The organism is Lysobacter antibioticus (genome assembly GCF_001442535.1).
Lineage (GTDB): Bacteria > Pseudomonadota > Gammaproteobacteria > Xanthomonadales > Xanthomonadaceae > Lysobacter > Lysobacter antibioticus.
The window spans coordinates 1,055,602-1,113,272 of the sequence record NZ_CP013141.1 but is presented as its reverse complement, the minus strand read 5'-3'; the positions used below and the strand labels follow the sequence as shown (position 1 = coordinate 1,113,272).

Here is a 57,671-nt window from a genome sequence, read left to right as displayed (position 1 = left end):
CAGCAGGTCCGCGACGCCTTGGCGACCACCGCGGTCGACCTGGATGCCGCCGGCCGCGACAACAACACCGGCTGGGGCCTGGTCCAGACCCAGGCCGCGATCACGGAACTGCAGTCCCAGTAAGCGGGGATCGCACGGACGGGGTTCGAGCATGAACCCCGTCCGTTCCGGACGCCGGGGGACGCGGCATACTGCCGCCTCCTCGACCTTGCGGCTGCCGCAATGCCCGAAGCCAACGCGACCGCACTGATCTGGTTCCGCAACGATTTGCGCCTGGCCGATCATCCCGCGTTGCGTGCCGCGCTGGAGGCCGGCTACACCCCGATCCCGATCTACATCCATGCCCCCGACGAGCACGCCAGCTGGCGTCCCGGTGCGGCGTCGGATGCCTGGCGGCAGCGCTCGCTCGCCGCGCTCGATCGCGACCTGCGCCGACGCGGCTCGCACCTGCGCCATTTCTTCGGTCCCAGCCTGGCCACGCTGCAGTCGCTGATCCTCGCCACCGACGCCCAGGCGGTGTTCTGGAACCGCCGCTACGAGCCGCACATCGAACGCCGCGACACCAAGATCAAACAGACCCTGCGCGGCATGGGCCTGGAGGTCGAGAGCTTCAACAGCGCGTTGATGTTCGAGCCGTGGAGCTTGCGGACCAAGCAAGGCGGGCCGTTCAAAGTGTTCACGCCGTACTGGCGCTCGGCCCTGGCGAACTGGAAAGAGGAACCCTCGTGGGAGCCGCCGACCTCGCTGCCGAGCACCCGCGAAGGGCCGGACGGCGTGCCGCTGGCCTCGCTCAAGCTGGCGCCGGAACGCGACTGGGCCGAACCGTTCTGGAGCCATTGGACGCCGGGCGAGGCCGGTGCCGAGGCGGCGCTGCAGACCTTCGTCGACGGCGCCTTGCGCGGCTACACCGAGCAACGCGACCGCCCCGACCGGGTCGGCACCTCGCGGCTGTCGCCGCATCTGCATTTCGGCGAGATCGCGCCGTGGCGAGTGGCGAGCGCGCTGCGCGAGCATCGCAACGCCGGCAATGCCCGCGATGTCGACTCGGCGGTGCGCGAGCTGGGCTGGCGCGAGTTCGCTCATCACCTGTTGCATCACTTCCCCGAGACGCCGGAGCAGAACTTCAATCCGCGCTTCGCCGATTTCGACTGGGCGCGCTTGTCGCAGCCGCGGCTGGAGGCCTGGCAGCAGGGGCGCACCGGCATCCCGATCGTCGACGCGGGCATGCGCGAGCTGTGGGCCACCGGCTGGATGCACAACCGGGTGCGCATGATCGTGGCCAGCTATCTGACCAAGCACCTGCGCTATCACTGGCGCCACGGCGCTCGCTGGTTCTGGGACACCCTGGTCGATGCCGACTTGGCCAACAACAGCCTGGGCTGGCAATGGGTCGCCGGCACCGGCGCCGATGCCGCGCCGTATTTCCGCGTGTTCAATCCGGTGACGCAGTCGGAGAAGTTCGATCCCGACGGCGACTACATCGCGCGCTGGGTGCCCGAGCTCGCCGGCCTGCCGGTGCCGCTGCGCTTCGCGCCCTGGCACGATGCGGCGCAGCTGCGCAAACACGCGCCCGACTATCCGCCGCATCCGCTGGTCGACCTGGCGGCGGGCCGCGACGACGCGCTCGAGGCCTACCGCAAGTTGCGCGACTAGGGCGACGGCGTTGCGACGTGCCTGGCGTCGCAAGCCGCGCTCGCCGGGCGCGTGCAGCGCCCGCTTCGACGCGGCTCGCGTTGACGCCGCTCGCGGCAGCGTGATTCACTCGACGCTGACGCTTGGGAGGGCGCATGGCCAAAGCAGAAGCGGGGGCAACATCGCGCAAGCGCGCGCGTCGCGAGCCGATGTCGCGGGTCGACACGGCCTGGTTGCGAATGGAACGCTCGACCAATCCGATGATGATTACCGGCGTGCTGATGTTCGCCGAGCCGATGTCGTTGGATGCCCTCAAGCGCGTGGTCAAGCAGCGTTTCCTGGCCTATACGCGTTTCAGCCAGAAGGCCGTGGACACCGCCGCGGGCGCTTATTGGCAGACCGACGAAGATTTCGACCTGGACTGGCACGTCCAGCACACGGCCTTGCCTGGGCGCGGCGGCAAGCGCGGCCTGGAACGTTTCGTCAGCCAACTGGCGTCCAGTCCGCTCGACGGCAGTCGGCCGCTTTGGCAATTCCATCTGGTCGAGCGCTACAACGGCGGCTCGGCGCTGATCGCGCGCATCCACCACAGCTACGCCGACGGCATCGCCCTGGTCCAGGTGCTGTTGTCGTTGACCGACACCACCGCCGAGCCGGCCAAGGGCAGCGACCTCGCTCACGCCTGGCTCAAGCAGGACGGCGTCGAAGTCGCGCGCCGCGTCGGTGCGGTCGACCGCTACATGAAGCTCGGCAGCAAGGTGGTCGAGAAGAGCATGGAGATGTATCGCGACCCGACCCTCGCCGCGATGTTGGCGAAGGAGGGCGGCGAGATCGCCCGCGAATTGCTGCATGCCTTGTCGCTGCCGGACGACCCGCCGTCGCTGCTGCGCGGCAAGCTCGGCGTCAGCAAGCGCGTGGCCTGGGCCGAGCCGCTGGACCTGGAAGAGGTCAAGGCGGTCGGTCGCGCCTGCGACTGCACCGTCAACGACGTGTTGATGGCGACCGCGGCCGGTGCGCTGCGCAGCTACATGATCGAGCGCGGCGACAACGTCGACGGCCTGACCCTGCGCGCGACCGTGCCGGTGAACCTGCGCCCGCTCGAACACGCGCGCAAGCTCGGCAATCACTTCGGTCTGGTCTTCCTCGACCTGCCGGTCGGCGAGGACAACCCGATCCGCCGCGTGGAGCGTGTCGCCGAGTGCATGAATAATCTCAAGAATTCTCGCCAAGCCATTGTTGCATTTGGTCTTTTGGCTGCGCTCGGGATGGCGCCGGCGCAAGTGCAGGGGCTGGCGTTGGAGCTTTTCAGCCGCAAGGCCACGGCGGTGGCGACCAACGTGCCGGGCCCGCAGCAACCCTTGTACCTGGCCGGTTGCCGCCTCGACGAGATGATGTTCTGGGTGCCGCAGACCGGCTCGATCGGCATCGGCATCTCGATCCTGAGCTACAACGGGCGCGTGCATTTCGGCCTGATCGCCGACGGCAAGCTGATCCCCGATCCGGATGCGGTGATCCAGCGTTTCGGCAGCGAGTTCGACAAGCTGCTGTACCTGGCGCTGATGGGCAATTGGGACGTCACCCTCAATGCCGATGCCGCCGACGCCTTGATGCCGGCGCTTTGACGGTCGGCTGATCGACGGCAGCGGTCCGCGGCGCGCGGGCCGCTCCCGACCGCGACCTGAATGTGGATTTCCCTCGTCACTCGTCCACGACGGCGGCGTGATTAGCTTGTCTGCGCCCCGCAACACAGACGAGGAATTCCCATGAACACCCAGATCAAGCTCGCCCTGGCCGCTGCCAGCATGACCGTGTTGCTCGCCGGTTGCGCCACCGGCGGTGGCGGCTACTACGGTGGTCAGCAGCAACCGTACCCGGGCCAGAACCCGCCGCCGGAACAGCAGGGCGGCATGAACCGCACCCAGAAGGGCGCCCTGATCGGCGCGCTCGCCGGTGTCGCGGCCGGCCTGCTCAGCGGCGACGACGCCACCGAACGCCGCCAGCGCGCCCTGATCGGCGCCGGTGTCGGCGGCCTCGCCGGCGGCGCCATCGGCAACTACCAGGACCGCCAGGAACGCGCGCTGCGCGACCGCATGGCCGGCACCGGCGTCGACGTGGTCCGCCAGGGCGACAACATCACCCTGAACATGCCGAGCAACATCACCTTCGCCTTCAACAGCGCCAGCCTCGACCCGCAGTTCTATTCGGTGCTCGATAACGTCGCCAGCACCCTGACCGAGTACAACCAGACCATCGTCGAGGTCGCCGGCCACACCGACAGCATCGGCACCGACGCGGTCAACCAGCGCCTGTCCGAGCAGCGCGCCGCGAGCGTCGGCAATTACCTGATGTCGAAGGGCCTGGTGCGCGATCGCTTCATCCTGACCGGCGCCGGCAAGACCCGGCCGATCGCCAGCAACGACACCGAGGCCGGCCGCGCCCAGAACCGCCGCGTCGAGATCACCCTGGTGCCGGTGCGCTCCTGAGCGTCGTCGGATCGCGAAGCGGCGGCCATCGTTGAGGCGGTCGCTGCCTCGCCTTATCTAACGTCTTACGAGAACGGGCCGCATCGCGGCCCGTTCGTTTCTTTACGCGACCCGACGAGTTCGCTTCAGCCTGCGCGCTCGAACGAGAACAGCCGCGCCAGCGGATGCGACCGGCGTTCGATCGCCGCCCGCAACAGGCCGGCGCCGATCATGCTGTAGGTGATGCCGTTGCCGCCGTAGGCCATGGCGAACTGCACGCGCCGGCCGTACTGCGGATGCGCGCCGAACCAAGGCAGGCCGTCGGCGGTTTCGGCGAAGGTGCCGGCCCAGGCGAAGGCCGGTTGCAGTCGCAGGCCGGGGAAGCGCTCGCCGATCTTGCGTACCAGCTTGCGTGCGCGCGACTCGACCCGGCGGTCGCGCCGCGCGGGCACGTCGACGGCATCGTCGCAGCCGCCGACGATCAGCCGGCCGTCGCCGGTGGCGCGCAGATACAGATACGGCCGCGCCGATTCCCAGACCAAGGTCTTGCCGAGCCGTCCCAATTGCCCGGCTTCGAGCGGATCGGTAACGAAGGCATAGCTGCTGCGATTGCGCGCCAGGCGTTGATCGATCCATTGCTGTCCGGCGTAACCGGCGGCGATCACCGCATGCTCGGCGCGGATCCGGATACCTTCGCCGGTGCGCAGTTCGACCGAACGCGAAGTTGCACGCAGTTGTTCGATATGAGTGCGATCGAACACGCCGACGCCGCGCCGCTGCAACCGCGCCAACAGCCGCAAGGTCAATCGATACGGGTCGACCGTCGCGGCGCAGGCACTGAGGATCGCGCCCGGTGCTGTCAGTCCGTAGTCCTGCGCCAGTTCCTGCCCGTCGAGCCAACGCAGCTTCAGGCCGTGGCGCCGGCGCAGTGCGGCCTCGTTGCGCAGCACCGGCAGGTGCGTCGGCTTGCTCGCGAAATACAGGCTGGAGCAGCGCTGGAAATCCGTGCCGCGCAGTTCGCGCGCGACCGCCTGCAAGGCCGGAATCGCGTCTGCGCAGGTGCGGTAGGCGAGGGCGGCCTGGTCTTCGCCGTATTGCCGGCACAGATCGGCCAGGTGGGTGTCGATTTCGTACTGCAGCAAGGCCGTGCTCGCGGCCGTGCTGCCCCAGCCGATGTCGCGTTGTTCGACGACGGCGACGTCGTGGCCGTGCGCGGCGAGTTCGTCGGCGATCAGCGCGCCGCTGATGCCGCCGCCGATCACTGCCACCTCGCAGCGCAGGTCTTCGCTCAAACGCGGAAACGCATGCATGAGGCCGCTGCGGATCGGCCAGAACGGGTAGCCGCTTTTCAGGTCCATGCACGGGCGAGCCATGACGAGATGCGCCCAGCAGAACCGTTGCGACGTCGTCGCAGGGTGATCGCGTGGAGCCCCAGGCCCCGCGGCGAGTCGTCAGTGACGGACTTCGCTGGCTTCGTGCAAACCACCGAGGCCGGGCTGCGGTTCGACCGCGAGTTCTTTTTCCAATTCGACCCGGAACTCCTCGAAGCTCAGGCCGCGTTCGGCGACTTCGGTCTGCGCCGCGGTGCGCAGCGCGGCCGAACAGCCCAGGCTGACCTCGCGGCCTTCGCCGCGGTGCAACGATGCGGCGCGTTCGAGCAGGGCGAGGACCCGCGCCGCGCTTTCCGAGCCGCCGACGATGCGGCCGCCGAGACCGAGCGTCCATTCGCCTTCGCGGCGCACGATGCCGCCGAGCAAACGCCCCTGGGCGTCGCGCAACTCGGCATGCGGCTCGATGCTCGGGCCGGGCAGGGGCGCGTTGCGGGCCTTGGCGATCTTGCGTTTCTTGGCGTCGCGGCGGGCCTTGGAATTGATCGACATATGTTCCTCGGCTCAGCCGGTTCGTCCTGGAAAGATCATAGCCTGTCGGGGTGATGGGGCCATAGCGTCGGGCCGGGCAGAGGCCCGGCCCGCTTCAGTTCGCAGCCAGATTGCGGGCTGTAGCCCGCCCTGCGCAGCCGGCTGCGATAGCGCCCGGCGGACATGGCCGGGCGCGTTCGAAGTTTCAAAGGCGGTGCATCCTCAAGATCGGTGCGGATTCAGAACCACAGCCGCAGGCCGGCGACCAGACGGGTGTCCTCGACGCTTTCGCCCGCGTCGCGGCGGTAGTCCGCGGTGCCGCCGAATGCCCGCTCCCAGGTCACGCCGACATAGGGCGCGAACCGGCGGGTGATCTCGTAGCGCAGACGCAGCCCGGCCTCGACGCTGCTGAGGCCCGAACCGATGCCGCGCTGCGGATCGTCGCGACCGGACAGGTCGATCTCGACCAGCGGTTGCAGGATCAGGCGATTGGTCAGCAGCAGTTCGTACTCGGCCTCCAGGTTCAGCGCCGTGCGTCCCGACTCGCCGATATACGCCGTCGCGGCGACCTCGAACTTGTACGGCGACAGGCCTTGCACGCCGATCGCCGCCCAGGTCTGCGAACCCGCCGGTGCGAAGTCGTGTTTGACGCCGGCGACGAGGTCCCACCACGGCGATATCGCGCGGCCGTACAGGACTTCCAGGTCGGCCGATTCGGTCCGCCCGTGTTCGCGTTCGCCTTCGCTGCGCAGCCACAGTCGATCGGTATCGGTGCCGATCCAGCCCTGGCCTTCCCAGGCCTGGGCGCTGCCGTGTTCGACCTCGACCGCTTCCAGGCGGTTGATCAGCAGATAGCTGTTGACCGCCGGGGCATGACGCATGTGATGCGACAGCGGTGGGAACGCCGCCGCGCGATCGGCCTCGGTCGGGGGCGGGATCGGCTCGCGCGGCTCGCTTGCGGGCGGCGGGCTGGTGGTGGCGCGCTGCCTGCCCGAAGGATCCATGCCCGAGTGGCCCATCTTCGAATGGTCCATCTGCGAGTGGTTCATCTTCGAATGATCCATCTGCGGATGATCATTCTGCGAATGATCCATCTTCGAATGATCATTCTGCGAATGATCCTGGGGCTGCGACGCGGCCGGCGCCTGCATGCGCAGCGGATCCTGCATCGTCGCGTGATCCATCTGCGAGTGATCCATCGCCGAATGCTCCGATGCCTTCGCATCGGCCGCAGCCGGTGGGGCGGCGGGCTTGCCGGCGGTCGGTTGCGCGGCGTGCGCGGCGTGATCGGTTGTCTGCGCGGCGACGCCGCCGGCCCACAGCAAGGCGAGCGTCAGTGCGGAGCGATGCAAAGTCGGTGAGGTCTTCATTCTTCGACCCTCACTTCGCGCATCATCCCGGCTTCCATGTGGTACAGCAGATGGCAGTGATAGGCCCAACGCCCGAGCGCGTCGGCGCGCACGCGGTAGCTGCGTCGGGTGCCCGGCGGCATGTCGATGGTGTGTTTGCGCACCTGGAACTCGCCTTGCTCGTTCTCCAGGTCGCTCCACAGGCCGTGCAGATGGATCGGGTGGGTCATCATGGTGTCGTTGACCAGGACGATGCGCAGGCGTTCGCCGTAGGTCATCCGGATCGGTTCGGCGCCCTCGAATTTCTGGCCGTCGAAGGACCAGGCGAATTTCTCCATGTGGCCGGTGAGGTGCAGCTCGATCTCGCGGCTCGGCTCGCGTCCGTCGGGGTCGTCGAACAGGCTGCGCAGGTCGGCATAGGCCAGCACCTTGCGGCCGTTGTCGCGCAGGCCGACGCCGGGGTCGTCGAGCTTGGCCGAGGTCGACATCGTGCGCATGTCGATCAGGCGTTCGTCGCCCGCCGTCGGCTTGGATGCCGCCGCGCTGGCCTGCATAGCCGAATGATCCATGCCGGCCATGTTCTGCATGCCCATGTTCGCGCCGCAGCCGCCTTCCATGCCTTTCATCTGCGACATGTCGTGGCCGCCGCCATGCGACATACCGCCGTGGCCCATGTCGTCCATCGTCAGCAGCGGGCGCGGGTCGTGGCGCGGCACTTCGGCCTGCAGGCCTTCGCGCACGGCGAGGGTGCCGCGGGCATGGCCGGTGCGGGCATTGTCCTGCGCAAAGATCGTGTAGGCGTCCTGGCCCGAAGGCTCGACCAGCACGTCGAAGGTCTCGGCGACGGCGATGCGGAACTCGTCGACGCTGACCGGATGAATGTACTGGCCGTCGGCGGCGACCACGGTCATCTTCAGGCCGGGGATGCGCACATCGAAATAAGTCATCGCCGAGCCGTTGACGAAGCGCAGCAGCACTTTCTCGCCAGGACGGAACAGGCCGGTCCAGTTGCCCGCGGGCGCGACGCCGTTGAGCAGATAGGTATAGGTGTGGCCGTTGACGTCGGACAGGTCGGTCGGGGTCATGCGCATGCGTCCCCAGTCGCCGCGGTCGCGCAGGGTCGCGGCGAGGCCGCGCTCGCGCGCATCGCGCATGAAGTCGCCGACCGTGCGCTTGTAGTAGTTGTCGTAGCTCGACATCTTCTTCAAACGCCGGAACAGCGCGCCCGGGTCGAGGTCGGTCCAATCCGACAGCAGCACGACGTGCTCGCGGTCGAAATGGAAGGGCGCGGTCTCGCGTGGATCGATCACGATGGCGCCGTACAGGCCGGCCTGTTCCTGGAACAGCGAGTGGCTGTGATACCAGTAGGTGCCCGACTGGCCGACGCGGAAGCGATAGGTGTAGGTCTCGCCCGGATGGATGCCCTCGAAGCTGAAACCCGGCACGCCGTCCATGTTGGACGGCAGGATCAGGCCGTGCCAATGGATCGAGGACATGCCCTCGGCCAGGCGGTTGGCGACGCGCAAGGTCACGGTGTCGCCCTCGCGCCAGCGCAGGATCGGCGCCGGCAAGGTGCCGTTGACGGTGATCGCCGGGCGCGTGCGGCCGGTGAAGTTGACCTGCGCGGCGCCGATCGAGAGGTCGAACTCGGTGCCGCGCAGGGTCTGCGCCGTGCCGGCCAGGCCGGTCGAGGCGAATGCGGAATGCCACAGGCCGGTGCCTGCGGCGAGGCCGCCCACGGCCAGGCCGGTGACGAAGCGGCGGCGGCCGGCATCGATCGGCGCGGCGCCGTCGAAGCGGTTGAATCGGTTCATGAGGTTCTTCCTGTTGGCGGAAGAGTCGCAACGGTGTGCGAAGCGCGCAGTCCGCAACGGCCGGTCGAGCCGGCGTACGAAGCTTGCGCGGTCGGGCGGCGCAGGGCTCGGTATGAGCGCCTTAGCCGCGGGCCGGGCGCGAAGCCCCGGCCTGACGGATCTCAGGCGATGGGAGGCCGGATCGGCAGGCTCGATACGCCGCTGGGTGCGGCGGCCTCGACGGGCAAAGCGAGCAAAGTGTTCGACAACTGCGGCGGCAACGGCAGGGCGATGCGGACGATCGCGACCGCCTGCAGGCAGTCGCATTGGCAGCGGAACTTGCCGCAGCAATCGTCGGCGGCCTCCTCCTGGTCCGGTTCGGCAGGCGATTGCGGCTGCGCGGCGAGGGCAGGGGCCTCGTCCATCGCATGACAATCTGCGCTCATTGCCGCATCAGGCTTGTCTTCCATCGCCATCTCGGCCGACCGAAGCGCGGCCTTCGTCGTCATGGCGGCGTGCATGGCATGGGCGCCGCCCACCGACATCGTCGCCGCGGCGTAGCCATTGAGGCTGATCGCCACGATCAACAGCACGCGCAGCAGGAGCGGGAAATAGGCCATGGAGCGTCGGATCGGAGACGGCACAGGATGCGGCAGGAGACGGGACAGTTTCAACGGTTTCCGGATTCGCCGCGTTAACCGTTCGTGAGAGGCGCTGTCGACACGATGGGAAGGTTGCCCCGCTTGGCGGCGAACTCAGCGGGCGAGGTCGCCATATTCGGTATACAGCGCGCGCTCGACCACGGCGCCGCCGATACGGTCGCCGGGCTTGAGCTCGCCGCTGCCCGTTGCCGCTGTGGTTTCGGCGAAGACGCGCTCGCCTTCGCCATGCGCCGCCGACATCTGCACGACCTGGTCCATGTCGGGCGGGCCTTCGAGGCGATGGGCGAGGAAATGCTCGCGGCCGCGGCCGAAGGCGATCCATTGCCGCGGCTCGGGCTTGCGAGCGGCTTCGAAGCGGCGGAAGTGCACGATCCGCCCGACCTTCACCTCGATGCCGGTGGCGATGGGCGTGCCGCCACGCTCGAAGTGACCGCGGTACAGATCGGCCTTGAAGCGGCCGTCGGGCCGGATCGTTTCCGGCAACACCCACTGCTCGCTCGGCGCCAGCGTGTAGTACTCGCGCGGATGCGATTTCGCGTCGGCGCGGTACTGCGCCAAGGCGTCGGCGGACAGGGCGGCTTCGAAGATCAGCTGGTAATCGTGCGGACGATGGAACATCGGCTGATGCGAGAGGTAGACCGCGTCGGTGCCGGCAACCAGCATGCCGTGCGTGTTCGGCTTGTCGGCGAACTCGCCGGGCTGGGCGATGCGCGCCAGTACGAACTCGTCGCGTGATTCCTCGTGGAGGAAATCGCCGAGCTCGGCGCAGGTCTTCTGCCATAGCGCCAGACTCGACGCGTCGAGGGCGAGGGCGTGCTCGTTGGGTTGGTAAGCGCTGCCCAGCGGATAGAGTTGGCCGGCGCGCGCACTCATCTCGATGTGCGCGCCGAGCACGCGCTCGACCGGGTGGCGCTCGGCGAACGAGGCCAGGCGCGCCGCGCTGGCGCGATAGGCCGGCCAGTCGCGCACTGTCAGCAGGCCGGGGTACAGGCTGTCGCCGCTGAACAGGCTTGCCGTCTGCGCATCGTAGATCGCGATATGTGCGGGCTCATGCCCCGGTAACGGCAACACGGTAAGCGCGCGACCGCCGAGATCGAACCGCGCCTCGCCCTCGGGCCAGCGGTCGAGGCCGAAGAACGCGGCGACTTGTTGCGGCTGGGTGCCGACGATCCGGGTGTCGGGGCGATCGCGGAACTGGGTATCGCCATGGACGTGGTCGCGATGGCCGTGGCTGTGCGCGACCACCAGCGGCAAGGCGTCGAGCTTGTGCTGGCGCTGCCACTCGCCGAGCAGACGATCGACCGTCGCACGCAGCGGCAGGTCGCTGCCGGCGGAAGGTTCGGCGCCCGAGTCGAGCAACAGGGCGCGCCGCTCGCCCGCCAACAGGTAAAGGAACGGCGCCTCGAAATTGCTGGCCTTGGACTGGCGCAGGATCCACAACCCGGGCGCGGCCTCATGCACCTGCAGGCTCGCTTCACCGGGCGCGCCATGGACCCAACGCTCCGGCAGGGTAACGGCGCGCAGAGAGGCGGCGCCGGCCGGGCTGGCGGTGGCGAGGACGAAGAGCAGCAGCAGACGGTGCAATGCGGTCATACGCAGACGGCGGAACGACGAACGGGCAGGGATTATCCGGCATTGCCGCGCTTCGTGTCGTCAGCTCGGGCCGTCATCCCCGCCTTCGCGGGGACGACGAAACAAGAACGGGAGATGGTGGCGGTGCGCGCAGGCACGCAGCCGCGATCCCGCCTGCTGTCTTGCAGCATGCCGCCATCGCGCATCCGCGCTTACTACCAACCAGCCCACATGCATTGTGTGAACCCGTCCCGGCAAAAGGAAAGGCGGAAAAAACAGTCGTTGACAGCGCTGTCATCAAGTTCGAGCTTGGCCCCGGACCTGCCACCGGCAGGCGCTACGCTCATCACCGGAGCCGATCATGAACCTCGCACGCGCGTTCGCTTTCTCCACCGCGGCCCTGATCGCCGCGGGCCTCGCCATGACGCCGCAGGCGGCGCAGGCGCAGACCCTGGTCTGGGAAGACAACTTCAACGGCCCATCCATCGACGGCAACAAATGGATCTACGACGTCGGCGACGGCTGCCAGATCGGCCTGTGCGGCTGGGGCAACAGCGAGTTGCAGTACTACACCAGCCGCCCCGAGAACGCCCGCATCGAGAACGGACGTCTGGTGATCGAAGCGCGACGCGAGAATTTCGGCAGCCGCGGCTTTACCTCGGCGCGTCTGAAGACCGAAGGCCGCATGCACTTCAAGTACGGCACCCTGGAAGCGCGGATCAAGGTGCCGGACCTGCGCAACGGCCTGTGGCCGGCGTACTGGATGCTCGGTACGGTCGGCAACTGGCCGGCGCGCGGCGAGATCGACCTGATGGAAATGGGCTCGGCCGCGGCCATCGCGGCAGGGCGAACCAATCGCCGCGCCGGCGCCGCGGTGCATTGGGACTATCAGGGCTCGCAGGCCGACTACGGCCGCGACTACGACAGCGCCAGCGACCTCAACGGCGGCTTCCACGTCTACCGCATGACCTGGGACCCGCAGTTCATCCGCGTCGCCATCGACGGCCAGCAGTTCTTCGAGTTCGCCATCTCCAACATCGAAGGCGCCTCGCTGCACGAGTTCCATCATCAGTACTTTCTGTTGCTGAATCTCGCGGTCGGCGGCAGCTACACCGGCATCCTGTCGGGCAACGGCATCACCGCGCCGTTGCCGGCGAAGATGGAGATCGATTACATCCGCCTGTACCAGAACCCCGGCAGCGAGCTCTATACCGGTGCCTCGGCGCCGAGCGGCAAATTCGGCGTGTTCACCGAACGCAGCGACATGAACGACCGCCTGCGCTACGACGGCGATGCCAATCTGTACCTGTGGAACAACCTCGCGCCGATCTCCGCGTCGGCGTACGAGGGCGGTCAGTTGATGGCGTTTCGGGCCAATGCCGGCGCCTGGTACGGCCTCGGCGTGGCCACCGGCTATCGCAACATGAGCCGCTTCGCTAACGGGCGGCTGAAATTCCATATGCGCACGACCACGCCGTCGACCTTCAAGATCGGCATCAACTCGTCGTTCGGCGACAGTTGGATCGACTTCATCAGCGGCGGCCAGCAATACGGCCTGGTACGCGACGGCCGCTGGCACGAGGTCAGCATTCCGTTCAGCGCCTTCCATGATCTCGACCTGCATGCGGTCAAACAGATGTTCATGCTGGTGTCGGACCCGCCGGCGGCGAACGTCGATGTGCTGATCGATAACGTCTACTACCAAGATCGCTGACGCGCACCGGGTGTGATGCGCGTCGCAGGGCAGCGCTTCCGTCCTGCGGCGCGCAGCCGCGCCGGTTCGTGCGAAAGCCTGCACAGTACGCGGCGCTCGTGTGTCGCACACATCGAAAGTGAACGATGCGAGTGCGAAGCCCAGCTTGCCAAGGCAGGTGGCTCGGCGTACTTTAATCCGCAGCCGGCGACCCGCCGGTGCATGACGATTCCATGACGGGCACGATGCCCGCCATCACTCAGCCAGCCGGCGTTCCTGCCCGCAAGCTCGATCACATCCAGAGCCTGCAGGTAATCACAGTGAACGCATTCCGAGGCGCGGCTTGCGCGTCCCCCCGTGTCCGATCGTCTGCCGCATCGCTGCGGCCCGTTTTCGTTCGTGTCCAGTTCGTTTCGACGCGAGCCGGGGGCGGGCGATGATCGGCGAAACGCATGCCCTGACTGCGGTGGAGTCGCCTAGCCACGGCGTCCGCTCGCCTGCGACTCCGGCCTTGTTGTCGAGCTATCTGGCGCACGACTCGCTGTTCTCGTCGGCTTCGCATCAACTGCATGCGCGCGGCGTGCTGGAAACCCTGGTGCATTCGATCGATACCGATCTGGCCGGCGAATCCGAGCGATTGCTGGCGCGGGTGGCCAACGACAGTGGGCGCTTGCCGCTGATGGGCGCGGTGCCGTTCAGCGCCTCGCAAGCCTCCTGTCTGTGGGTGCCGTCGCAGGCCGCCTTCGCCGCGGGACGTGCGCGTCATCGCGGCGCCACCTTGAGTTCGCTGCCGTCGGATCAGAAGGCCGCGCCCCGGGTCGAGTCGGTGCCCGCGCCGGCGCAGTTCAAGCGCAACGTCGAGCGCTCGCTCGATCGCATTCACGACGGCGGCATCAGCAAGGTGGTGATGTCGCGCAGCCTGCGCATCGCCGCGCGGGTCGACGTGCCGCAGTTGCTCGCGCAGTTGCTGACGCGTGCGCCCGGCGCCTACACCTTCGCTATGGACCTGGCCGGCGCGGCCGGGCCGAAGGCCTGCCTGATCGGTTCCAGCCCGGAACTGTTGCTGTCCAAGCGCGGCGCCCGGGTGGTTTCCAATCCGTTGGCCGGTTCGATTCCGCGTGTCGCCGATGCCGAAGAAGACCAACGCCGGGCACGCGGGCTGCTCGAATCGGCCAAGGACCGCTACGAGCACGCCCTGGTCGTCGATGCGGTCGCCGCCGCCTTGCGTCCGTATTGCCGCGATCTGCGCGTGCCGAAGACGCCGTCGCTGGTGGCCACGCCGACCATGTGGCATCTGTCGAGCGTCGTCGACGGCGAGTTGATCGATCCGAACACGAGCTCGCTGCGTCTGGCGCTGGCCTTGCACCCGACGCCGGCGGTCTGCGGCTATCCGACCGAGCCGGCGCGCGGCGTGATCCACGAGCTGGAAGGTTACGACCGCGGTCTGTTCACCGGCCTGGTCGGCTGGTGCGACGCCGAGGGCGACGGCGAGTGGGCGGTGACGATCCGCTGCGCCATGGTCGAGGAAGACAGCGCGACCGTATTCGCCGGCGCCGGCATCGTCGCCGGCTCCGAACCCGATGCCGAACTCGCCGAGACCACCGCCAAGCTCGGCACCATGCTCAACGCGATGGGGCTGACCCAGGCGGTGGAGGCGAGCGGCGCGGAGGGCAGGGCATGAGCGGTGCGGATCTGCTCGAGGGCTGTACGCCCTGGCCGGAGGAGTTCGCCGAGCGCTATCGCGCGCTCGGCTACTGGGCCGGGGTCGGCCTGTACCAGCGCCTGGCCCAGGTCGTCGCCGAGCACGGCGAACGCGTCGCCGTGGTCTGCGGTGAACGGCGTTGGAGCTATGCGCAGTTCGACGAGAAAATCCGGCGCTTCGCTGCTGGCCTGGCCCGCCTGGGCATCGGCCCGCGCGACCGGGTCGTGTTGCAGCTGCCGAACCTGGGCGAGTATTACGTCGCCTGCTATGCCTTGTTCCGCATCGGCGCCTTGCCGGTGTTCGCCTTGCCGGCGCACCGGCGTTCGGAGATCGCCTACTTCGTCGAGCACACCCAGGCCCGGGCCTGCGTGATCGCCGACCGCGAGGCCGGTTTCGATTACCGCGAGCTGATGCGCGAAGTGCGCGCATCGCAGGACTGCCTGCGCGAAGTCATCGTGGTCGGCGATGCGCAGGAGTTCCACGCTTTCGATTCGCTCTACGATGCGCCGATCGATCGGCCCGGGCCGGATGCCGGCGAAATCGCCTTCCTGCAGTTGTCCGGCGGCAGCACCGGGGTGCCGAAACTGATCCCGCGCAGCCACGACGATTACCTCTACAGCGTCCGCGCCAGCGCCGAGATCTGTGGGCTGGACGAGCGCTGCGTTTACCTGTGCGCGCTGCCGTGCGCGCATAATTTTCCGATGAGTTCGCCCGGTGCGCTCGGCGTGTTCGAAGTCGGCGGCCGCGTCGTGCTCGCACGCCAGGCCGAACCCGATTTCTGTTTCGGCCTGATCGCCGCCGAGCGCGTGACCCTGACTTCGCTGGTGCCCTCGCTGGCCTTGGCCTGGCTGGAATCGCGCGCGCGCGAACGCCATGACCTGTCGAGCCTGCAGACCATCCAGATCGGCGGCGCTCATCTCGCGAACGAGGTCGCACGGCGCGTGCCGGGCGCTTTCGGCTGCCGCCTGCAGCAGGTGTTCGGCATGGCCGAAGGCCTGGTCAACTACACCCGCGACGACGATGCCGAGGAACTGGTGCTCGCCACCCAGGGGCGACCGATCAGCGCCGACGACGAGATACGTATCGTCGACGACGACGACTGTCCCGTAGCCGAGGGCGAAACCGGTCACTTGCTCACGCGCGGTCCGTACACGATCCGCGGCTATTACCGCGCCGAAGCGCATAACGCCCGGGCCTTCACCGTGGACGGTTTCTACCGCACCGGCGATCGGGTACGGCGCCTGGCGTCGGGGCATCTGATCGTCGAAGGCCGCGCCAAGGACCAAGTGAACCGCGGCGGCGAAAAAATCGCCGCCGAGGAAGTTGAGAGCCATCTGCTCGCGCATCCGGCGGTGTTCGATGCTGCCCTGGTGGCGATGCCGGACCGCTGGCTCGGCGAAAAGTCCTGCGCTTTCGTGGTCCTGCGCGAGCCCGCGCCGAGCCCGCGCGAGCTGCAGCGTTTCCTGCGCGAACGCGGTATCGCCGCCTTCAAGATTCCCGACCGCATCGAACCGGTCGAGCGCTTGCCGCGCACTGCGGTCGGCAAGATCGACAAAAAGCTGCTGCGCGCCCGTTTCCTCGCCCCGTCGGCCGATGCCTCGGGGCCCACCCACTCACTTATCGCCGAAACGCTGTCATGACGATTCCGACCATCGCTTCCTATCCCATGCCGGGCGCCGCCCGATTGCCGGCGAACCGCGTCGACTGGCGCCCGGACCCGTCCCGCGCGGTGCTGCTGATCCACGACATGCAGGATTACTTTCTCGCCTTCTACGACCGCGCCCAGGCACCGGTACCGGAATTGCTGGCGAACATCCGCGCCTTGCGCGACGCGTGCGACGATGCCGGCGTGCCGGTGGTATACACCGCGCAACCGACCGAACAGAGTGCGGCGCAGCGCGGCCTGTTGCAGCCCTGGTGGGGACCGGGCATCACCGCCAAACCGGAACTGGCGCCGGTCGCGCTCGAGATCGCGCCGCGCCCGCAGGACGTAGTGCTGACCAAGTGGCGTTACAGCGCCTTCGTCTCCAGCGACCTGCGCGAACGCATGCGCGAGCAAGGCCGCGACCAGCTCATCGTCTGCGGCATCTATGCCCACATCGGCTGCATGATGACTCTGGCCGATGCCTTCATGCACGACATCCAGCCGTTCATGGTCGCCGACGCGGTCGCCGACTTCTCCGCCGAGGAACATGCGATGGCGCTGGACTACGTGTCGCGCCGTTGCGGTGTCGTCATCGATCGTGCTGCCTGCATCGAAGCGCTCGGCACCGGCCTGGGCCTGCCGCGCAGCCTGATCGCCCTGCGCACCGAGTTGGCGCAGATCATGGAAGTGCCGCTCGACGACATCGCGGCCTCGGACAATCCCTTCGAAGCCGGCCTGGACTCGATCCGTTTGATGACCTTGCTGGAGCGCTGGTCGAGCCGCGGCGAACGCATCGGCCTGGTCGAGCTGGCCGAGCGCGGCAGTGTGTCGGAGTGGTGGCAGTTGATCGACTCGCGAAGGGCCGCCTGATGGAGTCGAGCACCGTGGCCTTGCCGCTGACCGGCCCGCAGTACGGCATGTGGGCCGGGCAACAGCTCGATCCCGACAGCCCCTCGTTCTGGACTGCCGAGGCGATCGAACTGAGCGGCCCGCTGGACCTGGCAGCGCTGGAAGCCGCGTTGTGCGACACCTTGTCGGCCTGCGATGCCTTGCACATGCGCTATCGCCTGCAGGGCGAAGAAGTCGTGCAGACACTCGATGCGGCACGGCCGGTGGTGATCGCGCACCAGGACTACTCGAACTGCGAGGATCCGTGGCGCAGCGCCCGCGCCTGGATGGACGAGGACCTGCAGCGCAGCGCCGACCTGGCGCAGCGGCCCTTGTTCGCGACTGCATTGATCCGCCTCGGCGAACACCGCCACCTGTGGTATCTGCGGGCCCACCACATCGCTCTCGACGGCTTCGCTTACCTGCTGTTGATCCACCGCGTCGCCGAACTGTATTCGGCCGGTGTCGGCGGACGCGCGGCGGGGCCTGCGCGCGACTGGTCCCTGGCGGCGACCATCGCCGACGAGGCCGCCTATCGCGCCTCGCCGCGGTTCCTCGCCGACCGCGATTACTGGACGCAGCGTTTCGGCGACGTCGGCGAGCCGGCCACTCTCGGCCCGAAGTGCGCGCCCGACGACAGCTCGCATTCGCAACGCCGTCTGCTGGCGCCGGCCGAGTACGCACGATGGCAGACGGCGGCACGGGGGCTCGGCACCGATTGGGCGACCTGGCTGATCGCTTCGATTTTCGCCTGGCTGCATGCGCGCAGCGGCGCGAGCGATCTCAGCCTGGGCTTGTTGGTGATGAACCGGCTTGGTACGCCGGCACTCGCCGTGCCGTGCATGGCGATGAACGTGGTGCCGCTGCGCCTGCGCATCGACCCGCAGCAGGGGTTCGAAGGCCTGGTACGAACGGTGGCCGGCGGACTGCGCGAACTGCGCAGCCACCAACGCTACAACTACGAGTGGATGCGCCGCGATCTCGGCCTGGCCGACGGCCATGCCCAGCTCTACGGTCCGGTCGTCAACCTCATGCCCTTCGATCGCGGCTTCGTCTTCGAAGGACTGCATAGCCGCGCCCACCCGATCTCGGTCGGTTCGGTCGAAGACCTCGACATCACCGTCTCGCCGATGGCCGAAGGTATCCGTTTCGACATCGAAGCCAATCCCCAGGCCTACGATGCGGCGACGCTGCAAGCGCATCACGCTGCGCTGTGCGAGGTGCTCGACGCGGTGATCGCCGAACCGGCGATTTCGGTCGGCGCGCTGGCCCGGCAGATCTCTTCGCCTCGCACGGCGGAGGCGGCATGAGCGCCGCACGTCCGCGCCCGCGCTTGTTGCGGGTGCTGCGAGTCGCCGACCTGACCCCGCACATGCGCCGCTTCACCCTCGGCGGCGACGACCTGATCGGTTTTCCGAGCGGCAGCGAAGGCGCGCATATCAAGCTGTTGTTTCCGGACCGCGCCGGCGAGACACCGGTATTGCCGAGCCCAGGCGAACGCGGCCCGGTCTGGCCCGAGCATGCGGTGCGACCGCATGTGCGCACCTACACGGTGGTGCGTATCGACCCGGGCGCGAACGAGATCGACGTCGATATCGTCCTGCACGGCGACGATGGCCCGGCCTCGCGCTGGGCCATGCGCGCCGGCGTCGGCGATCCGCTCGGCCTGGCCGGACCGGGAGGGCCCGATCTGTTCCAGGGGCATGCGCAGCGCTTTGTGCTGATCGGCGATCCCAGCAGTTATCCCTTGCTGTACGCGGTGATCGCCAAGCTGCCGGTTTCGGCGCAGGTCGATGTCCTGATCGAGGTGCCGGATGCGAGCGAAGTGCAGCCGCTGCCGCCGCACCCACGCTTGAACGCGCAATGGCTGTCGCGCCATGGCGGTCCCGCCGGCGCGAGCCGCTTGCTGCTCGATGCGGTGCGTAAGCTGCCGTGGAACGAGGCCGAGACCGTGTCGGTCACCTTGGCCGGCGAAAGCGCGCAAGTCGTCGCGATCCGCGATTATCTCGCCGAGGTTCGCGGTGTGCCGCGGCGGATGATGTACGCGGTACCGTACTGGAAAGACCGCTGGGACGAAGACCGCTACCACGACGAACGCCATCGCATTATGGACGCCTTCGACGAGGTTGCGGCTTGAGCGCTGTGGTACTCAAGCCCGGCGAGTTCGCCGGCCGCACCGTGCTGGTGACCGGCGCCGCGCAAGGCATCGGCGCGGCGACCGCGCGGCGTCTGGCGGGGGAGGGCGCGCGAGTGGCCCTGGTCGATCGCGACGCCGACCTGCTCCAGGCCGTAGCCGAAGGGTTGCGCCGCGAGGGCGCGCAGGTCCATGCGATCGTCCTGGACCTCGCCGATGTCGCCGCGGTCGATGCGGCGGTCGCGGAGGTCGAAGCCGGCTTCGGCGCGATCGAACACCTGGCGCATGTCGCCGGCATCTTGCGCGTCGGCGAATCACTCGACCTCGATCCGGAAGATTGGGAGGCTTGCATGGCGGTCAATGCCCGCGGCGTGTTCGCGACCACACGAGCGGTGGCGCGCAGGATGGTCGCCCGCGGCCGCGGCAGCATCGTCCTGGTCGGCTCCAACGCCGCCTCGGCCCCGCGTTTCGGCATGTCGGCTTATGCGGCCTCGAAGGCCGCGGCCACGCAGTATCTGCGTTGCCTGGCACTGGAGCTGGCGCCGAAAGGCGTGCGTTGCAACATCGTCTCGCCGGGCTCGACCGATACCGCGATGCAACGCGCCTTCGTGCGCGACGAAGCGGCACGCCGCGAGATTCTCCATGGCGCCGCCGATCGCTTTCGCCTGGGGATTCCGCTGGGGCGTATCGCCGACCCCGACGATGTCGCCGAGGCGGTCTGCTTCTTGCTGTCGGACCGGGCGCGCCATATCACCTTGCACGACCTGCGCGTCGACGGCGGCGCCACGCTCGACGCCTGAGCGCGCTGCGCAAGGCTGGCGATCGCAGGGCAGGTCGGTACCGTTGCCCGAATCGCGCCGGTCCGGACTCGAACCGGCGCATCGCTCGAAATACGCGGGGATGACCCCGCGCGTCGGCGATCAGGGCACGATGATGCCGCGATCGTCGTTCTCGCCGACCACACCGCTGTTGGTGCTGCCGTTGAAGCTCCACACGATGTACAGATACTTGCGGTCACCCGGTGACGGATCGCCGTAGTCGCCGTTGTTGGCGATGAACTTGCGCTCTCCGTTGGCGTACTGCTGGGTGACTTTGCTGGTGACGTCGTTGGTGTTGTTCCAGACGCCGTAACCGGCGAAGGTGATGGTGGCCATGATCTTGTCCTCACTGTGCAGACGACTCTCGCTCGCATCCGATGCCGGCGAGCCGCGCCGGCGTCGTCCTGGCCGGCGGCAGGACGGAGCATCCACGCTTGCGCCCGGATTCACCTGCCGGGAACCTTACGGTTCGAGCGGCCAATGCAATCAATGGCTTGCACGGACAGGCACGGCCCGGGCGCCGGTCAAAGCATCGAGTCCTGGCCGGCGTCGTCCTGGCCGGCGGCAGGATGGAGCCTCCACGCTTGCACCCGGATTCACCTGCCGGGAACCTTACGGTTTATGTTCGGCGCGCGATCAATGGCTTACGCGGGTTCGCGTGTCGGTCATGTCGCCGTCATGCGGCATGCGCAGGGCATCAATGCGGCGCTTGCATATTCGATGGCAGTCGATCGGAGCCGACCGAGGCGATCGCCGGATGCTTGATAGGCCTTGCTGGTCACTAGTCGACCGCGCAGGATCGCCATCCAGGCGGGGCCTGTTTCGCCGAAGCCCGAATGAGGTATCGTGCCGTCATGTCCGTTTCCGCCGTCGCGCTGCGTTTGCTGCTGAGCGTGGTCCTTATCCTCAACGGGATAGGGACGGCGAACGCGTCGATACGCATGTTGGGCGCAATGGCCATGCCACCCGCTTCGTCGTCCGTTACGGCGATAGCTGAGCAGGGCGCTTCACCCTGCCTGGAGCACCACGCGGCTCATGCAGGAAAGGCAGCGGGTGTAGACGATGCTTCCGGGCCGCCTCCGGATGGTTGCGCCGATCCCGAGCCCGATTGTTGCGAATCCTCCGCATGCGGTTGCGCATGCACGCAGAGCTGCGCGTTCGCGGTGCCGGCCGTCGCGCAGCCCACGGTGGTGATCGCTCGCGATCCGTCGATCCGGGCGATGAGCTTGGGTCACCCCGCACCGGCGCTCCCGCATCTGATTCGACCTCCCATCGTCTGAACGTTCGCCGGCGCCGCAAAGGCGCTTGCCGTCGTGGACGCGGTCTCCGCCGAGCACGACGATCCCGCTCTTTCCCGCGGGCATTCCTGGCGCAGCCAGAACTCGCTCTGCCATTCGATTCCTTCGGCGGCCGCGCCGGCGGATCGCGGTTTCCGTTGCGCGCCGGCTTTGCCGGCCTCGCGCGACGGACCGGCGATCCTGCGCCTCGCCTCGGCCAGGTCCTAGCGCCGAGGCTGCATCCGACTGCGCCACGAGTTCGCCAGGACGCCCGCGCGTTCGCACAGCATTCAAGAGAGACTCCATGAAGACCATTCACACCTCCATGCTCGCGGCGGCAGTCGCGATCGGCCTGCTCGCCGTCGCCGGTACGGTTACCGTGTACTCCGGCGTCTACAACGTCGCCGCCGACGATCCGCATACTCCTGCGGTCTACGCATTATTGGAAACCGCCCGCGCTCGCTCGATCTCCGCACGAGCTAGCGAATTGCAACCGCCTCCCGGTCTCGACGATGAGGCGCGCATCCGACAGGGAGCCGGCAACTACGCCGCGATGTGCGCGGGCTGTCATCTTGCGCCAGGCAGCGAGCCGACCGAACTGAGCAAAGGCCTGTATCCGACACCGCCGGACCTGACCCGGAAAATGGTGTCCGCCGCCGAGGCGTTCTGGGTGATCAAGCACGGCATCAAGGCCAGCGGCATGCCGGCCTGGGGCAAGAGCATGCAAGACGAATACATCTGGAACATGGCCGCGTTCCTGCAAAAATTGCCGAAGCTCGACCGAGCGAAGTACGAGGCCTGGGTCGCCAGCAGCGGCGGGCACTCGCACGGCGGTGGAGAAACCGGCGGGCACGGACATGCTCCCGGCCAGCACGACAGCCAGCAGGAAAGCGGTGAGCCCGCGCATGAACAAGCGCATGTCCAGCAGAGCGGTAAGGGCGGGGCGACAGGAGCGAAGCAGGGCATGACTTCGGAAGACGGAACCCGCCATACCCACGCAGATGGTATGCAGCACCTCCACGCGGCTACGGTAAAACCGCCCGAGCCGAAACCGCCGGCCCCCCTACGGGCCGCCGATCCCCATGCGGACATGGCCATGCCTGCAGCGAAACCCAAGACCGACGCCGATCCGGCCCGCGACGCTGGCCATGGCCACCAACACTGACCGTTCACTCACTCGGGAGAATAAATCGATGCCTTTGCGCTTTCTGACCTGTTTCTGTGCGGCCGCACTGTTCGCGTTGCCGGCACTGGCCCACGAGGGCAAGCACACACCGCCGGCAAACAGCGATGTCCCGGCGGCAGCGAAGCCTGCGCTCGAAACGGTCGAGCGCTTCTCTTCGGCCCTCCAATCAGGAGACCTGGCGCAGGCGGGCTCGTTGCTGGCGAACGAGGTGCTGATTCTGGAAAGCGGCGGCGCCGAGCATTCCCGCGAGCAGTACCTGGGCGGGCATGCTGCGCACGATGCCGCATTCCTGAAAACGGCACGCGTTCGAGTGCTGCGCCGCACCGCCCGCGCCGAAGGCGATCTGGCCTGGGTGGGCACCGAGAACGAAGTGCATTCCAGCGCGGATGAAAAGCCCACGATCTTGCTGAGCACCGAAACGATGGTGCTAAAGCGAACGCAGTCAGGCTGGCGAATCGTGCATGTTCACTGGTCTTCGCGGCCCAAACGCTAAGGAGCGCCGTCATGCGAATGAACAAGCATCAAGCCGGACTGTGGCTGGCCATGGGACTCGGCCTGGCCTTGAGTGCCTGCGCACGCTCGCCCGATAGCGCGACGGCCGGCACCTCTGTCGTGTCGGCCGAAATGAGCCCCGTGGCATTGCCGCCGGTACTAGTGCACAAAGACCCGGCCTGCGGTTGTTGCCATCTGTGGGTCGAGCATCTGCGCAAAGCCGGCTTCCAGGTCGAGGCGCGCGACGAGGACGATCTCAACCCGATCAAGCAACGGCTCGGGGTTCCGCATGGCAAGGGTTCGTGCCACACCGCCGAGATCGATGGCTACGTGATCGAGGGGCATGTGCCGGTGCAGGACATCCATCGTCTGCTGGTCGAACGCCCCCGGGCTCGCGGCCTGGTGCTTGCGGGCATGCCCGCGGGCTCGCCGGGGATGGAACTGCCCGATGACAGCGTATCGCCCTTTACGGTGGAACTCGTCCTGATGGATGGCAGCACGCAGGCCTTCAGCCAGCATGACGGCGAAGCTGCGCCGTAGAGCGGCGACAGTCCGGTCTGATGGCGATGACGGCAGGCCGGGCCGTCATCGTCGTATCCCGTGAGCGTCGGCTCTAGCTGCGGTGTCAGAGCCGCAGTTCCAGACTGAGTTCGTCGCTGAAGCGCGCCGACCAACCGCCCGCCGCCGCCGCGCGCAAGTCGTACAGCCCGGTCGGCGCGACCAGGGCGGCGCGGGTCAATTGGCCGTCGCGGTCGAGCGCGATCACCTGCAGTTTGCGATCGGGCCAGGCTTCGGCCGCATCGAAGTAGCTGCCGAGCGAATTGGCCGCGCTCAGTTGGCCGATGCAACGCCCGTCGACGAGACGGAAGCTGAGCTCGCCGTCGAAGCGGCGTTCGCCGAGGCTGCCGCGATAACGCGTCGCCGCGAGCGGGCAGGGCCGGGGCACCAGGCCTTGCGGCCGCGGACGGTGCGGCGCCGCCAACATCATCGCAGTCTTGTCGATTGCCGAGACCCATTGGGCGTTCGACAGGACGCTGGCGGCGAGACCCTGCTGCGGCCACAGCACCAGAGCGCTGCGGGCGCCGTCGGTGGTGCCCGCGTGATGAGCGATGCCCGCGCCGTCCTCGTCCCTGCCGATGCGCCAACCCAGGCCGAGGCCGTAGTCGCGTTCGCGCACCGGTAGGCCGTTGGCGTAAAGGGTCGGCTGCAACATCGCCTGCCACGTCTTCGGCGAAACGATGCGGCCTTGCAGCAGGCGCCCGCCGAACCGAGCCAATGCCTCGGGCGTGCCGGCCATGCCGCCGCCGGGCCAGGTGTAGCTGAAATCGTTCGGCGGGGCAGGGCGCGGGGCGCCGTCGCCGATCTTGTACAGGCGCGACACGTTCTTGCCGAGCCCGTCGGTATCGGCCTGGATGGCGAGGCCCGGGGTGATCTGTTCGGCGAGATAGTCCAGGTAATGTCGGCCGGAGCGGGCTTCGATCACCGCGCCGATCAAGGTATAGCCCCAGGACGAGTATCGGTAGGTCGTGCCTGGCACCGACAACAGCTTGCGCTCGGAGAAGATGCCGACCGCGTCGCGGCCGGTCGCATAGTGACGCTGGCCGGCGTTTCTGTCTCCGAGCTGGTAATGCGGCATGCCCGAGATATGCGCCGACAGCTGCCGCACGCTGATCGGCTGCCAGTCGTTGCGCAGCCACGGCAGCATGCCGGAGACGGGCGCATCCAGATCGAGCCGGCCTTGTTCGGCGAGCTTCGCCGCGGCGGTGATCGCCAACGGCTTGGACACGCTGGCCAGGCGGAACACGGTATCGCGCTCGACCGGCAGCTTTGCGGCGATGTCGCGCAAGCCGCTGCAACCGGTCCACACGACCTCGCCGTCGCGCCAGACCGCCGCGCCCATGCCGGGTACGCCGTTGGTGGCGATCAGCGCATCGAGTATCAGTTGCGAGGTCTTGGCTTCGGGCGAATTCGACGCGGCGGCGCAGCTGTCGGCCGCGAGCGCGGTATGCCAGGGCGCGATGGCCAGACTCAGCGCCAGCGAAGCGCGCAGGCGAGGGGCTAAACGGAGTGTTCGAGTGCGCGACATGCAGCGGTGCTCCTGGAGCGGTGACGCTACTCTAGTCGCGCGATTCGGGACTGGATCGTCTGCTGCGGCCAGTCGTGCACGGCCTGCGCCGAGTCGGTGCGGACCGGGTCCGCGCCGCATCACGGCAGGTTTACGAACTCGCGCCGTGCAGCCGCGCCAACAGCGTATCGATATACGTGCGGCTTACCCGCAGCGGGGTGCCGTCGTGCAGACGCAGCATCGCATCGCGATTGGTCTGGGCCTGCAGTTCGGCGATCCGATCCACGCGCACGATGGTCGAACGGTGGATGCGTACGAAGCAGGCCGGGTCGAGGCGGGTGGCGAGATGATGCAAGGACTCGCGCAACAGATACACGCGACCGTCGGCATGCAGACTGGCGTAGTCGCCATCGGCCTCGATCCAATCGATGTCGGCGGTGGCCACGAATAACGAACGCCGCCCGACCCGTACCGAAAAACGCGTCGGCCAAGCGGGTTCCGCCACGGCGCCGCCCGGCGTTTGCGCGGCCGTGCCGCCGGCATGCCAGGCGAGCAAGCGGCGCGCGCGTTCGAGCGCCTCGGCGAAACGCAGCTCGTCGACCGGCTTGAGCAGGTAATCCACCGCGTTGAGCGCGAAGGCCTGCACCGCGAAACTGTCGTATGCGGTCAGCAGGATCGCCAACGGCCGGCACGTCGGCGGCAGCGCGGCCAACACTTCCAGACCGGTCATGCCCGGCATCTGCACGTCGATGAACACCAGGTCGGGCCTGCGCTGTTCGAGCCCGATCAGCGCCGAGGGGCCATCGGCGTATTCGCCGTCCACCATCACATCGCTACAACTGGCGAGCCGCGCGATCACGCCGCTGCGCGCCAGGGGCTCATCGTCGACCACCGCCACGCGCATCATGCGGTTGTCTCCGTACGCAGGCGCAAGGGAAACGACAGGTCCACGCGATAACGCCCATCGGCGCCGATGCCGGCACTCAATTGATGGTCACCGGGATACAGGTTGGCCAGCCGTGCGCCGATATTGCCCAGGCCGACGGGCTCTGCCCGCGCGGCGCTACCGTCGTCGGGGCCACGGCCTTGCTCTGCGCACAGATCGTTACTCACCTGTACGCGCAGTCGGCCGGCCTCTTCGCCGATATGGATGTCGAGCCGCCCCGGCGCGGTGCGCGCGGCGATGCCATGGCGGATCGCATTCTCGACCAGAGGCTGCAACAACAGATAAGGCACCTGCGCGGTCAGCAGGCCGGGGCCGAGCTCCCACTTCACCAGCAGGCGCGAACCCAAGCGCGCTTTTTCGATATCCAGATAGGCCTCGGTGAGGGCGACTTCATCGGCCAGGCCGACTTCGTGCCCGTGCGCGCCGTCGAGCGTGGCGCGCAGGAAATCGCCCAGGCAGGCCAACATCTGCTGCGCTTCGCGATTGCGCTCCTCGGCCACGAGGGCGGAGATGGCATTGAGAGTGTTGAAGAGGAAATGCGGCTGCAGTTGATAACGCAGCGCGCGCAGTTCGGCGTCGCGGATCAGCGTCTGCGACTGCAGATGGCGCGCCTGGGCCCGTTGCAATTCCACGTAATACACCGACACCGCATGGATGGCGCAGTAGGCCACCAAGGCCAGCCAAGCGCCCTCGAGACCGCGGAAGATCAGCCCCCAGTTGAAGCCGTCGAGCGAGGCTCCCTTGCTGCAGGCGATCATCAAGACGCTCAGGGCCTTCGTCGCGACCACCATGGCGTAGCTCGCCGGCAGCAACACCGCGGCCATGGCCCAACCGGCCACGCCGCGACGCCACAGACTGCGTTGCAAGGCCGTCAGCGGCAGCATCCACAGCGCCAGCGCCAACAGATACAGCGTGCGCGACGCCGTCGCCGCGCCATGGTCCAGCAACGGCACCGCCATCAACAGCAGCCCCAGCCCCAAGGGCAAGCCGGCCAACAACGGCAGCCAGAACGGCGGTTCGGTGCGGGGCAGGGGGCCTGAACTTGGGCTTGAGTCTGGCTTGGGGCGAGCTTCGGTCGACGCGGTCATGGGTCCTGGGCTGTCGTGGCTCGGCCGGATTGCATCCGATCCGGCGGCGTTTGGCTAGCGCGGCAGCGCGGCCATGCGCCGAACCGGTGGCTGGATGCGTTATGGCGGTGTCCGTCCTCAGGCGGACGAGGGCTCGGACACCGGGTCAGCAGTCGCCGGCCGATGACCAGGTGTTGCCCTTGCGAACGACCAGTTCGCCGTTGATGCAGCGCAGTGAGCTTTTTTCCTGTGGTTGTGCGCTGCGTTCGGCCAAGAGCTCGGTTTCCAACTGCAGCACTCGCTCGCGCAAGGTGTCGCGCTCGGCGATGACGTTCGCCATCCGCAGTTGTATCTGCTGCTGTTGGGCGATGGCCCGGGCGGCCGCTTCGTTGCGTTTCTTGTCGTTCGCGGCGGTCTGTTGCTTGCCGATCTGGAAGGCTGCTGCGCCTGCGGCGGCAACGACGCCGGTGAAGATCAGGATGGCGAGCCCGGTGCTCATCCAGCCCCACGGCCCTCGATCTTCGTCTTTCCTGACGGTGCGTGTGTTCTCGTCCATGACGCTTCCCCCTGGCTAGGCAGGCAGGATAGCCGGTCCCCGAGGCCGTGACGGAAGCCAGGTCCGCTCTTTTGCAAGGCGCTCGACCATGCTGCCCCCGCAGGGAGGGCCCGATAGCGAGACGAGCGAAGCTGGGCCGTGTTCATGCCCCAAGCGGTTGCGTCCAGCCCCTCTCCCGCGAGGGGAGAGGGGCTTTGCCCGCAGCGATGACCGCTTCAATAGTCGAAGCGGACACGCAGGCCGACCGTACGCGGGTCGTTCCAGTAACCGCGGATGAAGCCGCCAGCGTCGTCGGCCCAGTTCTTGGTCATCTTGTCGGTGGCGTTGAGCACATACAGCTCGGCGCGCCAGAACGACGGCGACTGCAGACTCAGGCTGGCATCGACCGTCGTATAGGCCTCTTGCGCGTCGGAGACGTGCGCGTTGTCGAGGTTGCGCAAGGTAAAGTACATCTTGTCCTGCCACTTCAGGCTGAGCCAGGGCACCAGCTCATAGCCATTGCCGAACTTGAAGGTGTGGGAGACGTTGACGCCGGCGGTGAATTTCGGAGTCATCGGCAGGTGATGGCCGGTGATGTCGTAGATCTGGCGGCCGGCCAGGGTGGGGGCGGGGCCGCTGTAGGGCTCCGGGCAAGGCACTGCGCCAAACTCTTCGCGCACGCCGCAGTTCCATTCGTCGCTGAAGGTGGGGTAGTCCTTGATCTTGCTGTCGATGTACGAGAAGAAGCCGCCAATACGGGTGTTGGGCGTGGGCAGGTAGTCCACTTCCACTTCCAGGCCCGGGATGTTGACCGTGCCGACGTTGACGGTCTGCCACTTCTTGATCACGTCGCAGGTCGGGTCCCAGTCCGGGCAGGGTTCGTTGACGTGCACCTTGGCGGCGAAGAAGTCGCCGGTCACCTGCATGTCCTTGTAGCGGCTGTAGAAGGCGGTGACCGACAGGCTCAGGCGCTTGTCCAGCAGCAGGCCCTTGTAGCCGATTTCAAAATTGGTGACGGTTTCCGGCTCGTACGGGAAGAAGGTGTACTGCGGGCCGGGCGGGCCATCGATGCAGACTTTGCCGCCGCAGGCATCGTCCTTGTCGCCGAAGCCGCCGGCCTTGTAGCCGGTCGACAGCGAGGTAAACAGGATCTCGTCATCGGACAGGTCCTTGGTCAGACCCAAGCGCCAGGTGACCTTGCGCCAGGATTCGGAGTGCTCGTTCTCCGCCGGCGGCCCCCACAGCTTGTAGGCATCGATACCGCCGAACGGACCCATTCGCTCGCTCAGGTCGCGGCCGTTGTGGGGACGAAAGCCCGGTTCACCGGGCGTGCCCGGGTTGTACAGGCCGTTGTAATAGGCCGTCGATTCGGCATCCCAACCGCCGTACACCTGGCCGCCGCGGTCGGTCTTTTCGTCGCGGCTGTAGCGTGCGCCCAGGGTTGCCGTCCAGGTCGGAGCGAAGCGCCAGTCGGCCTGGGAGAAGATCGCCTTGGCGTCGATCTGACGGTTGGGCTGATGATAGAACTGGCTGATCGGGTAGCCGAACGGCGCGTTGACCAGCATTTCCTGGGCATAGTCGATCGAGTTCTTCTCGTGCATCCAGAACAGGCCCGACACCAGCTTCAGGCGTTCGCCCTGATGCTTGAACTGCAGTTCATGCACGAACGACTTGTACTTCGAGTCCAGGGTGATGGAGGTGTTGTCGCGCACCGGCCACACCCCCCAGTCGCCTGTCGGTGGTACCGGCAAGGTGGCGGTCACCTGCGAGGGGATCTCGTGGTAGCCGCCATCGTCGTCGGCGATCTGCGAGCGCTTCTGCGTGGCGAAGGCCACGCTGTATTCGATGCTGTTGCTGTCGCTGAGGAACCAGTTGAGGTTGGAGCGCACCGTATCGATCGACATGTCGGTCTTGCCGGGCACGTTGATTTTCACGTCCCACTTACCGCCCTGGCAGGCGAAGCGGGTGCCGGCCGCTTGTTTGCAGTCTTTCAGCCCCACTTGGCCGGCGCCGGAGTTCTGGAATTTCTCGTAGGCCAGCAGCCACTCGACGTTATCGGTGATAGCGAAGCGAGCAGCCAGGCGGACCGCCCATTCGTCGCGGTTGTAGTAATACTCGTCGCGCCCGACCTTGACGTTGCGGCGTTGGTCCACGTCCGGGATGCCGTCGGCGATGAACCCGCGCTCGGGGATATTTACGTCGGTGAAGTCCTGCTGCTGGTCGATCCAGCCGTCGCGCTCGACCTTGGTGGCGGACAGGCGCAGGGCGAAGCGGTCGTTCACCGCGATGTTCTGGATCAGGTTGAGCTGGCGCAGGTTATAGCTGCCCACTTCGAGCTCGGTGCTGCCGAAGCTGGAATCGAAGCGCGGCTTGGCCGGAATGATGTTGATGCTGCCGCCGGTGGAGTTGCGGCCGAACAGCGTGCCCTGCGGGCCGCGCAGCACTTCGACCTGGTCGACGTCGAACATCAGCGCCAGCGCGCCTTGCGGGCGCGGCGAGTACAGGCCGGCCACATGCAGGCCAACGGCCGGGTCGCCGATCTCGGTGAAGTTGTTGGCGCCGATGCCGCGGATGCTGACCTGCACGCCGGAATCCGGGCCGGAGGCGATCTGCAGATTGGGCATGCTGCCGGACAGGCCGCGTACGTCGCGGATGCCTTCGCGGGTCAGGGCTTCCTGGGTGACGGCGGTGACGGTCACCGGCGTCTTCAGCAGGTCCGATTCGATGCGGGTGGCGGAAACGTGCACGGTCTCCAGTGTGGTTCGGGCTTCGCCAGCGTCGGCTTGCCCGGTGTTCACCTGCTTGTCGTCCTCGGCCGTACTGGACTGGGCCATGACCGGCGCGGTTGCGCAGCCGATCAATACCGCGGCCACCGCGACGGCGATGCCGGTCGGTCGAACATCGCTGGGATGCTTTTTCATTCTGGGCTCCTGGTTGTACGGCGACTCGGGCCTACAGACCCGCGCAGCGGTTGGTGCGATTGCCCGATCAGGGCGAGGCGGACGTGTTCGAGGCGGCCGTGTTTTTCGCGGAATACACGGTCTGGTTGCGCACCAGTGGCCTGGCCCAGGCACCGACGCTGAGGATGTAGAGCAGAGGGATGAAGACCAGCGACAGGCCCACGCGCAGGCCCAAGTGGTCGGCGATGACGCCGATCAACAGCGGGACGATGGCGCCGCCGAGGATGCCGGTGCACAAGATTCCCGAGAATGCGCCGTGATGCTGGCGGACCGAGTTCAATCCCAGCGAGAAGATCACCGAGAACATCACCGACAGGAAAAAGCCCGCGGCGGGGAAGGCCAGTAGAGAGACGTTCGCGGGGCCGAACAGAGCGAAGGCCAGGCAGGCGATGGCGAGCGTCGAGAAGATCGCCAGCACCCACTTCGAGTCGATGAGTTTCAGCAGGCCCAGGCCGGCCAGGCAGCCCAGCGACATCAAGCCCCAGAAGCGGCTGACGGCAATCGCACCTTGCTCGGTGGCCGACATGCCGTGGTAGCTGTGCAGGAACTGCGACATCCAGTTGGCGAGGGATTGCTCGGTGCCGACATAGGCGACGATCGCCAGGAAATACAAACGCACATCCAGGCGTCGCAGCAGGCTGCGATAAGCCTCGCGACTGCCCGCGCGCTCGTCTTCCTTCAGCTCCACCGCCGGCAGCGGCAACTTGTAGTTGAGCAGGGCCAGCAGCACGAAGGCGGCGCTGAAGTACCAGTAGAACGTCAGCCAGGCCAGCGGCTGTCCTTCCACACCGGGGCGCTGCATGTACAGCCTGAACACCAGCGGGCTGAGGAAGGAGGCCAGGCCGAACACCAACTGCGCCATTACCGAGAAGAAGGCGAAGTGCTCCTCGCCGGCGGCCGTGCGCATCAGCGGGTTGATCACCACCTGCAGCAGGGCCATGCCCAAGCCGATGACGAACAGCCCGGCCACGACCGAGACGTAACCCGGCATCACGGCGATGGCCAGGGCGCCGATGAAATTCAGCGCGAAGGCGGTAAACAGAGTGAAGCGCGTGCCGCGCACTTCGATCAGGATGCCGCCCGGAATCGAGATCAAGCCATACGCCAGGAAGAACGAGAACGGCATGAAGCCGGCCATGGTCAGGCTGAGCTTGAAATCCTGGATGGCGATGGGCATCAGCGGCCCGATCAGATTGGTGATGAAGGAGATCGCGAACCAGATCAGGAGGATGTAACTGACGATCATCGGCCGCTGCTTCATGGTCGTGGCTCCGGGTCAGGATTGCGGCTGCAGGCAATGGGAGAGCTCGCCGGCGGCGATGCGCTTGCGTGGGAAGCGGGGCAGGATCGCAGTAGCGGTACGGCAGCCGGCCGCGAGCGCGTCGCGCAGGCTGGCCTGGTTGGTGCGGGCCTGACTCAGGCGTGCCGCCAGATAGCCGGTGTTGAAGCTGTCGCCGGCGCCCACGGTGTCGAAGATGTCGTAAACCGCTTCGCTGGCGTAGCGGATGCTCCGGCCATCGACGTGACCCAACGCGCCGGCGGCGCCCAGCTTGACGATCAGATGGGCGCCGGGCTTGAGCAGGCGGGCGACGCGTTGCACGGCAAGCTCGAGGTCCTCGCCGCTGTCGTCGTGGATGCCGGCGATGCTCATCGCCTCCAACTCGTTGACCAGCAGATGGTCGCAATGGACCAGCCAGCCTTCGACTTCCCGGTGCACCTGCGGCGTCCAGCCTTCCGGCGGCCAGCCAGTATCCAGCGCGACCTGATAGCCCTGGTTCGAGGCCTCGGCCAGCAACTGGCTGAAGTGCTCGCGCAGGCCCGGCAGCAGGAAGGGGGCGGTGAACAGGGCGATGCTGCCGGGGGATGCCTGCGGCAGATGTTCGAGTACGAAGTCCGGAGTCAGATGCTGCAGATGCCCGCAGCTGGTGAAGAAGGTGCGTTCGCCATCGGCATGCATCAGCCCGACCGATACGGTGGTGTCGCTGGCGCAGGTCTGCAGTTCGACTCGAATACCCGCCAGCTGCAGCAGCAGCCACTGGGCCAGGTCATCGTCGCCGATGGCGCCGATCAGATGCGGGCTCAGCCCGAGGTGGCGGGCCGCAAGGGCGGAGTTGGCCGCCGAACCGCCGGCCCGCAGCTCGCTGCGCGGCAACAATTGTTCGGTGCCGATCTTGGGCCAGCCGTCCAGCGTGCCCAGGACCAGGTCCACGCTGACATCGCCGACGATGCTGAATTGGGGTGGGCTTAGTTGTGGCGGATCGAGCTTCATGGGGGGCGACTATAGCCACCCCAATTCGGCCCCGTCAATAAAAATATCCAGTGGAAGTATAATTAAATTCGACGCCCCCCGGCCGCCGGGCGGTGACCCAGCAGCTCGGCCGTCTGCAGCTCTCCGAGATCGTCTTTTTGCAGGCCTTCCAGGCGCGGCGAGAGCAGCTCATGGATGGGCAGCACGGCGGCGCCCAGCAACGAACAGTCCTCTTCGCGCTGGGAAATGATTACGCGCGGCCATTCCGGGGCAGGGCGGCCGCGCACCGAGCGGTGCCATGGCTGGGCCAGATCGACCAGGCGCTGCACCAGCTTCTGCGGCGCCGACCCGCCGATGACGATGGTCTGGGGGTCGAGCATGTTCTCGATCATGCAGATGGCATCGCGCAGTCGTTGCGATGCCTGCTGGCACCACTGTTGCAGGGGTTGGTCCGCAGCGTCGTCCAGCCGGTCGAGCAAATCCGACGTACGGATCTGCCCGTCGTCCAGGCCCAGCGCCTCGGCCAGCGAATGCAGCGACAGGTATCGCTCCAGGCAGCCCTGATTGCCGCAATAGCAGGGCGTGCCGCCGGGGACGACCGGCACGTGGCCGATCTCGGTGGCGTTGCCGTCGGCGCCGCGGTAGGTGTTGCGAGCGACGATCAACGAGCCGCCCAGACCCATGCTCAGGTGCAGGTAGAAGAAGTTGTCGAGGTGCCGGGCGACCCCGTACAAAGTCTCGCCCAGCGCGCCCGCCACGCTGTCGACGCTGTGGAACAGGGGCAGGCCGGTGGCTTCCTGCAATTGATCGAGGATGGACAGATCCTTCCAGCCCTCCAGCGCGGTGGGGCCGACGAAACTCAGTTCGGTGTCGCCGAGCGGGCCGGGCAGGGCCACGCCGATGCCCCACAGCCGGGCATTGGCTTGCCGGCGCAGCTTGGCCACCAGTTCCAGCAGGCCGGCCAGCAGCTGCGAGCGATCGCAACCCTGCAGCTGCACCTCGCAGCGAGCATCGATCTGGCCCAATAGATTCACCAGCGCGCCCGAGGCGCGGCCCGGTTCCAGGCTGATGCCGATCGACTGGCCGGCGTCGGGGTTGATCTCGAAGGCGATCGGCGGCTGGCCGCGGGTTTTCAGATCCTTTTGCCGGCGCGAGACGATCAGGCCGATGGATTCCAGCTCATTGGTGATGTTGGCGACCGTCTGCGGACTGAGCGAGACCTTTTCCTGGATGTCCTTGCGCGAAGCCGCACCGTGCTGGCGGATGAAATCCAGCACCAGGCGGCGGTTGTAGGGGGCGCTGGATTGCTGGGTGGCGCCGCGGCCGATATTCATAGGCGTTGAAACCGCTTGAGCGTAGGGGGAGGGGGAGGGGGAGTGCGTATTATTCATACATCCATGTGAAGTATTTATTGACGGCGACCGACTACATGGCTAAGTTGCGGTGGCCAGTCTATCCGGAACCGTGCCGATGACCTGTGTGCCGCATGCCCGCAAGAACGCGATTCAAGCGATGGCCGCGCTGACGATCGCGCTGTCCAGTCTGTTGCAGGTGGCCGGTGCCGCATCGGCCGAGCTAGCGACTACGGCGCCGGCGACCAAGCCGAAGACCTCGGTGTCGGTGAGCCTGCCCAAACAGCCGCTGCTGGTACAGATCAACCAGGTGGCTTTGGAACGGCTGGGGCCGAAGCGGGTGGTCGTCGAATTTGCGGGCGAGGCCGGGGAGGGCAGCTACACCGTGCTGCGCGATGGCCAGCCGATCAAGAAAGGCGATCTGCGCCCGCTGCAGCCCTTTGCCGAATGGGGCCCGCGCAAGCGCTATTTCAGCGTCGACTTTTCCGATGCCGAGGAAGTCGGCAAGTACGAAGTGGAAGTGCGTATCGGCAAGCAGCGCGCAGTGTCGGCCTCGGTCTTGGTGCGCGACAACGCAGTCTTCGCCACGACCGGCACACAGCTGCTGGGCTACTTTAAGCGCAGCCGCCACACCGGTGACGCCGACCGCAACCTGCGCATCTTCCAAACTTCGCGCAGGGTCAACGTCTGGGGCGGCTGGCAGGATGCCGGCGGCGACAAGGGCAAATACCTGTCGCACCTGGGCTACGCCAACCATTTCAATCCGCAGCAGGCCTCGATGGCGGCCTGGGTGCTCGCCTATGGCGCGCATGCGCGCAAAGCGCTGTTCGCCGCCCACGGTCTGCAGACGCAGGTCGAGGACGAAGCGTTCTGGGGCGCGGACTATCTGCATCGCATCCTCGATGCGGAGGGCTATCTCTACACCACCGTGTTCGACCAATGGGGTACCCCCGGCGTCGAGCGCATGGTCACCGGCTATGAAGGCTCGGCCGGTACCTTTACCACGCTGTATCGCTCGGCCTTTCGCGCCGGTGGCGGCATGGCCATCGCGGCGCTGGCGCGCGCTTCGATGCTGGCCAAGCAAGCCGGCCGCCATGGCGAATTCGACGGTGCCCAATATCTGGCCGATGCAGAGCGTGCCTACGCGCACCTGCGCAAGTTCAACCCGCAGTACGGCGCCGACGGCAAAGAAAACATCATCGACGACTACACCGCGTTGATGGCGCTGGTGGAACTGCACAACGCCACCGGCCACTCGCGTTATCTCGACGATGCGCGCGAGCGCGCGGCCAGCCTGATCGCACGACAGCAGGCCGACGGCGGTTTCGTCAGCGACGGCGGCAGCCGCCCGTACTACCACGCGGCCGAGGCCGGCTTGCCGGTGATCAGCCTCTCGGCCTATGTCGATATCGAACCGGAGCGGGGGCGTCGTCAGCGTGTGCTGGAGGCCATCGGCTCGGCGCTCAAGCACGAACTGGCCATCACCAACGCGGTCGCCAACCCCTATGGCTACGCCCGCCAGCGCTTCCAGCTGACCCAGGACGGCAAGGCCGCAGGCGAGATCCTCGAAGGCTTCTTCATTCCGCATCGCAACGAAACCGGCTACTGGTGGCAGGGCGAAAGCGCCCGCCTGGCATCGCTCAGCGCGGCCATGGTCATCGGCGGCCGCAAACTGGCAGACCATGGCACGGCCGGATATGGCCTGTCCGCCGATCGAGCGGCTTATGCGCAGAGCCAGCTCGACTGGACACTGGGCCGCAACCCCTACGGCATCTCGATGCTTTACGGTTTCGGCAAGAAAAATCCGCCGACCGTGCTGGAGAGCGCCGGCGAAATGTTCGTGGGCGGCATCTCCAACGGCATTACCGGTGCACCGGGCAGCGACACCGGTGCCGGCATCAGCTTCGCGCCTGGTCCGGATTCCGAGCAATGGCGCTGGGTGGAGCAGTGGATTCCGCACACCACCTGGATGTTGTTCGCGGTTATGGCGATGACGACGGACGAAGTGGCTGGCGTTGCCGCGGAGCGGCGCTAGCTTAGGCGCAGCGTGCGGATCAGGGCGGAGAGCGCCGCCGATTGATGGCGACGGTCCGGGTAGTAGATGAAGAAGCCGGGAAAAGAGGGCGACCAATCTTCCAGCACTCTGATGAGCTTGCCCTCGTCGATGTAGCCCGCCACCTGATCTTCATAGGCCAGCGCGATGCCCACACCGGCCAAGGCGCCGTGGATGGCGAGGCTCGTGTCATCGACGACGAGTGGCCCGGTGACGGTCGCCGTCACGGGCGTGCCGCCTTTCTCGAATTCCCATCGGTACGGCCCGCCCGGAAGGCGCAACCCGATGCAGTGGTGGTCGCTCAGGTCCCGCGGTTTCAGGGGACGGCTGCGCGTCGCGAAATACCCGGGCGAAGCGACGGCGGCCAGTCGTAGTTCCTGGGTCACGCGCACGGCGATCATGTCCTTCTGAATGAATTCTTCCAGCTGGATGCCGGCATCGAACCCGCCTGCGACCAAATCCACCGGGCCCGTGCAGGTGGACACATCAAGCACCACCTCGGGATAGGCCGCGGCGAACGCCGGCAGTTTGGCCAACAGCACCGACACGGCGGCGGATTTCGAGACGGCAAGACGAAGCCGGCCGGTCGGCCGATCCCGAGCGGTGCGAACCTCGTTGAGCGCCCGATCGATCTGCTCGAGCGCAGGCGAGAGGGTCTTCAAGAGCGCGGCGCCCGCGGAGGTCGGCGCCACGCTCTTGGTCGTGCGGGCGAGCAGTTGCAGTTCCAACCGACGTTCCAGGCCGCGGATCGTGTGGCTCAGCGCGGACTGCGTGACCCCAAGCCGCGCAGCAGCCCTGGTGAAGCTTCGCTCAGTGGCGACGACGGCAAATGCCGCGAGGTCATTCAGTTCGCTCTTCATGAAATCAGCTCATGAGTCCTATATGGGTATTCGCAATTTACTCATATGTGGGCGCGATCTAAAGTCGTTCATGTGGCGACCGGGAGAGCACGCCCCAGAGCGGAAGCGTGGGCCCGTCGTCCTCGCTTCCGCAGCAATCTCCGACATCAGGCAGTTAAATCTATGGAAGACGCTGAAAACACCTTGCGAGCCTTGGCTCAAGTCTATTTCGATGCCGCGTACGACATGGACGCGGAGCAGTTCCGGACGATATTTCACCCCCTCAGTGCCGTAACCAGAATCGGCGACGACGGCGAGGTCAATGTGATGCCGATCGAGACCTGGCTGGCCGGCGTGCGCAATGCGACCGCCCCGCGAAAACTCGGCCTCGAGCGCAAGGACGAGGTCGTCGCGATCGATGTTTCGGAGCATCTCGCCCTGATAAAGCTGAAGCTTCAGATGCCGCCGCGTCACTTCACCGACCTGCTGTCGTGCCTGAAGGTGCAGGGCAGTTGGAAGATCGTTCAGAAGGTGATGTCGGTCGACGTCCGCCAATAGATTCGCCCGGAGCGGATGGAACGTCGCAGCATGAGAAAGGCCTCCGATTGGAGGCCTCCGTTTTGTTGCAGTCGATCCGCCGCGTCCGGAGGTCGTTCGAGCAGATCGCGGCAGACAGAGCTCGACCGCCGCTCATCCGTCCAATCCCGCGCGCAAGCGTCACCCAAGACTTCCACGCCGTTCTGCATAAATCGGTTTCCGGTTCGACTGTAACGAGTCGGGTCGGCATGGCGGGCGAGTGCTCACGGGGACCTCGGGAGCGCGCGCAGCCAACTCAGGAGTCACGATGCCCGCCCGGGAAAATAGCGGTCGACGCAGGCCCTTGATTTGCAAGGAACGCCTAGTACGAGCTTGCGAACAGCCGTAAACATCTTGCATCGCCCCGTCGATTCAGGTTTATGCGCGGTGGCCGCCATGAGTTGCCGCCCGCGTTGTACCCGCTATGGAGTCATGGCCGGGTTCTAGGGAGCGGCGCGCATGAAAAGGGATGCGGCAGTGGTGTTCGTTCACGGGCTCGCAAAGAAGCCCGCGCCAGAGAAGCTCGAGGAGATTTGGATGTGGGCATTGTCCCGCGACAATCCGATGCCAAGCGTCTTCGCACCGCCCAACTCCGGCATCCATTTGGACAACCGCGGCATTCCCAAGCACTTCGGGTACTACGCGGACGTCTTCTACGGTACTGACTACGAAACGGAACTTTCTTCTTACTACGAGTCTGCAACGGATGCGGGGGAGGCTGAGATAGCGGCGGAAGTCGCGGGCATGGAAGATCTGCCCGGAAAAATGCCGTCATTAACCGACGAAGAGCAATTCTTCGTTACCCGTCTGGAAGCGAAATTCAGCGCGCAACTTGCGCTGTCTCCAGTCGCCGTCGCGAATCCGGTTTCATCGTTCGAGGGGGCGTCGGAGTACGAAATCGCGAGTTGGTTGCCGGCCCCTGTCAAGCAGGCCATCGTGCGTGCCGCAGCGATGGAGGCCTACTACTATCTGTTCGACAAGGAATACGTCCGGCAAGACGGACGTCGCTTCAAGGTTCGGGAGGAACTCCGCACGCGGTTGCTTGATAAGCTCAATGCGGCCCGCGAGGAATCAGACCGGGTCATCATCGTTTCGCACAGCATGGGCACGATAGTGGCGTATGACGTTATACGAAACTGCGATAACTGCCCGCACGTCCACACATTACTTACGCTCGGATCGCCCCTGGGAGTAAAGGAGGTTCAGGACGAATTGCGCGCACCGGGAAGCAGCAAGCCGGACTTCCCGCCCTCCCGTCTTGATCGTTGGATCAACATCTACGATCCGCTCGATCCGATTTGCGGCGCGGACCCACGGTTCGCAAATGACTATGCCGGGGCAGGCGGGAAGGGCGTTGAGGATATCAAGGAATCCAATTGGGGGCGTTGGAGACATAGCGCTACGCACTATCTGGCAGGCTCCCGCTTACGCGAACAGCTCATAGCAGCAATGGGCCAATAGCTGATGCACGCGATGGGGGGCCATGCGCTGCTAGAAATCGCCGATTCCCTCGCGGAGGGAAACTGTGGCTCCGCCCCACCATGGGAGCTCGCAGCGGCGGTGGATCTGCTTATCGCCTCATGTGGAAACGGCCAACGGCGCCGTACTGTCGACGAACTAAGGCATGCGATGCGCGCGCTGAACGCGCACCGCCATTTCTACCATGCGCAACGCTTGGGCGAGGCTTGGTACTCGTGCGTCGGCTTGGATCCGACAATCGCCAAACACCACGCTCAGGCACTGATTGACCTCTCCGGGCTCGATGCTGCCGAGCGACTTCTACACAAAGCCCTGTCCGCAGCCGAGGCGCCTGGAGCATCCGCGGACGCGGCGTCCGAAATCGTGGAATACCAAGGCCTGCTGGGGCGTATCGACAAGCAACGCTTCGTGTCGCGCGCAAACAAGGGCAGCCTGGTCAAGGCTACCGATCGCTACCTTGAGCAGTTTCATGCGCAGCGGGACAAGCCCTATTGGCTGGCCATCAACGCCATTGCGCTGATGAGCCGCGAGCTCAAGGAAGGATTGCCGCCTCGCCCCGTATCGCCGAAGCAAATGGCGCAAGTCCTTTGCGAACGTCTCCTCGCCCTCTATGCCAATGATCCTGGCGATTCGTGGCTTTGCTCCACGCTTTCAGAAACCTACCTCGCGCTCGGCGAATGCGAGTCGGCGGAATTCTGGCTATACCGTTTCCTTCACCATCCCCGCACGCTGCCGTTCCATGTCGAAAGCTACGAGCGGCAACTTCGCGAGATATGGCAGGGCAGCGCGCTCGGCACGGGGCCGGAATGCGCAAACAGGCTGGCAACGATCATCGCGCGATATGTGCTGCGTTCCGAAGCGAGGGTTTCCATCTCGCCAGGCCGCGTACAGGCGATTACCGAGGAGATCGCCAAGCGTCCGGCGGAGCTAGAAAAAAACTTCGCGGGCGAATCCGGCTTCAGCCTGGCCATGCTTCAACGCATGGTTTCCGCGTGCAGCTCCATCGGCTGCGTGACCAAGCGCGGCATGGAGCGCCTTGGCACCGGATTTCTGGTGGCGGGCGCCGATATCAATCCAGCATGGGGGAGCGAGCCGGTGTTCATTACCAACGCGCACGTCATCAGCGAGGAAGTCGCGGGCGCGATCCGACCGAACGATGCTCTGGTTACTTTTGAAGTGGAATGCGCTTGCGCACCGCAGCCGGTATTTCACCGCATAGCGGAGGTGCTGTTCACCTCCGCCCCCGGAAGCCTCGGCATGCGATGCGCGCGCCGGGACAGTCTCGACGTGACAATCGTGCGTCTGACCGAAACCACGACCGAGTTTTCGGGGCTCGCAACGGCGAGGGCGCTGCCGCTGGTCGGTCAGAAGGCTAAAACTTACGTCGTTGGCCATCCGCTGGGGAGTGGCTTGCAAATCTCGCTGCATGACAGCTTGTTGCTGGACATCGATGACGATGGGCGCCTCATTCACTATCGTACGCCGACGGACCCCGGCAGCTCGGGAAGTCCGGTTTTTAACTCGCAGTGGGAGGTGATCGGCGTTCATCACGGTGGCTCGGCGTCGATGCCGCGCCTGCGTGGGGAAGGCTGCTATGAAGCCAACGAAGGGATCGCGCTTCATGCGGTGCGGAGCGGGGCATGTGTAACTTCGCCGGCGACAAGCCAATAGAACCGATGTGAGGGCAGCGTTCGCGGAGCTCGGTAGAGTTCGCCAAATTGACCCTGGTACCAGCTTCGATCCGGCGCAAGAAATCGAGCGGGTCAAGAAGGCGGGTGAGCTCGTCGTCCAAGCGGCCACGCAAGCCTCCATGACCCGGGCAAGCAAGCGAGCAAGATCTATGCCCCCATCCTCGTGCAAGAAGGGGAGGAGTTTGCGAGGCAGGGGCACATGGAAACGGCGATCGCGCGCTTCGAACGGGCCGAGCAGCTCGATAAGTAGTGAGGTATTGCGGCCAGTGCCGCCTGCTTCAGGTGCGAGAACGCTTCGACGAGTCGATCGTCAGCGTTGTGGTGAATTCCCAAGTGCGGCGAGATTGTTCAGCCAACTTCCTAGTACGCTTTCGGGGACAAACTGAGCGCGTTCCTGTGCGGACAGGCTTCTAGCCGTCCGGGATGAGGCGAATCCGATGAGGGCAGGCAGCGGCGCACAGATCTCGCAAGCGTACCGTCTAACGGTCCCATCTCCGCTTGCCGCGACAATGACGTCGTCCTTCGCAAAGGTCACCGCCGTAACATGGCGGCCCGGCGAACGATAGCTCAGGAGCAGCCGACCGCTTTGCAGGTCCCAAACATGCACGGCATTGCCGTCCTCCGGTGGGTCTCCACTTGCCCGGAAATAGCCGCTTCCGATTACCACCATGCGCCCGTCGGAGCTGAATGCGCCGCTCCAGACGTCATCCGGGTGAGCGAAAGTCTGCACGCGTATCCCTTTGTTGACGTCCCAGACTTGCGCAAGGTTGGCGCTGCCTGCGAGAAGGAGATTCCCGTCCGGGCTAAACGCCACTATTGCAGGGTATTCCTCACGGAGTTTGACTTCCATCAACACATTTCCAGATGGCATGTGCCTGACCTGGACGGAACCGTCCATGGTTCCTACCACTACCCGCTCTCCATCCGGATGAAGGGACAGGCCGGTGACTCTGTCGTGGCGTGTTTGCCAGCCGCCTAGCAAGGAGCCATCGGCTGTACGCCAGAACCGGACCTTTCCGTCCTCGCTGCCTGTGGCCAGCTGACTACCGTCCATACTGAACGCCAGGGCCGTGCTACTGGCGGATGCCGCGCCGAGCTGTGCAGCGGGTTTGCCGGTGCGCGCATTCCAGAGGCGTACAGCCCTTTGGGCCCAAGCCACGGCTACCAGCGAGCCGGGCGAGTTCACGGCCATGCTCTCGACGTCGTCAACAGATCCTTCCAGCCAAGCCAGCGGCTTGCCTCGTTCGGCATCCCAGAGCCGAAGGGGTGTCCTTTCGTCGGTACCCGATTTAACCTGCAAGCCGCCGCTTAGCGCAAACCGCCCGTCGTCGCTCAGCGCTGCGCGTTCGGCTGGGAATAGCAATTGTGGATACCAGGTTTCCCGATGCCACACGCGTACGGTTCCATCCGAATGAGTGGTCAGAAAACGCTTGCTGTCCGGGGAAAATCCGATATCCCAGACCTCGTCTCCCTTCCCGCCCAGGACTGCGATGCACCGCACGCTGTCGAGATCCCACAGGCAGGCCGTTCCGTCCCAAGAGACCGAAAGCAGCATCTGGCTGTCGGGGCTGATCTCGATTTCTTTCACACGGTTTCCGTGCGTGGCGCTGGCGACCAGTTCGCCCGTGTCGACCTTCCACATATGCAAGTCCCCGCTGCGGTTGCCCGCGGCAAGGAGCTTTCCGTCGGGACTGAACTTTATCGTCGTCGTCCAGCCGATGTCGTCGCCGTCGAATCCTTCAAGCGTCCTGAGCACCCGGCCGGTCCGCGCATCCCGTAGTTCGATATTCGAGTCGTCCATCGGTTCCGTCACGAGCAACCGACCATTGGGGCTAAAACGATCCCCGTGACGTAAGACACGCTCGGGTAGCGTAGCCAGCGCCTCTCCCGATTGGGCGTGCACGATAACTCCCGGAGACACTTCCGTGCCTCCTTCTTCGGCGAGAAACAGCAGGCCGCCATCAGCGCTGACATCGCGCAACTCATAGCCGGCAGGTAGGGACACCATGGAGTTACGCTCCCGCAATGGAGCGGTGCTCCATTGCCGAATCCTGGTCCCCTGTGTTGCGGTGATAACCCTGCCGTCCCCACCGACCCGCGCGGAACTACCCGGCAGCTCCGCCAGAACCCGGCCCGTCTTGCTGTCATGCAGGGCGAAGCTGGCGCCTTTGGCCTGCAACACAACCAGCGACGCCTTTGCGGAGTGGCTCAGCATCAACTCATCAAGCACCTCGGCGGAAAGCTCGCTCAGGCGCTTCGCTGTGGCGGCATCCCAAAGGCTCACGCGTTGTCCTGGCTCGGCAACTGCCAGGAGATCCGGGCCGCCGAAAAATTTCGCCAACACCGGCCGTTCCGACGCAATGTGGATCGTTCGTAATGGATTTTTCACCAAGGCTTGCTGGAGCGAGTACTTGGCCTGGGAATCTTCCTTGAACCGCAATGCCTCTCGCGCCAGCAGCAGCGATAGTTCTGGATTGGTTGGCAGCACGGCTTGGGACTGCACGCCAAGCGCGCGCGATGTAGCTAGCCTGCTTTGCTGCGTGGCGAAGTAGGCAGCCAGAATGGCTGCGATCAGCAAGCCCACCAGGACAGTGACGGCAGCCCACGCCAGTCGCTTGGTTCGCCGGTACTGGCGAACATCATCGCCATCGAGTTCGTCCTTCGGTCGATTGAGGAGGGTAGCGGTGAGTTCAAGAATGGCAGTTCGAAATCGCGAATGACGTGACGACAACTGATTCTCGGTTCTTGCCCAGCGGAGGTCGGTGTACAACGGCTCCTCGGCGAGGGCACCTGCCATTTGCTGCGGCAGCGCGGTGGTCGCAGTCCAGTCCAGGTCTTGTTTGACCTCACTCCAGGCGATATCACCCTCGGTCAGGAGGATCAGAAATCGCTCCGGGGATCGATTCTTAAGCCACCAATCCACTTCCTTCTGCACCCAGGGCGACTGGGCGGCCGTAGGCGATGCCATGTAAAGAAAGAATTCGGTCTCTTTCAGCGCCGACTCAATCGAGGTCCAGAGTCGAGGGCTGGCGGCCAAATTGGTCTGGTCGCGAAATACGCGCATGGTGCGCAGCCGGTACCACGGCTTGGCCACACGATGCAGGGCTCGTTGCACCGCCGGGGCGAGCTTCCCATCGGCGGCATGGCTATAAGAGATGAAAGCCTTGTACGACATTCCGGGCGTAGTCCTTGAGCATGAAGTACATGGCACAGCCCTGGGCAAAGGCTGTGCGTTGAGCCCTTGCCCTTATTAACGGGGCAAGCCGCTGGCTGCGGACAGGCAAGTCAGCCGATGGAGACAGTCGACGGAATTGGTAATCGCGGCTGCCCCCGGTTGTTCGATGCGTTATCAGGCTGTGGAAGCTGCATGGCCGGCATTGGGGCATGACCTCAGACGAATGCCGATCCGCAATTGCTGTGCATGGCGGCAGAGGCGGGCACCGATGGCAACCGCGAGCACCAGGTCGAAAGGTGCACATGCGTGACGGAGCTGGGCACGCGCTACGAGATTTCGGATGGGGAGTGTCGCCTCGTTGCTCGCCATGGCCCGATCTACAACCCGTATCGCGAGCGCCTTCAGGCCGTCGCTAACGCTCATCAGTCGGCGGTAAGTCCCAGCCCGCCGCGTGAAGACCGTTTATCGAGTTTCAATCGATTTCGCAGGGGCGTTTGTTCGCCAGCACTCCCAAGTCGCCATGTAGTGGCCTGGCAGAGCTAGTAAAGCGCGCAAACGACGCACGAGCCGAGACCAGCCAGCGACGCAACTTCGTAAGAACATAATAGGCATTATGCGAAGTGATACTGGTCGCGGCTGATGCGCTGGGTCCGTGGTCTCCTTGGCATGCTCACAGTCCTTCGACGCAAATCAAACACCACTTCCGGGCAATCCACGCGTCGCATGTGCCGCTCGCATTGCTGGTCTGGCCAGGCTCTACAGCCGCAGGCCTCTTTTGGCCAACAGCCTGTTAGCCAAATGGATGGCACTCAGAGCGGACTCTCTTCGCGGCCGTTTCGTCGGCAGGTCGCTTGGGAGGACTTCGCCAGGTCCGATGCCGACTCCGTCGCCGGCGTCGGCGTGGATCCCGCCTCCCGTGCCGACAGCTAGGTCACTCCGTCTTGGTGCTACTTTTGGTCTTTGCAGGCTCGAGCCAAAACCTGCAACTAAAGTTGTTGAGGCGACGGCTATAGTCGTCCGCTCTCGCCTGGAACGTCTTTGGAATCGCCCCCCCATCGAGGCCCTCCCGGAAATATTCGACTAACGAAAAGAGCCCCTGTCTCATAAGGTGAGCCCACTGCCGCCAGAGTTCCTCCTGCTGATCGCGTTCCTGTTGGCTTTTACTCGGCTTCCGCTTGGGAGGCGCGACGGTGTAGTCCGGTCGGGGGGCATGGACGTGGGAAAACGTGATGCTTCCGTGGGTCCATTCGGCTTCGATCGTGTGGCGCCATCGGTAGCGCACGAGCACAGTCAACTGCTGGCTAAAGTGACTCGGCGGTATGATGTGATCGTCGACGAAGAAGAGTTGGCCCTCCTGCTCTTGCGTATCGATCCTGTGCTGCATTTGCTGGACGGCGTTTTCAAGCACACTACCGGCTCTACGCGCACGGCTCTCCGTGGCAGCTACCTTCTTAGGCGCCTTTGCGCCGGCGTACTCTGCCAATGCGGTCTCGAACTCGCGAAGCTTGGCAGCGACAAACAAACCACAACTGCCCAGCCTGTACTCCCGCAATGTTGAACTGATGCGCCGAGCGTCCAGGCACGCATCAATCGCCTTGTCCAGCGCTCGCACATCAATCGATCGCAGGGCCTCTTGCTCGTCGCGAGGAATGTTTATCTCAGCCACCTCGTTCTCCGTTCACGTGCGTGGTCATCCGTCGGTTAGCTGATTGCCAGGACCTTTTCACTTGCAGGCGTCGTAGACGCGATCATTCCAGGCTCTGCGCCCGTCGTAGCCGGTATGCCGGCCCTGTTCCGACTCAAGATACGCATCGCGCATGCGTTTCATGTCCTCGCACGCGCTGCCGCCGGAACCCGCCGTAATCCGTGTCCCTTGCGGGCGCGGCCTGGGATAGCCGTCGGTGCCGGCAATTCGGGACAGATAAGCGGACTCGGCGCGGGCGCGTTGAGCACGAAGTCGTGCAGCTTCTTTTTGCCGGGCAGTCAGCGGCGCATCGGGCACGAAAGACCGTGTCTTGGATTCGCGATGCCCTACCGGACAGGCTTCGTTCTGATAGGTGATTTCACCCCGCGAATCGACGCATTTGCGAATGATGCCGTCCCCGGGCTGCGGCGTATCGCATGGTCCGTCCATGTAGATGGTTTCGCCGTTTTGGACGCATTTGTGAAACGACTGCGCCGTGGCATGCGTGGCCACCGCGAACAACAACAGCAAAGCTATCCGTGCTTTCATGGAGCCCCCTAGCCCATTCCGTGAAGGCAGAATAACAGAGGTCTCTATTGCTTCGGGCCTTGGCTCGGGCGCCGGAACCTGACGCAGCGCTGTCATGTGCGCTGCTCATTATTCCGGGCAATTTTTCGCCCGGAGATTATGGCCATGCCCGTGTTATCCCGTGCTCTTCGTCACACTGCAGCTGTCGCCTGTGCCGCCGCCCTGTTGCTGAGCAGCGCCGCTGCGCAGGCGCATAAGCAGGAGGTCCATCGCCGCATCGTCCTCGATGCGGTGGCCTTCATGAAGGCCAATCCGGGCATCACCAACTACGACCGGTTGCTGGCCGGTGTCCAGGCGGCGGGCTACACCATCGACACCTTCGCCGCGGCGATCGGCCAGGGCGCCTACGATGTCGACGATTTCTCCGATACCTACCTCTGCGGCGCCATCACCGGCGACTGCGTGAAGGCGCCGTTGTGGGGCACCACCTCGTCTCTCGTCAACTACACCTCGTACTGGCACTTTCAGGACCATGCCAATAGCCGCGACGTGCACGGCAACACCTACGGCGGCTACAACTACGAGCGCAGCGCGATGAAGGGCGACATCGACAACCTGGCCGCCGACTGGTTGTGGAACGACCATCTGGACGACGGCAGTGGCGGCATGAAGGGTTGGTTCGGCGATACCAGCCGCTATAACACCTACGGCGTGACCGAGAGCAAGTACCGCATCGGCAGCAGCTCGAGCGCGTCGATGTACGCCGACTTCCAGAAGATGCCGTTCCAGCCGATCTCCAATCTCGGCCAGTACTGGTTCACGCAGTTTCTCTCCAGCCCGACCGCGCAGTCGCTGGGCTTCATTTTGCACACCACCGACGTCAGCGTGCCGCAGCACACCTGGTCGACCTCGGGCAACCACCATTCCGATTACGAAGGTTGGGTGGAAAACTACTACTACACCGAGAAGCTCAACGACCCGGCGCTGGTGAAGCTGGCGCTGAACGATATCCCGGCACTCTCGGCCACCGCCACCGACGTGCGTCCGCTGATACACCAGCTCGGCGCCTATACCTACCAGAACGGCGCGCTGGCGCTGTCGTCCACGGCGTACTCCGACCGCCTCGAGGTGTCGCGCAAGACGGTGCCGCGTGCCATCGCGATGGTGGTGCGCGTGCTCGACCGCGCGGCGGAACGTCTATCGCCGTGAAGCCGTCTTCGGCGATGGGGTTGATGGCAGGGCTGGTCACCGCCCTGCTCTGCTGTGCGCCAGCGCTCGCGGCTTCTGGCGTGCCGATCGACGGGGTGCTGTCGGAACCGCGCAGCGCGCTGCGGGTGAACGACTGGACCTTGTCTACGGCTGCGCTGGATGCGCTGTTGCGCGTGGTGCGGGAGCACAAGCCCGGCGTCACGCCTTCGCAGGTCGTAACGGCCGCGGCCGAGGATCGCGTGTTGGGCGGCTATGCGCGGCGCCGCTACGACGAAGCGAAGTTGTTTGCCGGCGAGCGGGTGCGATTTTCACCGCAGGCATCGGTCGAAGCGTCGCTCGCGACGACTTTACAGGCGGCTTTTCGCGAGCCCTTGGCGAAGGCGATGGGGCCGGCCGAAGGCTATATCGTGAAACGCCATCCGCTGACCCGCGAGCGCCTCGTCGCCCTGCTGGACAGGGGCGGCAAGCTGCGCCTGGACGACCGCCTGCCGGCTGCGCGCGCTGCGAAGTTGAAAGACCTGCCCTTGATCGACGGCCGCGTCGGCGCGCAGTCGTATCGCATCACTCTGTACGACGTTTGGGAACGGCAGGATGTGCAGGGGCGCGACGCCCTGTATCGGTTCGATGCCGGCTTCGCGATGCAGCAGGCCAGGCAACTGGCTCGCGACCGTTTCACGCTGGGCTGGGCCGCTCAGAACAGCGGCCTGGGCGTCGCCGGCGTGGAGCAGCTTCGGCAATTGGTGGCGGATCGTAATCGCCGCAATGCCCTGGCGCGCCTGTTGGGCAGCGGCGAGGACACGCACTACAGCAGCCCCGAAGTCGAACGCTTGCGGCGCAACGTCGAAGCCGGGGCCATTCGCAAGTACTACGACAGCCACAAGGCCGAATTCACGCGCACCGACAAGGTGGCGATGCGGTCGATGCGCTTCGTCGACGAGGCTCAGGCGCGGGCCGTCGCTGACCAGCTGAGCAAGGGCGCGCGCTTCGAGGACGTGATGCGGCGCCGCGGCGTCGCGCGATGGGTCGACAGCGATGCCGCTCGCCGTTCGTGGATCGCGCAGCTTGCCTTCGCGCAGCCGCCGGGACCGGCGTCGCCTCCGATCCGCGAGCCGGAGGCGGGAACGGCGGCTCCGGGCTGGTTCATCGTCAAGGTGGACAAACGCGTGACCGGGTTGCACCCGCCCGACAGCGAAACCGTGCGTTTTGCTGCCAGCGAGGCCATTGCGCGTCAACGCGCCGCGTCGAACTTCGCCGGCCTGAGGGCGCGCCTTCTGTCCGAGGCGCGCATCGAGGTCAACCCGGCGGCACTGGGCGTCCGCACCGCCCCGAAGCTGCTGGAGTCGGGGCTATGAAATGGCCGATTGCGGTTGCCGTGCTGCTGGTCGGCGCCGCGGCGTGGTGGCTGGCTAGGCCAGGCGCACCCGGTGCACGCCCGCCGTCAGCGGAGACCTCTGCCCTCGCCGATCCGTCAGGGCAGACACCTGCAGGGGCTGGATCGACTGCAGCGGCGGAGCTCGACCCAGCGCCTGCAGCTTCGATACCGCCGCAGCCGCTGCCGGCTTGGCAGACGATGGCCGAAGCGCGCGAGCACGGCGACGATCGCGCCCCACCGATCGAACGTCCGGTGCCGGAATCGCAGGCCCCTGGCGCGACCGCATGGGAACTCAGCGACCCCGTGCGTTATCGCGAATATGAGTTGCGAGGCCAGCGACGGCTTCGCCAGGAATACTTGATGGCGGCGGAACAGGAACTGCCCAAGTGGAAGGCGTTGCTGGACCGAGCGCGCGCAAGCGGCGCTCCGCCAGCAGTGATCGCCGAGGCGCAGGACAAGATCCGCCGCCTCGAAGCGCGGCAGACCGCACTGCGCAATGGCGAACCCCCGGAAACGCGGACGGAATGATCCGTCGGCGCGGTGGCCTGGCCGCTGGCGACCGAATCTCTATTTGGCGTTGACGCAGGCGCGCAGTTTGTCGCGCGCAGCGAGGCCTCCGGTCCATTCGAGGATGTACAGCACGTTTTCGTGCTTGCGATCGAAGACCTCGAATCGATGCTGGTCGAGCATCCCCTCGAGCAGTGCGTCCATGCTCGGCACCGCCATCAGCAGCATGCCGTCCCCGCCGGTGCCCGCCATCGGCAAGTTGAACACCTCGACGGTCTGGCGCTCTTCCCCGGTCTGGTGCAGTTGGACGGTCAACTTCTGCGCCGACTTGGGTTTAGGAACGCCGCGTCCGTACAGCGCCAAATAGGCATAGGGAGAGCCGCCGCCCGGGCCCAGAATCATCATGCTGCTGCCCTCGCGATAGAAACGCGCAGCGCAGTACTGTCCTGGCGCGTTATCCGCGGCCGGCCTGAAATTCCAGAACCCGTCGAAAAAGGCCCGGTAGTCCGAGTCGCGCGCCATCCGTTGCTGATGCTTGCGCAGGCTTTCCGCCTCCTCCACCTTCGACCTGTGGAGCATTTCCTGCAGATCCTCGGCCGAGAAGTTGGGCTCGTAGCCTTGCCATTGATCTTCGTCGTCTCCCCCGTAGCAACACGGTGGAGTCGCCGCGATGTCGTTCATCGCTCGCGCATGCGCAGCCATTTCCGCCTGATTGGCTAGCGCCGGCGCCATTGCGCACGCAAGCGCCAATGCGCAAACCAGACTCGCAGCGACCTTCTCCATGGATGCTTTCTCTCGGAAGTTGAGACGTCGGCGGACTACGCGCCGTCGCCATCACGATACTTGCCTTTTCGACCAAGGCGACGGCGAAAGTAGATCCCCCCGGCCCCCTTATGCAAAGGGGAGGAATGGCAAGAGCGGCCATCCCAAGCGCGAAGCTCCAGGTGCAAAGCCCCCATTGGAGAGTGTTGTTCGGCGGTCGATGCCGCAGCCCTCCCCTCCTCCCGCCATCCTTGCAGGGACCCAGGCACCCAGCGCTGGGGTCGGCCTTGGCCGCCCTGCACGTCCCGGCGAATCCTCTGTCCGGGATCGCCCGGCCACTGCCCCGGCCAAGACTGGGCGAGCTTGCTCGACCGCTCCGGGCTATAGAGATTGGACCGCCCGGCTCTCGCGGCTGCGAGCCCGCCGGCAATCTGCCTGACTTGTGACGGTCGACACGCTTGTTGACGGTCCAGCGCGTCCTCTCGGAACGCTGCCGCACGTATCCACTAGAGCGTCGACCAGCGGAGCGCCCCGTGCACGAGCCCGAAAACGAAACCGAGCAGGACGTCGGCAGCTTGCTCGAGAGGATCGACCTCAACGGTATCGGCACCGAGACCATCGAGTACGCCAATTTCAAACAGCTGTTCGCCGATTCTCCACACCTGCAAGAGCAGTTGCGAAGGGCCGTGAGCGAGGGGCGACTGACCGCGATCACTCTGTTGCCGGCGACATCGACTTTGGGCGGAGGCTATACCCACACGGACCGTGTGATATCGCTATGCGGGGCGGCTCTGGCGAGGCCTCATACCGAGGGCGGCGCGGCAGCGGCCTGGATCGTCGGCCATGAACTGGAACATAGTCTCCTGGCTGCCGAGTTGCATGCGCGTATCGACGCCGATATCGGATTCGCGACGCTATATGCGGGAGACAGCGCTTACGATTACACCGAGGTGGTCGGGTTCTATTTGCAAGCAATGCGCGAGAACGAAGCCTATGCGGAGATCGCCGGTTGGAACGCGCACTTGGACATCGTCAAGAAAAATAGCGGCAACGACCTGCCCCGCGCCGGCGACATCGCGGTGTCGATGCCGGGTCGAATGGAGTACTACTTCCAGCCCAGCGCCGATGGCCTGGGGCACGAGTTCAAGAAGGAGATCGCGGGGCTTCTGAACCCCGACCTGAGCATGCCGCCCAGCACCGAGGCCGTCGCCGAAATATCGCAGCGCTACTTCGACGCTCTACCGCAGCGTACGCAACTGGGCCCGGCGGGTACGTGCGACTATCGGCATTACTACGCCGCCATGGCGATCGAGGAAATCCATCAAGCCGCCAGCTCGCCGATACACGTCCAACTGTCCCGGCTTCAGCTCGATAGCGCGACCCTATCGGCTAGCGGGGTAAATCTCAGCCCCGGCGGCGCTCCGATTTTTATCGATGCGCCCGTGCCGGAGCCGGCGATCGGTCCGACCGAAACCGAAACGCCGCCGGTTCCAAGCTATCTCGATCCCGAGCCACTGTTCCGCGACCCCCTGTGGCTGGAAATGTTGGAACACGTCCGCCGTAGCGATGGTCCCGGCCTCGGCGGCGACTCGCTGTCCGAGCCGAGGACCTCCGCCAAGTGGAATCCGGATGATGAAGCGCCGCTCTCGTTCAGTCCGCCTCCCGGATCGCCGCCGGTCTCGGCTCGCCCGCCCCCGCAGTCGCCCGAACTCTCGGATTCTTCGGATCGCTGGATCGCCTCGCTGCTCAACGACGATGTTGGGCCGAGCATCGGCATCGGCAGCCTGCTCGGCAAACGCGAATTCGACGACGAGTCGCCGAGGCTGAGCCAGGGAAGTCCGAAAATTCCGCGCGTCGACCAAGAATTCGCTTCGACGCAGCAACCCGATCCGCCACAAACATCTTCCAGCGCGCCGCAATCGCAACATCCGCTGTACCTGCAAGCCTTGAACGCGCTGCAAACTCACCCCGACCCGGAGCTTCGCGGCCGTGCGCCGGAAACCTTGCAGTGCCTCGCCGCCGGGCTGGCTTGCGAGGCGCAGAGGTCCAATCTGGGGAGCATCGATCATGTCGTCGCATCCGAGCACAACGACTATCTGTTCGCGATCAGGGGCCGCATACCGAACGATCCCGCCAATCAGTACGTACAGGTCGGTCAAGGTGTCGCCTGCGCCACGCCGCTGCAACTATTGCTGACGGAACTGGACGCGATCACGCCGCCCGACGCGGCGCATGCCATGGGCGCACCATCGCAAACCTCGCACGAGCGGCATCCGCCTGCGCATTGATAAGCTCGATACGGAAACGCCCAGCCATGACTGAGCGTTTCCCTGCGTTGCATCGATCGAACGGTTACTTCTTGCTCTGCGCCTTATGAGTCTTGAGTGCCTCGGTCAGACCGGGCACGCCGTCGGCGCCGTGCGGTACCGACAAGCTGGAGCCTTGCAGGTCCTGACCGATGGGCTCGACCCGTCCGCCCAGGCACTTGCCGAGAAACCCTTCGGTCAGCGCGTTGAAGGCCTTGCGGTTTTCCGGGCGCGCGAAACCGTGTCCCTCATCGGCGAACAACGCGTAGCTCACCGGAATCTTGCGCTGATTCATCGCCGCGACCAGGTTGTCGCTCTCGGCCTGGGTGACGCGCGGATCGTTGGCGCCCTGACCGACGAGCAAGGGCTTGCTGATCTTGTCGACACGACCGATCGGCGAGCGTTCGAGCAGGTGCTTGCGCCCGGATTCCGTGCGCGGATCCCCTACCCGCTTGTACCAGGTCGCCTCCAGCGTCGGAGCGGCGTATGCCGGGAACGATTCGATGAGAGTGACGAGGCTGGAAGGGCCGACGATATCGACGCCGCATTTGAAAGTGTCGGGCGTGAAGCTCAGTCCGACCAGAGTCGCATAGCCGCCGTAGCTGCCACCCATGATCGCGACCTGGTCCTTCGTGGTCACGCCCTGTTTCACCGCCCAGGCCACCGCATCGATCAAATCGTCGTGCATCTTGCCGGCGAACTCGCCGTCGGCACGGTTGAGGAAGTCTTTACCGAAGCCGGTGGAGCCGCGGTAATTGACGTTGAGCACCGCATATCCGCGGTTGGCCAGCCACTGCGTAGTGCCGGCATAGCCGTAGGAATCGCGCGCCCATGGGCCGCCGTGCACGTTCAACACCATCGGCACCGGTCGCTCGGGCTTGCCGTCGCCATCGGCATCGGCTTGCGGCGGCAGGGTCAGGTAGCTCACCAAGGTCAGGCCGTCGCGCGAGCGGATTTCCTGTGGCCACATCGGCGCCAGCGGCAGGCCTTCCATCTTCGGCCGCGACGAAAACAACTTGCTCAGCTTGCCCGGGCCGCCGTGCTCGCCGCGATCGTAGCGGTAATAGACGCTCGGCGTTTCCGGCGCCGAATACAGAACGATCCAACTGCGATTGTCCAGCGTCTGCGATTGCACCGAAGCCTCGCCGGGGCCCATTTTCTTCAGCGTCGCCAAGTCGGCGGCGACCTGCGGGTCGATCGCGGTCCACTCCTCGCGCAGGTAGTTGGCGCTGGCGGCCAAGATCCGGCCACTGGTCGGATCGGTCAGAGTCCCGGCGATGTCGGCTTTGGGGTTCTCCAGCAGCAGGCGGCGTTTGCCGTCGGCACTCTGCGCGAACAACGCGCCGGTATCGCGGCCGCGCGAATCCAGCCAGTACAAGGTTTGGCCGTCGGCGGTATAGCCCAGCGCCCTGGTCGTCAGGCCGTCCTCGACCGGGATGCGGTCCCAGGCACTCCATTGCCCGTTCTCGCCGAGAGCCAGTATCTCGCGGCTGCCGTCCGCAGCGGGCTTGTAGCCCAGACGCACGCGATAGTCCTCGTCGGTGAGAAAGCCGCTGAAGCCTTCGTTTTTCTGCACCAATGTGCGCTCGCCGCTGCCCAGGTCGACGCGATAGAGATCGTGGTATTTGGCGTCGCGGTCGTTCATGCCGATCATCACCGATTCGGGATGACGCGGGCTGATGTTGCCGATGCTGGCGCGGATCTTGGGATAGGGCGACAGATCGCGCTCGCTGCCGGTGACGATGTCCAGCGCGAATACGTGATAGTTCTCGTCGCCGCCGCTGTCGCGTACGTACAGCAGCGTGCCGGGTTTGTATGCCCAGATATACCCGGTGATGCCGCGGGCCTTGTCGTGGGTCGCGGGCTTGGCTTTATCGAGCTCGCCCGCGGGTGCGACCCACACGTTGAGCACGCCATCCAACGGAGCGACCCAGCTCAAGTACTTTCCGTCGGGACTGATCGAGACGTTGGTGCGTTCCGGGTTACTGAACAACAGATCGCGCGAAATGAGCGCCGGAGCAGCCTCGGGCGAAGACGCAGGCACGACCTGCGCGGGTAAGAAGGCCAATGCAGTGGCCAGGCCGGCGGAAAACAAAGTGATCTTCATGAGCATCCTCGAACTATGGGGTCGCGTAAATCGATGGCGGAAAGGCTTCCGTTCGCCATATCGCTGCCTTTGCGGATCCCGAAGCGAATAGCTTGGTCAGTTCCAAGTACGTCGGGAACAACGAGCAGCACTTCCAAGGATGTCCGAAGGGCGCCAATGGTCGCAGGCAAAGCAGGCGCGAAGAGCGCGCTTGGGTGCAGGCAAGTGCGCTGTTTATCGCACTCGCGAAGATGGGTTCACTGTCGCAGAGGAGGAGATCGCCTCGTCTGCCTTCAATCGAATTCGGCGACTCTAAGGCTAGGCGTCAACGCGATGCCTTCATCATGAGCACAGGCTCATGTCCGTGGAGAGCTGTTCCGGCCATGGCCAGTCCCCCATGGATGCGCAGATGAACACGCACAGGTCTCCCGACGGGTCGAGAGTCGCGACCGGCCCGATGGAATACTTGCGCAGTTGCTCTCGGCCCCAAGCGTCGAAGACCGTATCCCAACCGTCGCCCCGGCGCACGCCGCTGGTATCCAGGAACGCGGTGAGCGGCATGACCAAGTACCAACTTCCATCGAGAGCCGGTTTCCAGCGGTCGTCGCGCAACTCATTGAGCCATGAAAAATTCAAGAACCTGTCCTAGCGCTTCGATGCCGTCGCAGCATCCGTTCGGAATGCTTCTGCGCAATACTAGGAGTGGGCTAAATGGCGCAAAATTGGGAAAAGTCTTAGATCGTCGGCCATCGCATCCGCGACCCGAGTACAAAGCCGAGACCTAAGTGCGACAGGTCAAGATGGACGCCGGCATCCAGGCCGTCATCGGGCGGTGCAAGCCTCAGGCGTGCACCGCCCCTGCCCTTACCAGCGAATCCTCACCCCCAGGTTGGCCTGACGCTGCTTGACGTCGCTGCCCTCCAGGCTTTCGCCGTAGGACAGCACGCCGAACAGGCTGACCGATTCGTTCAACTCGGCTTCGATGCCGACATCGACGGTCGCCATCAGGCCGAGTTCGTGGTTCGGGAACGCCTGTGGCTGGGTGCCCGAACCGATCGGTACCACCAGCAAGGCGTCGTCCTTCTCGCCCACGGTGTCCTGCAGGCCGAGCGTCGCCCATGGGCGGATGCGTGCGCCGCCCGCCGTCTCGAAGCGCTTCTCCGCGCGCACCGCGGCGCGCACCGTGCCCAACAAGTCGTCGTCCATGACCAGTTGCTTGCCGCTGGCATCGCGCTGGTCCTGCCACTGCATCGCGCTGGCGCTGAGCTGCAACTGCGGCTCCACGGTCCAGCCGTTGCTCAAGTGGAAGCGATGGCCGAGCTGCGCGCTCGCGGTCACGCTGCTGCCGCCGATGTCTTGCTTGAAACCGTCGGCGACGGCGACGCGGGCCTCCGGTCGTTGTCCGACCAGGGTCATGTCCAGATACGTGCCGCCTTGCCAGCTCACGCTGCCGTACATGCCGACCATCGGCGTATCGACGCGCACATGGGCCTGGCCGATGCCCTGCAGATCGGTCGAATTGGCGCCGTCGGCCCAGTAGTTGCCGTGTTGGTAACCCAGGAACACGCCGCCGCGGAAGCTGCGCGTCTCGCGATCCTGCAAGAGCACGTCCATGCCCACGTACAGGCCGAGCATGTCGCCGCTGAAAGCGAAGCCGGGGTTAGCGCCCATCTCCAGTTCGCTGCCGCTGGCCGCCACCCAAAGGCCGTGGCAATCGCCGCGCAACGATGCGTAAGCACGCTGTGCGCCCTCTTGGTCCGCGCCGCAGCGCGGCGTATCGCCGCGTACGCCGCTCATGCGCTCGAACAACAGGCGGTTGCTGCTTTGGATGTCGGCCAGGCCGATGTCCGGCAGCACGGCGTAGCCGCCGATTTCCGGCAGGATGTCGCTGGCTTCGGTGTTGAGGTACCAGCCATCGCCCTGGCGGTCGAAGGTCCATGGGAACACGCTGCCGTTCAAGCGCACCACGCCGTCGCTGGCGTTGGCCGCGGTGAAGCCGCCTGCGGTGGCCGTGTTGTCGTTCGGTGCCGAGATCACCCGGATCGACGCCGGTTGCTGCGGGGCCTCGCTGCCGTCGCCGAGGAAGCTCACCGCGGTGGTGCCGAGCACGTCGCCGCCGATGTCCAGGCCGCCCGCGGTCTGGTTGCCCGGCGATACCGTCAATGCCAGGGCGCCGCCGCCGGTGTAATTACCGCTGATACCGAAGCGAGCGGCATTGAGCGTGATCAGGCCCGAATTGGCCACGCTGCCGGTCAGGTTGGCGCCGCTCATGCCGATCAGTTCCGAGGTGCCGTCGATCGACAGCAGACCGCCGGTGAGGTTCAACGGCGCGTTCAAGGTCAGGTGCGTGCCGGTAAGCAAGTCCACCCGCTCCCAGTTCGACAGCGCGCTCACGTCGCTCTGGTCCAGGGTCATGCTGTGGAAGTTGACCCGGTCCTCGCCGCCCGCGCCGCCGTCGAAGCGGACCAGGCCGCTCAGGTCGCCGCCGCGGAAATCGGCGGTGTCGTTGCCGGCGCCGAACTCGAAGCGGCCGATCACCGTGCCGGCGGAGCTGAAGCTGTCGTTGCCGGCGGTGCCGGTGTACAGGCCCGTGGCTTTCAGGGTCGAGCCGGCCGCGACCGTGGTGTTTTGCGCGGACACGCTGCCGCTGGCGGTGACTTCCAGCAGGCCGCCGATTACATCGACATTGATGAACTCCGACGGCCCGTTGATCTGCAGCGCACCGGCACCGGACTTGGCCAGCGATTCGAAGCCGAGCATGCTGCCCAGCGGTACGTTGAAGCCGCCGCCGATGTTGGCTTCGAGGGTGTCGTTACCGAGGCCGCCCTCGACCGCGCCGATCGCGGCGGTGGTTTCGTGGACGATGAAGCGGTCGTCGCCGCTACCGAGCGCCAGGCTGCCGCTGCCGGTGTCGAGCGTGCCGGCCAGGTCGAACACGTCGTCGCCGTCGCCGAGGTCGCCGGAGGCGAGCAGACTCGCGCCGGCAGCCACTTCGACCGTGTTGGTGCCGGCGCTGCCGGTCAGCACGGTCTGGCCCCCCGCCATGCCCTGCACGCTGCCGTCGATC

Annotated in this window: 46 protein-coding genes (1 of these 46 running past the window's edge); 23 read left to right on the top strand and 23 right to left on the bottom strand. The window is 65.7% G+C overall.

Annotation, left to right across the window (positions count from 1 at the left end; all coding sequences use genetic code 11):
• The 4 genes from GLA29479_RS04680 to GLA29479_RS04665 form a co-directional block, all read left to right on the top strand.
• Nucleotides 1-123: the final stretch of a S8 family serine peptidase gene (locus GLA29479_RS04680; RefSeq protein WP_057917939.1), read on the top strand. It extends 1,512 nt beyond the left edge of the window; only the last 123 of its 1,635 coding nucleotides appear in the window; the start codon falls outside the window, past its left edge; it ends in the stop codon at nucleotides 121-123.
• A 99-nt stretch (nucleotides 124-222) separates the two neighbouring features.
• Complete coding sequence (locus GLA29479_RS04675; protein ID WP_057970930.1) at nucleotides 223-1,653, top strand: cryptochrome/photolyase family protein; 1,431 nt, start codon at nucleotides 223-225, stop codon at nucleotides 1,651-1,653.
• Between the two features lie 134 nt (nucleotides 1,654-1,787).
• Nucleotides 1,788-3,254 (top strand): WS/DGAT/MGAT family O-acyltransferase, encoded by a 1,467-nt coding sequence (locus tag GLA29479_RS04670; RefSeq protein WP_057917941.1) that lies wholly within the window; start codon nucleotides 1,788-1,790, stop codon nucleotides 3,252-3,254.
• A 141-nt stretch (nucleotides 3,255-3,395) separates the two neighbouring features.
• Nucleotides 3,396-4,115: a YiaD family glycine zipper/OmpA-like lipoprotein gene (locus GLA29479_RS04665; RefSeq protein WP_057917942.1), complete on the top strand. Its 720-nt coding sequence runs from the start codon at nucleotides 3,396-3,398 to the stop codon at nucleotides 4,113-4,115.
• A gap of 125 nt (nucleotides 4,116-4,240) precedes the next feature.
• Here GLA29479_RS04665 and GLA29479_RS04660 read toward each other — a convergent pair whose 3' ends face one another.
• From GLA29479_RS04660 to GLA29479_RS04635, 6 genes are all read right to left on the bottom strand, one after another.
• Complete coding sequence (locus GLA29479_RS04660) at nucleotides 4,241-5,452, bottom strand: NAD(P)/FAD-dependent oxidoreductase (RefSeq protein ID WP_057970929.1); 1,212 nt, start codon at nucleotides 5,450-5,452, stop codon at nucleotides 4,241-4,243.
• Between the two features lie 93 nt (nucleotides 5,453-5,545).
• The gene (locus tag GLA29479_RS04655) at nucleotides 5,546-5,974 is read right to left on the bottom strand and encodes a hypothetical protein (RefSeq protein WP_051885082.1); all 429 of its coding nucleotides are present in this window, start codon (nucleotides 5,972-5,974) and stop codon (nucleotides 5,546-5,548) included.
• Between the two features lie 218 nt (nucleotides 5,975-6,192).
• A complete protein-coding gene (locus GLA29479_RS04650) occupies nucleotides 6,193-7,323 on the bottom strand; it encodes a copper resistance protein B (protein ID WP_057970928.1) in 1,131 nt (376 codons plus the stop codon).
• Complete coding sequence (locus tag GLA29479_RS04645; protein WP_057970927.1) at nucleotides 7,320-9,116, bottom strand: copper resistance system multicopper oxidase; 1,797 nt, start codon at nucleotides 9,114-9,116, stop codon at nucleotides 7,320-7,322. Before GLA29479_RS04645 ends, GLA29479_RS04650 begins: the two co-directional genes overlap by 4 nt.
• Nucleotides 9,117-9,277: 161 nt before the next feature.
• The gene (locus tag GLA29479_RS04640) at nucleotides 9,278-9,715 is read right to left on the bottom strand and encodes a CopL family metal-binding regulatory protein (protein WP_057970926.1); all 438 of its coding nucleotides are present in this window, start codon (nucleotides 9,713-9,715) and stop codon (nucleotides 9,278-9,280) included.
• Nucleotides 9,716-9,850: 135 nt separating this feature from the next.
• Nucleotides 9,851-11,350: an MBL fold metallo-hydrolase gene (locus GLA29479_RS04635; protein ID WP_057970925.1), complete on the bottom strand. Its 1,500-nt coding sequence runs from the start codon at nucleotides 11,348-11,350 to the stop codon at nucleotides 9,851-9,853.
• Nucleotides 11,351-11,690: 340 nt separating this feature from the next.
• Here GLA29479_RS04635 and GLA29479_RS04630 point away from each other — a divergent pair, with 340 nt between their 5' ends.
• The 7 genes from GLA29479_RS04630 (at nucleotide 11,691) to GLA29479_RS04600 (ending at nucleotide 20,191) form a co-directional block, all read left to right on the top strand.
• On the top strand, nucleotides 11,691-13,043 hold the full coding sequence (locus GLA29479_RS04630; protein WP_057970924.1) for a glycoside hydrolase family 16 protein: 1,353 nt from the start codon (nucleotides 11,691-11,693) through the stop codon (nucleotides 13,041-13,043).
• 415 nt (nucleotides 13,044-13,458) lie between these two features.
• Nucleotides 13,459-14,703 carry an isochorismate synthase gene (locus GLA29479_RS04625; protein WP_082638284.1) on the top strand — a complete coding sequence of 415 codons (1,245 nt, stop codon included), beginning with the start codon at nucleotides 13,459-13,461 and terminating at the stop codon, nucleotides 14,701-14,703.
• Nucleotides 14,700-16,364 carry a (2,3-dihydroxybenzoyl)adenylate synthase gene (locus GLA29479_RS04620; protein ID WP_057917948.1) on the top strand — a complete coding sequence of 555 codons (1,665 nt, stop codon included), beginning with the start codon at nucleotides 14,700-14,702 and terminating at the stop codon, nucleotides 16,362-16,364. The genes GLA29479_RS04625 and GLA29479_RS04620 overlap by 4 nt, the downstream gene beginning before the upstream one ends.
• Nucleotides 16,361-17,239 (top strand): isochorismatase family protein, encoded by an 879-nt coding sequence (locus GLA29479_RS04615; protein WP_187308512.1) that lies wholly within the window; start codon nucleotides 16,361-16,363, stop codon nucleotides 17,237-17,239. Before GLA29479_RS04620 ends, GLA29479_RS04615 begins: the two co-directional genes overlap by 4 nt.
• Nucleotides 17,239-18,567, top strand: a complete 1,329-nt coding sequence (locus GLA29479_RS04610) for a condensation domain-containing protein (RefSeq protein ID WP_057970923.1) — start codon at nucleotides 17,239-17,241, stop codon at nucleotides 18,565-18,567. The genes GLA29479_RS04615 and GLA29479_RS04610 overlap by 1 nt, the downstream gene beginning before the upstream one ends.
• Nucleotides 18,564-19,394, top strand: a complete 831-nt coding sequence (locus GLA29479_RS04605; protein WP_057970922.1) for a siderophore-interacting protein — start codon at nucleotides 18,564-18,566, stop codon at nucleotides 19,392-19,394. Before GLA29479_RS04610 ends, GLA29479_RS04605 begins: the two co-directional genes overlap by 4 nt.
• A gap of 5 nt (nucleotides 19,395-19,399) precedes the next feature.
• The gene (locus GLA29479_RS04600; RefSeq protein WP_057970921.1) at nucleotides 19,400-20,191 is read left to right on the top strand and encodes a 2,3-dihydro-2,3-dihydroxybenzoate dehydrogenase; all 792 of its coding nucleotides are present in this window, start codon (nucleotides 19,400-19,402) and stop codon (nucleotides 20,189-20,191) included.
• Nucleotides 20,192-20,311: 120 nt separating this feature from the next.
• Here the strand turns inward: GLA29479_RS04600 and GLA29479_RS04595 are convergent, their stop codons facing one another.
• Nucleotides 20,312-20,545 carry a hypothetical protein gene (locus tag GLA29479_RS04595; RefSeq protein WP_057917952.1) on the bottom strand — a complete coding sequence of 78 codons (234 nt, stop codon included), beginning with the start codon at nucleotides 20,543-20,545 and terminating at the stop codon, nucleotides 20,312-20,314.
• Between the two features lie 500 nt (nucleotides 20,546-21,045).
• Between GLA29479_RS04595 and GLA29479_RS26100 the strand changes: the two genes are divergently transcribed.
• The 4 genes from GLA29479_RS26100 (at nucleotide 21,046) to GLA29479_RS04570 (ending at nucleotide 23,704) form a co-directional block, all read left to right on the top strand.
• Nucleotides 21,046-21,489, top strand: a complete 444-nt coding sequence (locus GLA29479_RS26100; RefSeq protein ID WP_144436355.1) for a CopL family metal-binding regulatory protein — start codon at nucleotides 21,046-21,048, stop codon at nucleotides 21,487-21,489.
• Nucleotides 21,490-21,790: 301 nt separating this feature from the next.
• Nucleotides 21,791-22,651: a c-type cytochrome gene (locus GLA29479_RS23485; RefSeq protein ID WP_082638283.1), complete on the top strand. Its 861-nt coding sequence runs from the start codon at nucleotides 21,791-21,793 to the stop codon at nucleotides 22,649-22,651.
• On the top strand, nucleotides 22,635-23,165 hold the full coding sequence (locus tag GLA29479_RS04575; protein WP_082638282.1) for a YybH family protein: 531 nt from the start codon (nucleotides 22,635-22,637) through the stop codon (nucleotides 23,163-23,165). The genes GLA29479_RS23485 and GLA29479_RS04575 overlap by 17 nt, the downstream gene beginning before the upstream one ends.
• 11 nt (nucleotides 23,166-23,176) lie before the next feature.
• Nucleotides 23,177-23,704 carry a DUF411 domain-containing protein gene (locus GLA29479_RS04570; protein ID WP_425599959.1) on the top strand — a complete coding sequence of 176 codons (528 nt, stop codon included), beginning with the start codon at nucleotides 23,177-23,179 and terminating at the stop codon, nucleotides 23,702-23,704.
• 85 nt (nucleotides 23,705-23,789) lie between these two features.
• Here GLA29479_RS04570 and GLA29479_RS04565 read toward each other — a convergent pair whose 3' ends face one another.
• From GLA29479_RS04565 to GLA29479_RS04530, 8 genes are all read right to left on the bottom strand, one after another.
• A complete protein-coding gene (locus tag GLA29479_RS04565) occupies nucleotides 23,790-25,250 on the bottom strand; it encodes a serine hydrolase domain-containing protein (RefSeq protein WP_057970920.1) in 1,461 nt (486 codons plus the stop codon).
• A gap of 130 nt (nucleotides 25,251-25,380) precedes the next feature.
• Entirely contained in the window at nucleotides 25,381-26,136 is a 756-nt protein-coding gene (locus GLA29479_RS04560; protein WP_057970919.1) for a LytR/AlgR family response regulator transcription factor, read from the bottom strand.
• Nucleotides 26,133-27,170 carry a sensor histidine kinase gene (locus tag GLA29479_RS04555; protein ID WP_211265032.1) on the bottom strand — a complete coding sequence of 346 codons (1,038 nt, stop codon included), beginning with the start codon at nucleotides 27,168-27,170 and terminating at the stop codon, nucleotides 26,133-26,135. Before GLA29479_RS04555 ends, GLA29479_RS04560 begins: the two co-directional genes overlap by 4 nt.
• Before the next feature lie 238 nt (nucleotides 27,171-27,408).
• Nucleotides 27,409-27,798: a hypothetical protein gene (locus GLA29479_RS04550; protein WP_144436353.1), complete on the bottom strand. Its 390-nt coding sequence runs from the start codon at nucleotides 27,796-27,798 to the stop codon at nucleotides 27,409-27,411.
• A gap of 215 nt (nucleotides 27,799-28,013) precedes the next feature.
• Complete coding sequence (locus tag GLA29479_RS04545; RefSeq protein ID WP_057970916.1) at nucleotides 28,014-30,698, bottom strand: TonB-dependent receptor; 2,685 nt, start codon at nucleotides 30,696-30,698, stop codon at nucleotides 28,014-28,016.
• A gap of 67 nt (nucleotides 30,699-30,765) precedes the next feature.
• Complete coding sequence (locus tag GLA29479_RS04540; RefSeq protein WP_057970915.1) at nucleotides 30,766-31,998, bottom strand: MFS transporter; 1,233 nt, start codon at nucleotides 31,996-31,998, stop codon at nucleotides 30,766-30,768.
• 15 nt (nucleotides 31,999-32,013) lie between these two features.
• The gene (locus GLA29479_RS04535; RefSeq protein WP_057970914.1) at nucleotides 32,014-33,006 is read right to left on the bottom strand and encodes a carbohydrate kinase family protein; all 993 of its coding nucleotides are present in this window, start codon (nucleotides 33,004-33,006) and stop codon (nucleotides 32,014-32,016) included.
• Nucleotides 33,007-33,068: 62 nt separating this feature from the next.
• On the bottom strand, nucleotides 33,069-34,319 hold the full coding sequence (locus GLA29479_RS04530; protein WP_057917967.1) for an ROK family transcriptional regulator: 1,251 nt from the start codon (nucleotides 34,317-34,319) through the stop codon (nucleotides 33,069-33,071).
• A gap of 136 nt (nucleotides 34,320-34,455) precedes the next feature.
• On the opposite strand from GLA29479_RS04530, the gene GLA29479_RS04525 reads away from it, so the two are divergent.
• On the top strand, nucleotides 34,456-36,372 hold the full coding sequence (locus GLA29479_RS04525; RefSeq protein WP_057970913.1) for a glycoside hydrolase family 9 protein: 1,917 nt from the start codon (nucleotides 34,456-34,458) through the stop codon (nucleotides 36,370-36,372).
• Here GLA29479_RS04525 and GLA29479_RS04520 read toward each other — a convergent pair.
• Nucleotides 36,369-37,250, bottom strand: coding sequence for a LysR family transcriptional regulator (locus tag GLA29479_RS04520; RefSeq protein WP_057970912.1), 882 nt, complete (start codon nucleotides 37,248-37,250; stop codon nucleotides 36,369-36,371). The genes GLA29479_RS04525 and GLA29479_RS04520 overlap by 4 nt on opposite strands.
• A gap of 162 nt (nucleotides 37,251-37,412) precedes the next feature.
• Here GLA29479_RS04520 and GLA29479_RS04515 point away from each other — a divergent pair, with 162 nt between their 5' ends.
• The 3 genes from GLA29479_RS04515 to GLA29479_RS04505 all read left to right on the top strand — a co-directional run bounded on the left by GLA29479_RS04515 (nucleotide 37,413) and on the right by GLA29479_RS04505 (nucleotide 40,955).
• Nucleotides 37,413-37,787, top strand: coding sequence for a nuclear transport factor 2 family protein (locus GLA29479_RS04515; protein ID WP_057970911.1), 375 nt, complete (start codon nucleotides 37,413-37,415; stop codon nucleotides 37,785-37,787).
• Between the two features lie 477 nt (nucleotides 37,788-38,264).
• Nucleotides 38,265-39,266, top strand: a complete 1,002-nt coding sequence (locus GLA29479_RS04510) for an esterase/lipase family protein (protein WP_057970910.1) — start codon at nucleotides 38,265-38,267, stop codon at nucleotides 39,264-39,266.
• Nucleotides 39,267-39,434: 168 nt separating this feature from the next.
• The gene (locus tag GLA29479_RS04505; protein ID WP_057970909.1) at nucleotides 39,435-40,955 is read left to right on the top strand and encodes a serine protease; all 1,521 of its coding nucleotides are present in this window, start codon (nucleotides 39,435-39,437) and stop codon (nucleotides 40,953-40,955) included.
• 330 nt (nucleotides 40,956-41,285) lie between these two features.
• On the opposite strand, the gene GLA29479_RS04500 is transcribed toward GLA29479_RS04505, so the two are convergent.
• The 3 genes from GLA29479_RS04500 to GLA29479_RS24325 form a co-directional block, all read right to left on the bottom strand.
• Nucleotides 41,286-44,150 (bottom strand): toll/interleukin-1 receptor domain-containing protein, encoded by a 2,865-nt coding sequence (locus GLA29479_RS04500; protein ID WP_057970908.1) that lies wholly within the window; start codon nucleotides 44,148-44,150, stop codon nucleotides 41,286-41,288.
• Between the two features lie 931 nt (nucleotides 44,151-45,081).
• Entirely contained in the window at nucleotides 45,082-45,816 is a 735-nt protein-coding gene (locus GLA29479_RS04495; RefSeq protein ID WP_057970907.1) for a hypothetical protein, read from the bottom strand.
• Between the two features lie 57 nt (nucleotides 45,817-45,873).
• A complete protein-coding gene (locus tag GLA29479_RS24325; RefSeq protein ID WP_144436352.1) occupies nucleotides 45,874-46,383 on the bottom strand; it encodes a hypothetical protein in 510 nt (169 codons plus the stop codon).
• 144 nt (nucleotides 46,384-46,527) lie between these two features.
• Between GLA29479_RS24325 and GLA29479_RS04490 the strand changes: the two genes are divergently transcribed.
• From GLA29479_RS04490 to GLA29479_RS04480, 3 genes are all read left to right on the top strand, one after another.
• Nucleotides 46,528-47,571: a phospholipase C/P1 nuclease family protein gene (locus GLA29479_RS04490; RefSeq protein WP_057973068.1), complete on the top strand. Its 1,044-nt coding sequence runs from the start codon at nucleotides 46,528-46,530 to the stop codon at nucleotides 47,569-47,571.
• Nucleotides 47,568-48,923, top strand: coding sequence for a peptidyl-prolyl cis-trans isomerase (locus tag GLA29479_RS04485; RefSeq protein WP_144436351.1), 1,356 nt, complete (start codon nucleotides 47,568-47,570; stop codon nucleotides 48,921-48,923). The genes GLA29479_RS04490 and GLA29479_RS04485 overlap by 4 nt, the downstream gene beginning before the upstream one ends.
• A gap of 218 nt (nucleotides 48,924-49,141) precedes the next feature.
• Entirely contained in the window at nucleotides 49,142-49,471 is a 330-nt protein-coding gene (locus GLA29479_RS04480) for a hypothetical protein (RefSeq protein WP_057917973.1), read from the top strand.
• 39 nt (nucleotides 49,472-49,510) lie between these two features.
• Here the strand turns inward: GLA29479_RS04480 and GLA29479_RS04475 are convergent, their stop codons facing one another.
• Nucleotides 49,511-50,233, bottom strand: coding sequence for a hypothetical protein (locus GLA29479_RS04475; RefSeq protein ID WP_144436350.1), 723 nt, complete (start codon nucleotides 50,231-50,233; stop codon nucleotides 49,511-49,513).
• Between the two features lie 512 nt (nucleotides 50,234-50,745).
• Between GLA29479_RS04475 and GLA29479_RS04470 the strand changes: the two genes are divergently transcribed.
• Nucleotides 50,746-52,500, top strand: a complete 1,755-nt coding sequence (locus tag GLA29479_RS04470; RefSeq protein ID WP_057970904.1) for an XVIPCD domain-containing protein — start codon at nucleotides 50,746-50,748, stop codon at nucleotides 52,498-52,500.
• Between the two features lie 64 nt (nucleotides 52,501-52,564).
• Here the strand turns inward: GLA29479_RS04470 and GLA29479_RS04465 are convergent, their stop codons facing one another.
• The 3 genes from GLA29479_RS04465 to GLA29479_RS26095 all read right to left on the bottom strand — a co-directional run bounded on the left by GLA29479_RS04465 (nucleotide 52,565) and on the right by GLA29479_RS26095 (nucleotide 56,875).
• Nucleotides 52,565-54,631, bottom strand: coding sequence for a S9 family peptidase (locus GLA29479_RS04465; RefSeq protein WP_057970903.1), 2,067 nt, complete (start codon nucleotides 54,629-54,631; stop codon nucleotides 52,565-52,567).
• A 315-nt stretch (nucleotides 54,632-54,946) separates the two neighbouring features.
• Nucleotides 54,947-55,240, bottom strand: a complete 294-nt coding sequence (locus tag GLA29479_RS04460) for a hypothetical protein (RefSeq protein WP_057970902.1) — start codon at nucleotides 55,238-55,240, stop codon at nucleotides 54,947-54,949.
• A gap of 228 nt (nucleotides 55,241-55,468) precedes the next feature.
• Nucleotides 55,469-56,875 carry an autotransporter outer membrane beta-barrel domain-containing protein gene (locus GLA29479_RS26095; protein WP_425599970.1) on the bottom strand — a complete coding sequence of 469 codons (1,407 nt, stop codon included), beginning with the start codon at nucleotides 56,873-56,875 and terminating at the stop codon, nucleotides 55,469-55,471.
• Nucleotides 56,876-57,671: the final 796 nt, after the last annotated feature.

Coding starts and splice junctions, on each gene's coding strand:
- GLA29479_RS04675 (WP_057970930.1), top strand. CDS start 223: ATGCCCGAAGCCAACGCGACCGCACTGATCTGGTTCCGCAACGATTTG.
- GLA29479_RS04670 (WP_057917941.1), top strand. CDS start 1,788: ATGGCCAAAGCAGAAGCGGGGGCAACATCGCGCAAGCGCGCGCGTCGC.
- GLA29479_RS04665 (WP_057917942.1), top strand. CDS start 3,396: ATGAACACCCAGATCAAGCTCGCCCTGGCCGCTGCCAGCATGACCGTG.
- GLA29479_RS04660 (WP_057970929.1), bottom strand. CDS start 5,452: ATGGACCTGAAAAGCGGCTACCCGTTCTGGCCGATCCGCAGCGGCCTC.
- GLA29479_RS04655 (WP_051885082.1), bottom strand. CDS start 5,974: ATGTCGATCAATTCCAAGGCCCGCCGCGACGCCAAGAAACGCAAGATC.
- GLA29479_RS04650 (WP_057970928.1), bottom strand. CDS start 7,323: ATGAAGACCTCACCGACTTTGCATCGCTCCGCACTGACGCTCGCCTTG.
- GLA29479_RS04645 (WP_057970927.1), bottom strand. CDS start 9,116: ATGAACCGATTCAACCGCTTCGACGGCGCCGCGCCGATCGATGCCGGC.
- GLA29479_RS04640 (WP_057970926.1), bottom strand. CDS start 9,715: ATGGCCTATTTCCCGCTCCTGCTGCGCGTGCTGTTGATCGTGGCGATC.
- GLA29479_RS04635 (WP_057970925.1), bottom strand. CDS start 11,350: ATGACCGCATTGCACCGTCTGCTGCTGCTCTTCGTCCTCGCCACCGCC.
- GLA29479_RS04630 (WP_057970924.1), top strand. CDS start 11,691: ATGAACCTCGCACGCGCGTTCGCTTTCTCCACCGCGGCCCTGATCGCC.
- GLA29479_RS04625 (WP_082638284.1), top strand. CDS start 13,459: ATGATCGGCGAAACGCATGCCCTGACTGCGGTGGAGTCGCCTAGCCAC.
- GLA29479_RS04620 (WP_057917948.1), top strand. CDS start 14,700: ATGAGCGGTGCGGATCTGCTCGAGGGCTGTACGCCCTGGCCGGAGGAG.
- GLA29479_RS04615 (WP_187308512.1), top strand. CDS start 16,361: ATGACGATTCCGACCATCGCTTCCTATCCCATGCCGGGCGCCGCCCGA.
- GLA29479_RS04610 (WP_057970923.1), top strand. CDS start 17,239: ATGGAGTCGAGCACCGTGGCCTTGCCGCTGACCGGCCCGCAGTACGGC.
- GLA29479_RS04605 (WP_057970922.1), top strand. CDS start 18,564: ATGAGCGCCGCACGTCCGCGCCCGCGCTTGTTGCGGGTGCTGCGAGTC.
- GLA29479_RS04595 (WP_057917952.1), bottom strand. CDS start 20,545: ATGGCCACCATCACCTTCGCCGGTTACGGCGTCTGGAACAACACCAAC.
- GLA29479_RS26100 (WP_144436355.1), top strand. CDS start 21,046: ATGAGGTATCGTGCCGTCATGTCCGTTTCCGCCGTCGCGCTGCGTTTG.
- GLA29479_RS23485 (WP_082638283.1), top strand. CDS start 21,791: ATGAAGACCATTCACACCTCCATGCTCGCGGCGGCAGTCGCGATCGGC.
- GLA29479_RS04575 (WP_082638282.1), top strand. CDS start 22,635: ATGGCCACCAACACTGACCGTTCACTCACTCGGGAGAATAAATCGATG.
- GLA29479_RS04570 (WP_425599959.1), top strand. CDS start 23,177: ATGCGAATGAACAAGCATCAAGCCGGACTGTGGCTGGCCATGGGACTC.
- GLA29479_RS04565 (WP_057970920.1), bottom strand. CDS start 25,250: ATGTCGCGCACTCGAACACTCCGTTTAGCCCCTCGCCTGCGCGCTTCG.
- GLA29479_RS04560 (WP_057970919.1), bottom strand. CDS start 26,136: ATGATGCGCGTGGCGGTGGTCGACGATGAGCCCCTGGCGCGCAGCGGC.
- GLA29479_RS04550 (WP_144436353.1), bottom strand. CDS start 27,798: ATGGACGAGAACACACGCACCGTCAGGAAAGACGAAGATCGAGGGCCG.
- GLA29479_RS04545 (WP_057970916.1), bottom strand. CDS start 30,698: ATGAAAAAGCATCCCAGCGATGTTCGACCGACCGGCATCGCCGTCGCG.
- GLA29479_RS04540 (WP_057970915.1), bottom strand. CDS start 31,998: ATGAAGCAGCGGCCGATGATCGTCAGTTACATCCTCCTGATCTGGTTC.
- GLA29479_RS04535 (WP_057970914.1), bottom strand. CDS start 33,006: ATGAAGCTCGATCCGCCACAACTAAGCCCACCCCAATTCAGCATCGTC.
- GLA29479_RS04530 (WP_057917967.1), bottom strand. CDS start 34,319: ATGAATATCGGCCGCGGCGCCACCCAGCAATCCAGCGCCCCCTACAAC.
- GLA29479_RS04525 (WP_057970913.1), top strand. CDS start 34,456: ATGACCTGTGTGCCGCATGCCCGCAAGAACGCGATTCAAGCGATGGCC.
- GLA29479_RS04520 (WP_057970912.1), bottom strand. CDS start 37,250: ATGAAGAGCGAACTGAATGACCTCGCGGCATTTGCCGTCGTCGCCACT.
- GLA29479_RS04515 (WP_057970911.1), top strand. CDS start 37,413: ATGGAAGACGCTGAAAACACCTTGCGAGCCTTGGCTCAAGTCTATTTC.
- GLA29479_RS04510 (WP_057970910.1), top strand. CDS start 38,265: ATGAAAAGGGATGCGGCAGTGGTGTTCGTTCACGGGCTCGCAAAGAAG.
- GLA29479_RS04505 (WP_057970909.1), top strand. CDS start 39,435: ATGCGCGCGCTGAACGCGCACCGCCATTTCTACCATGCGCAACGCTTG.
- GLA29479_RS04500 (WP_057970908.1), bottom strand. CDS start 44,150: ATGTCGTACAAGGCTTTCATCTCTTATAGCCATGCCGCCGATGGGAAG.
- GLA29479_RS24325 (WP_144436352.1), bottom strand. CDS start 46,383: ATGAAAGCACGGATAGCTTTGCTGTTGTTGTTCGCGGTGGCCACGCAT.
- GLA29479_RS04490 (WP_057973068.1), top strand. CDS start 46,528: ATGCCCGTGTTATCCCGTGCTCTTCGTCACACTGCAGCTGTCGCCTGT.
- GLA29479_RS04480 (WP_057917973.1), top strand. CDS start 49,142: ATGGCCGAAGCGCGCGAGCACGGCGACGATCGCGCCCCACCGATCGAA.
- GLA29479_RS04475 (WP_144436350.1), bottom strand. CDS start 50,233: ATGGAGAAGGTCGCTGCGAGTCTGGTTTGCGCATTGGCGCTTGCGTGC.
- GLA29479_RS04465 (WP_057970903.1), bottom strand. CDS start 54,631: ATGCTCATGAAGATCACTTTGTTTTCCGCCGGCCTGGCCACTGCATTG.
- GLA29479_RS26095 (WP_425599970.1), bottom strand. CDS start 56,875: ATGAGCGGCGCCAACCTGACCGGCAGCGTGGCCAATTCGGGCCTGATC.